Source organism: Streptomyces sp. NPDC005070 (assembly GCF_053600395.1).
The window spans coordinates 1-56,484 of sequence record NZ_JBSFZS010000042.1 but is presented as its reverse complement, the minus strand read 5'-3'; the positions used below and the strand labels follow the sequence as shown (position 1 = coordinate 56,484).

Sequence of the window (56,484 nt, the reverse complement as noted above, 5' to 3'; positions counted from 1 at the left end):
CGGTCCTGTGAAGAGGCCGGTGCGCAACTGGGCCGCCGGGGGGCCGGGGTTGTCCGTTTCCAGGGGCCACGCCCCCATCCTCCCGATCACCCGGCGGGAGTGTCCCCAAACACGGGAACGGGATGATCCGGCCGGGGCCCGCGTCTCAGGGGGCGTCGAGGCGCTCGATGAGGGTGAGCGCGTGCTCGTTGTACGCCGTCACGATCGCCCGCGCCCCGTCCGCGTCGCGGCGTGCCAGGGCGTCCACCAGCTCGGTGTGGCCGGACCACAGATGGCCCTTGAGATCGGAGATGTGGCGCAGGTGCTGGACCGTGCAGACCCAGGACTGGACCCGCATCCGGTGCAGGAAGTCGGCGAGATAGCTGTTGCCGAACAGGTTGCTGAGTTCGCGCCAGTAACGGAGGTCGTAGCCGATGAGGATGTTCAGGTCGCCGGCGGTCGCCGCGCGCTGGGCCTCCTCGCCGCGGCGCCGGACGGCCGCGAGGGCGGCGAGCGCGCGGGGGTCGTCGGCCTGCGGCATGCCGCTCGCCACGAGGCTCCGGAACATGCCCTCCGTGATCAGGCTGCGCGCCTCGATCATGCCGCGGTAGTCGGCGCCGGAGTACTCGTGGACCCGGAAGCCGCGGTGCTGGTCAGCGTCCAGAAGCCCCTGGGCCGACAGATCGACCAGGGCCTCGCGGACCGGGGTGGCGGACACGCCGTACTGCTCGGCGATCTCCTTCACCGTGAACTCCTGGCCGGGCCGCAGGCGCCCGCCGAGCACCTCGTCACGGAGCGCGTCCGCGATCTGCTGTCGCAGGGTGCTGCGTGTTACGGCGCCACTGCCGCCGGTGCCGGCCATGGTGGTGATCTCACTCCCCGTCGCGTGGGTCGGTGCGCGCGTCCACTCGCGTACCTCGTCGAGCAGGCCACCATACGCCGTGGGGGCCGGCCGTCCGACTCCCCGCCACCCCCTATAGGGACACGGAGAACCACCACGACCGACCCCCACCGGGAGCGGCGCCCTCCGAGCATCAGGAGGGGCGCCCCCCTGAGCGTCGGAAGGGGAACTCCTGGGCGCCAGGGGCGGGAACCGTCAGGACCTCAAGGGCCTCACACCGTGTGCTCGTCCGCCACCGACAGCGCCTCGTCCAGGGCCGCGAGGCCCTCCTTGGCCTCGGCCTCGGTGATGTTGCACGGCGGGACGACGTGGGTGCGGTTCATGTTGATGAAGGGCCACAGACCGCGGGCCTTGGCGGCGGCGCCGAACGCGGCCATCGGCGCGTTCGCCTCGCCCGACGCGTTGTACGGGACCAGCGGCTCCCGGGTCTCGCGGTCCTTCACCAGCTCCAGCGCCCAGAAGACGCCCGTGCCGCGCACCTCGCCGACACTCGGGTGCCGCTCGGCCAGCGCGCGCAGCCCCGGTCCGAGGACGGTCTCGCCGATCGAGGCCGCCTGGCCGACGATGCCCTCCTCCTCCATGACGTTGATCGTCGCGACCGCGGCGGCGCAGGCCAGCGGGTGCCCGGAGTAGGTGAGCCCGCCCGGGTAGGGCCGCCTGGCGAAGGTCTCGGCGATGGCGGAGGAGATCGCCACGCCGCCCAGCGGCACATAGCCGGAGTTCACGCCCTTGGCGAAGGTCATCAGGTCCGGCGTCACCTCGTAGTGGTCCGCCGCGAACCACTTGCCGGTGCGGCCGAACCCGGCCATGACCTCGTCCAGGACGAAGACGATCCCGTACCGGTCGCAGATCTCGCGCACTCCGGCGAGGTAGCCGGCCGGCGGCGCCATGATCCCCGCGGTGCCCGGGATCGTCTCCAGGATCACGGCGGCTATGGTCCCGGGCCCCTCGAAGGCGATCGTGTCCTCCAGGTGCTGGAGCGCGCGCTCGCACTCCTGGCGCTCACTGTCGGAGTGGAAGGGGCTGCGGTACAGGTACGGCGCCCAGAAGTGGACGACACCGGCCGCTCCGATGTCGTTCGGCCAGCGCCGCGGGTCACCGGTGAGGTTGATCGCCGTGGAGGTGGCGCCGTGGTACGAGCGGTAGGCGGAGAGCACCTTCGGGCGGCCGGTGTGCAGGCGGGCCATCCGCGTGGCGTTCTCGACGGCCTCCGCGCCGCCGTTGGTGAAGAAGATCTTGTCCAGGTCGCCGGGGGTCCGCTCGGCGATCAGCCGGGCCGCCTCCGAACGCGCCTCGACGGCGAAGGCGGGCGCGAACGTGGACAGGGTCGCGGCCTGTTCCTGGATCGCGGCGACGACCTTCGGGTGCTGGTAGCCGATGTTGGTGAAGACGAGCCCACTGGTGAAGTCCAGGTACCGCTTGCCTTCGTAGTCCCAGAAGTACGACCCCTCGGCGCCGGCGACGGCGAGCGGGTCGATGAGCTCCTGCGCGGACCAGGAGTGGAACACGTGCGCGCGGTCCGCGGCCTTCACGGCGGCGCCGGCCTGGGGGTTGGGCTGAGGGGTCATGCGGCGAAGCGTAAATGTCCACGGACCGGGCGCGGTATCGGCGTCCTGTCTGCGGTCGGGGGCTTTCCGCGACAGACTGTCGGGCTTGGCCGGGGGTGCGCGGAACCGTCACGGAGCCGGGCACGGGGGTCCGCCGGGCGCTCGGGGCGGTCCCGAGGCGGTCCCGGGGCGTGCTCGGGCGGTCCCGGGGGCGGCAAGGGCGGCGATGCAGCCCGTTACCAAAACGGCACCAGCCGTGACGGAACCGTGGACACGGGCCCGCCCGGCTTCCGTCACGGCGCACTATCCTCGGTCTGTTGCACACATATGGGGGAGGGTGGGCACTGCCATGGAGAAGCTGGGGGCGGGGGATCCGCAGCAGATCGGGGCGTACCGGCTGCTGGCGAGACTCGGCGCCGGAGGGATGGGCCACGTCTATCTCGCGCGGTCCGACCGGGGACGTACGGTCGCCGTCAAACTCGTCCGGCCCGAACTCGCCGAGCAGGAGGAGTTCCGGGCCCGCTTCCGCCAGGAGGTGCGGGCCGCCCGCCGGGTCGGCGGGCTCTGGACCGCGCCCGTCCTGGACGCGGACACCGATGCCCCGATTCCCTGGGTGGCCACCGGCTATGTCGCGGGGCCCTCGCTCCAGGCCGTCGTCGGACGCGATCACGGCGCACTGCCCGAGCGGTCCGTGCGCATCCTCGCCGCGGGTCTCGCGCACGCCCTCCAGGACATCCACGCCGCGGGTCTGATCCACCGTGACCTCAAGCCCTCGAACGTCCTCGTCACCATCGACGGCCCCCGCGTCATCGACTTCGGCATCGCACGTGCCCTGGAGACGGTGACGGACGGCGGCCTGACCCACACCGGGGCGCTCGTCGGCTCGCCGGGATTCATGGCTCCCGAGCAGGTGCGCGGCGACCGCGTCACGCCCGCGTGCGACATCTTCTGCCTCGGCTCGGTCTTGTCGTACGCGGCCACCGGCGCCCTTCCGTTCGGCGCGGCCAACAGCGGTGTGCACGCCATGATGTTCCGCATCGCGCAGGAGGAGGCCGACCTCACGGGGGTGCCCGAGGGGCTCGCCGACCTCGTACGGGACTGTCTGCGCAAGGATCCCGGCGCCCGGCCCGGTCTCGACGAGATCCTGGAGCGCACGGGCGCGGAGGACACCGTCTCGGAGGGCCGCACCCTCGACCCCTGGCTGCCCGGTTCGCTGGTGGCCCAGCTCGGGCGGCACGCCGTGCGGCTGCTGGACACGGAGAACCCGGACCAGGGACCGCCGCAGCTCCCGGCCGGTGCTCCGGCGCCCGGCGCCCTGCTCGCCCTGCCGCCGGCACCCGTCGCCACTCCCGATCTCTCCAAGCCGCCCGCCGTCTCGCCCGCCGCCTCGGCTTCCGCCGCCTCCTCGACGCCGTCGGCCTCCTCCTCGGCGCCCGCCGCGTCCTCCGAGGCCTCCCCGGAACACGCGCCCGCCGACGGGAGCGCCACCCCGCCGCCTCCGGGGCAGCCCGGCCCCGTGAACCATCTCCCGACCGTGATCGGCGGCTCGGGCGCGACGCCTCCCCCTGCGGCGCCGGCCGGCCCGCACCCCGCCTACGGCTATCCGCAGCAGCACCCGGGACCCGCCGGCCAGGGCCCGGCCCACCCCGCGTACGGCTATCCGCAGGCCGGGTGGGGTGCGGCCCAGCCGCCGTACGGTTCGACACCTCCCTACGGTCCGGGTGCGGCCGCCCAGCCGTACGGTCCCGGCGGCGCGACCCCGCCGTACGGCCCGACCCCTCCGTACGGTCACGGTGTCGCCCCGCTCGGACCGGAGCCCGCGCAGCGGACCGGCCGGTCCACGGCCCTCCTCGTGGTCGTGGCCCTGGTCGTCGCGCTCGGCGCGGGCGGCAGCGTGTTCGCGCTGCTGAACGGGCGAGGGGGCGGGGGCGGCCAGGACGACGCCAAGGCGTCCGGCTCCGCCTCCGGCGCGCCGACGACACCGGGGCAGAGCGCCTCGCAGGTTCCGGACGGCGCCACCACGGTGCCGCCCAGCACGCAGACGACGCAGGCGGGCACCGTCCCGGAGGCGTTCCTCGGCACCTGGGACGCGGTCATCGACAACAAAACCGGCCACCACACGCGCCGGATGACGATCCAGCAGGGCGGTGTCGGCACCACGGTGCTGACGATCGTCGCGGACGGCTCGGCCGGGTACCACTGCGTCTTCCAGGCCGCCCTCGCCGCCACCCCGGGGTCCGGCGGGCCGCTGGAGTTCGGCCCCTCCGAGGTCACCGTCGGCGGACCGCCGTCCTGCAACCCGGGTGACGCCTCCGAGGTCACCCTGCTGTCGGACGGCCGGCTGCGGCGGGCGAAGACCGGCTCGGCGGCCGAGGCCGAGCTGACCTACACCAGGAGCGGCTGAGTCCCGGGCCGTCCCGCGGGCAGCGGCCCGCGGGACGGCCCGGAACCGCCCGCGGAACGGCTGTGGGACGGGCCGGCCGGCCCGAGGGGCGCGCCAACCGCCGTGTCTGGCCAGGTTGTTGAAGTTCACTCCCCGTATGTGGGTTGTTTCCGGCCGGAGTCGTACGGTGACCGCACCGCAGGGCAGTGCTCGGGGGAGTGGCTCACGTGGAGTGGCTGAGCGCAGAGAACGTCGTGGCCGTCGGGACCGCCGTGATCGGTGTCGTCTCCTCCGCCGTGATGGTCTGGTACGAGCGGCGGGTGCCGCGCCGCAAGACCGTCGGCTACCGCGTCCAGATGGACAACCCCATCGGCGACGGCGTCCGCTCGGGGCGGGCGAACGTACGGCTCGGACTCTTCGACGAGACACCCGGCATGTCCGACGCCACCCTCGTACTGCTGCGGATCGAGAACGACGGCTCGCAGAGCATCGTCGGAGAGGACTACACGAGCCGCGAGCGGCACGGCCTGACCGCGGTGTTCACCGATCGCACGATCCGCGGGGTGTCCGTGACCCAGCCGCCCGGCACCGACCATCTGATGGACCACTTCACTCCGGCCGCCGGTCTCAGCTACGAGCGCGGCACGCTGCGCATCCCGCGGGTCCCGCTCAACCGGGGCGAGCACTTCAAACTGCTGGTCCTGCTGTCGGGCGGCGACGTGGGCTGTCCGGTACGGATCGTCGGGGGCATCCGGGACGGCGAGGTCCGGCCCAACCGCAGTACGACACCGGACGACAAGCCGCCGCTGTTCAGCCGGGCCGCGCGGCTGATCACCGTCCTGCTGACGGTGTGCGTCGTGACGCTCGCCGTGATCGTCGTCCTGCGCGACGACACCCCGCCCCCGATCGGCTGCGAGCGGGGCACGCTGGCCGTCACGGGCTCGACCGCCTTCGAGCCGGTGGCGCGCGAACTGGCCGAGAAGTACGAGCACGACTGCCGGGGCGCCACGATCACGGTGGACACCCACGGCAGCACGGCCGGTGTGCGCGAGCTCGACGCGGCGGGGCGGGCGTCGAAGAAGGGGTCCCCGGCTCTCGTCGCGCTCTCCGACGGCCCCAAGCCGGGCGACTTCCCGCACCTGCGGGAGAACCGGATCGCGGTGTCGGTGTTCACGCTCGTCGTCAACGACGCCGTCCCGGTCAGGAACCTGTCGCTGACCGACGTACGGCGGCTGTACCGCGGCGAGATCACGAACTGGAAGCAGCTCGGCGGACCCGACAGACCCGTCCTCCTGGTCAGCCGGGACGCCAACTCCGGCACCCGGCAGGTGTTCCAGCGCCGGGTGCTCGGGCGCGGCGAGATCGCCAACTCCTCGCTCGACTGTGTCCACAAGGACGACGCGACGGCACGGGTCGCGCGGTGCGAACTCGACTCCACCGAGCAGGTGCTCGACACGGTCGCCAAGCTGCCCGGCGCGATCGGCTACAGCGAACTCAACGACGCCACCGGCCGCAGGGGCCTGCACCGGATCAGCCTCGACGGTCACGTCGCCTCCGTCGAGGACCTGGAGCACGGCACCTCGGAGTACCCGTACCGCGAGATCGAGTACGCCTACACCTACGGACAGCCGCCCGCCGACTCGCTCGCCTCCAGCTTCCTCTCCTACATCGGCCGGGGCAGCGGCCAGGACGTCATCCGCACCCACGGCCATCTCCCCTGCGGGACGCCGGTCGGGCTGAGGATCTGCGGAGCCGGCTGACGGCGTGGCGCCCGGCCGCCGGGGCTCGGGCGGGCGCCGGCGCCCCGGCTACCTGGGCTCGGGCGGGCGCTGGCGGGGCATGTTCGGACGGGTTCCGGGCGGCAGCGGGGTGCGGCCGTTCAGCGGCGGCCCGTCGGGGCGGGGCGCGCCCGCCGCCGAGGACTGGATCCCCAGCGGCGCCGGTCCCGTGCGGAACTCCACCATCCAGTCCGCCGTCTCGGTGCGCACCAGCTCCGTGACGTCCTCCGAGAACCGGCGCAGCACGCCGATGCACCGGTCGGCGGCCTCGCTGGCCGTTCCGTCGGCGGGCCCGAGGACCTCCCGGACACTCTCGGACGCCCAGTCGAACTGCAGCGCCTGAAGCCGTCGCTGGACGGCCTGGGCGGTGGCCACGTCCCTTATCCATCCGGAGGTCACGCCGAAGAACCGGTCGACGCCGACGCAGGAGGCCGCGAGCAGCAGCGCCAGATAGCCCCACGGAGCCGCCCCCCGCACCGATCCGGTGAGGTCGAGCAGCGGCAGCGCGGCCCCGGAGACGGCCCCCAGCGTGACACCGGACCGCAGCACCCGTGCCGCCCACCGCTTCCACACGCGGTCGGAGAGGTACCAGGCGGCCGTGTCGAGCGCCCCCTGTTCCACCCAGCGGTAGAGCTCGTGGAGCCGCTCGGCGGGCTCTCCCCAGTCGCCGAGCGGAAACGGCCGACCGGTCAGGTCGCCCGGCCGCAGCCCCGCCGCGCCCTCGCCCCGCCCGTCCTGGAGCGGCCCCTCCGGCTGCATCTCCGGCTGACTCACCCGGCACTCCCTAGTTGACGACGGTGATGACGGACGACGGTGGCGTCGTGACGACGGTGACGGCACGGACAGCGCGTGCGGTGCGTGACGTCGTGTGACGCGTGGTGCAAATGCGCAGCCCCCTTCCTACCGCCCAATGGGTGGCGATGGACCGGGTTTACCGGCTTTTCCGCCCGGAAGAGGGCCTTGATCAGGTATAGGCGCCGCTGTGATATCACTCGAAAGAGTGCTTGGGCGACGGGCCCTTAGACCACGTAGGCTCGTGCTGGACAGGAAGAAGCGCTCGGACAGCCGTACTCGAAACCAGGAGCTGATCGTGATTCCCGGTGGTGGCCAGCCCAATATGCAGCAGTTGCTGCAGCAGGCCCAGAAGATGCAGCAGGACCTCGCGAACGCGCAGGAGGAGCTGGCGCGCACGGAGGTCGGGGGCCAGGCGGGCGGCGGCCTGGTCAAGGCGACCGTGACGGGCTCCGGAGAGCTCCGCGCCCTGGTGATCGACCCGAAGGCGGTCGACCCCGAGGACACCGAGACGCTCGCCGACCTGATCGTCGCGGCCGTCCACGCGGCGAACGAGAACGCGCAGGCGCTCCAGCAGCAGACGCTCGGCCCGCTCACCCAGGGGCTCGGCGGCGGCAGCGGTATCCCCGGTCTGCCTTTCTAAGACCGGCGGCATCCAACTACCGTACGGACCAGGAAGAAACAGTAGGACGGGACCAGGCGGTACCGAAGCACTCGGAAAGGCAGTCCGTTGTACGAAGGCGTTGTTCAGGACCTCATCGACGAACTGGGGCGGCTCCCCGGCGTCGGTCCCAAGAGCGCGCAGCGGATCGCCTTCCACATCCTGCAGGCGGAGCCCACGGACGTCCGCCGGCTCGCACAGGCCCTCATGGAGGTCAAGGCGAAGGTCCGCTTCTGCGCGACCTGCGGCAACGTCGCGCAGGAGGAGTTGTGCAACATCTGCCGCGACCCGCGCCGCGACCTCTCGATGATCTGTGTGGTGGAGGAGCCGAAGGACGTCGTCGCGGTCGAGCGCACACGTGAGTTCCGGGGGAAGTACCACGTGCTCGGCGGCGCGATCAGCCCGATCGAGGGCGTCGGCCCGGACGACCTGCGGATCAGGGAACTCCTGGCCCGCCTCGCCGACGGCACGGTCACCGAGCTCATCCTGGCCACGGACCCGAACCTGGAGGGCGAGGCCACGGCCACGTATCTCGCCCGCATGATCAAGCCCATGGGCCTCAAGGTCACCCGCCTGGCCAGCGGCCTCCCGGTGGGTGGCGACCTGGAATACGCGGACGAGGTCACACTCGGCCGCGCCTTCGAGGGGAGACGACTTCTAGATGTCTGACGCCACGCTGCACGAGACAAGTCCGGACCCCGACGACTTCGTGGTCCAGATCGCGGACCAGGTGGAGAGCTTCCTGGTCGCCGTCACCGAGGTGGCCAAGGGCGACGAGCCGGACTCGGCCGTGCCCTTCCTCCTGCTGGAGGTCTCCCAGCTCCTGCTGGCCGGCGGCCGTCTCGGGGCGCACGAGGACATCGTTCCCGACGAGCGCTACGAGCCCGATCTCGGCCCGGAGGCGGACGTGGACGAACTCCGCGAGCGTCTCGCCGTGATGCTGGAGCCGATCGACGTCTACTCCGAGGTCTTCGACCCGTACGAGCCCCGCAAGGCCCCGGTCCCGGCCCGTATCTCCGACGACCTCGCCGACGTCATCACCGACCTGCGCCACGGCATGGCCCACTACCGCGCGGGCCGCACCACGGAGGCGCTGTGGTGGTGGCAGTTCTCCTACTTCTCGAACTGGGGCTCCACGGCCTCCGCGACCCTGCGCGCCCTGCAGTCCGTGGTCGCCCACGTCCGGCTGAACCAGCCCCTGGAGGAGCTGAACGGCCTCGACACCGACCAGGGCCTCGGCGAGGAAGCGCTCGCGGAGGAGGCCGGCAAGGTGATGGTGGAGGAGATCGCCGGCCCGCTCGGTCTGCGCACGGTCAAGTAGCCCGCCGGCCCGCTCGGTCTGCGCACGGTCAACTGGCCCGCCGGGCGGCTCGGCCCGCGCACGGCCGAGCACCGGCGACACCCGTCCGGCCCTCCGCTTTCCGCCCCGTCCCCGGTGTGACCTGGGGCACGTTCGGAGTGGCGGGGCTCCGGTACGGGCAGGTGCCGTCTCGGAGCGGCCGGATCCCCTTGCCGACCTGACAGCCCGGAGTGATCACGTCGTGAGCGGGACATCTCACGATGCGACACCCCGGAAGGGAAATCCGGCCGCTCGTTAGACTGAGCCGACCGCAGTAGTGCGGTGCAGAGACGGACTGAGCGAGGAGCGCACGTGGGCCTTGTCGTGCAGAAGTACGGAGGTTCCTCCGTAGCCGATGCCGAGGGCATCAAGCGCGTCGCCAAGCGGATCGTGGAAGCGAAGAAGAACGGCCACCAGGTGGTCGTGGTCGTTTCCGCGATGGGCGACACGACGGACGAGCTGATCGATCTCGCCGAGCAGGTATCTCCGATGCCCAGCGGACGAGAGTTCGACATGCTGCTGACCGCCGGAGAGCGGATCTCCATGGCCCTGCTGGCCATGGCGATCAAGAACCTGGGCCACAGCGCCCAGAGCTTCACCGGCAGCCAGGCAGGCGTCATCACCGACTCGGTCCACAACAAAGCCCGGATCATCGACGTCACCCCGGGCCGTATCCGTACGGCGCTCGACGAGGGCAACATCGCCATCGTCGCCGGCTTCCAGGGCGTCTCGCAGGACAAGAAGGACATCACCACGCTGGGCCGCGGCGGGTCCGACACCACGGCCGTCGCGCTGGCCGCGGCGCTCGACGCCGAGGTGTGCGAGATCTACACCGACGTGGACGGCGTGTTCACCGCCGACCCGCGCGTGGTGAAGAAGGCGAAGAAGATCGACTGGATCGCCTTCGAGGACATGCTGGAGCTCGCCGCCTCCGGCTCGAAGGTGCTGCTCCACCGCTGTGTGGAATACGCCCGCCGTTACAACATCCCGATCCACGTGCGGTCGTCCTTCAGCGGACTTCAGGGCACCTGGGTCAGCAGCGCACCGCCCGTTCGAAAGACACAGCAGCAAGGGGACCAGAAGGTGGAGCAGGCCATCATTTCCGGTGTCGCTCACGACACCTCCGAGGCCAAGGTCACGGTCGTCGGTGTCCCGGACAAGCCGGGCGAGGCCGCCGCGATCTTCCGCGCCATCGCCAACGCCGAGATCAACATCGACATGATCGTGCAGAACGTGTCGGCGGCGACCACGGGCCTGACGGACATCTCCTTCACCCTCCCGAAGACCGAGGGCCGCAAGGCCATCGACGCCCTGGAGAAGGCGAAGGGCGTCATCGGCTTCGAGTCGCTGCGCTACGACGACCAGATCGGCAAGATCTCGCTGGTCGGCGCGGGCATGAAGACCAACCCCGGTGTCACGGCCGGCTTCTTCGAGGCGCTCACCGACGCCGGGGTCAACATCGAGCTGATCTCGACCTCGGAGATCCGTATCTCCGTCGTCACCCGCGCCGACGACGTCAACGACGCCGTCCGTGCCGTGCACACCGCCTTCGGGCTCGACTCCGACAGCGACGAGGCCGTCGTCTACGGAGGCACCGGGCGATGACCCGACGACCGACGCTCGCGGTCGTGGGAGCGACCGGAGCCGTCGGCACGGTCATGCTCCAGATCCTGTCCCAGCACGCGGACATCTGGGGCGAGATCCGACTGATCGCCTCGCCGCGCTCGGCCGGCCGCAAGCTGGCCGTGCGCGGCGAGGAGGTCGAGGTGACGGCCCTGTCGGAGGAGGCCTTCGACGGGGTCGACGTCGCCATGTTCGACGTACCGGACGAGGTGGCCGCCCAGTGGGCGCCGATCGCCGCCGCCAAGGGCGCGGTCGTCGTCGACAACTCCGGCGCCTTCCGCATGGACCCGGAAGTGCCCCTCGTCGTTCCCGAGGTGAATCCGCACGCCGCGCGTGTGCGCCCGCGCGGGATCGTCTCCAACCCGAACTGCACGACCCTGTCCATGATCGTGGCGCTGGGTGCCCTGCATGCCGAGTTCGGGCTGCGGGAGCTCGTCGTCTCCTCGTACCAGGCGGTCAGCGGTGCGGGCCGGGCGGGTATCGACACCCTGCGCCGCCAGATGTCCCTGGTCGCGGGCACCGAACTGGGAACGAACCCCGGTGACGTACGCCGGGCCGTGGGCGACGACACAGGGCCGTTCCCGGAGCCGGTCGCCCTGAACGTGGTGCCGTGGGCCGGGTCGCTCGCCGAGGATGGCTGGTCCTCGGAGGAGATGAAGGTGCGCGACGAGACCCGCAAGATCCTCGGTCTGCCCCGGCTGAAGGTCGCCGTGACCTGCGTCCGGGTTCCCGTCGTCACCACGCACTCCCTGACCGTGCACGCCCGTTTCCAGGACGAGGTGACCGTCGGCAAGGCCCGGGAGATCCTGGACACCGCGCCCGGCGTCGTGCTCTTCGACAATCCGGCCGCCGGTGAGTTCCCCACTCCCGCGGACGTGGTGGGCACCGACCCGACCTGGGTGGGCCGGGTCCGCCGGGCACTGGACGACCCGACGGCCCTCGAACTGTTCGTGTGCGGGGACAACCTGCGCAAGGGCGCGGCCCTGAACACCGCTCAGATCGCCGAGCTGGTGGCGGCTGAGATCAGCAGGACTCCGTAGATCGTCAGGGCTTCGCGGCCCGTCGGGACCCTGTGGATCCGGTGCTCCGCCGGGCGGCCGTTCCGCAGGTTCTCCGCTGCCGGCGGCCTCCGGCCGAAATCCCGGTGCCCCCCGGCGCGTAGATTTGTAGGATCTCTGTCGGTTCAGTGATCAACTTAATGGTCCTGACCACTTGTACGGACTCGTGTCGGCGTTCGAAGATTTACTGCCGTCCCACGCAACCGCGCGCGGGGCCGTGAGCGTCTTCGCCGTCGCCATTCAGGGGCGTCCGGGGGGCGGCGGAGCATTGGGCACAGGGGAAGAGCTGTTACGCATGAGGGCATCTGGTGCACTGTCGCGCGCGCGGGACGGCGTAACGGCGGGGAGTCCGGGGGGCGTTCCTGGGGAGAGGTTTCCGGCCGGAGCGGCACCCGCCGCGATTGTGACGCCTGTCTCGTACAACCCTCCCGGGGGGACGTGTGTCCAACTGGCGTGGCAGAGGTACTCGAATTCACCGCGGTCCAGACAAGGGGCATGGCCCTGCGTCCACCCCGCCGACCCCGCAGCCCCGGCGCGCCCGGCGGCATGCCGGTGATCGCCCCCATGCCCTCAGCGCGGCCCGCCCGCATCCCGAGTCAGCGTGACGGCGCCCAGGACAGCCTGGCGGCGGGCACGACCGTCGACCATCTGACCGAGACCTACCGGGCGCACTACCGCTCGCTCCTCGGTCTCGCGGCGCTTCTGCTCGACGACACGGCCTCCTGCGAGGACGTCGTCCAGGAGGCGTTCATCCGGGTGCACTCGGCGCGCAAACGCGTCCGGGACCCGGAGAAGACGCTCGCCTACCTGCGTCAGACCGTCGTCAACCTGTCGCGTTCGGCCCTGCGCCGGCGCATCCTCGGCCTCAAGCTCCTCTCGAAGCCGATGCCCGACATGGCGAGCGCCGAGGAAGGCGCGTACGACCAGTTGGAGCGCGACGCCCTGATCAAGGCGATGAAGGGGCTCCAGCGGCGCCAGCGCGAGGTCCTGGTCCTGCGCTACTTCGCGGACATGACCGAGGCTCAGGTCGCCGAGACGCTCGGTGTCTCCCTGGGTTCGGTGAAGGCGTACGGCTCGCGTGGCATCGCCGCGCTCCGTGTCGCCATGGGGGCTTCGGCATGAACGAGCACGACGGCCGGCGGCGCCCCGAGGACGAGGGACGCCCGGAACACGAGCACACGCAATCGCACGCTGGGAACGGAAATGTGAACAACGGCCCCGACGAACAGCCCGGCACACCGGACACGGACGGACCGGGACCCGAAGGGTTCGGCGGCGACGAGCTGGCACTGCGCCGGCTGCTGCACCAGGCCGTTCAGGAGATCGAACCCACCGACGGCACCCTGGAGCATCTGCGCCGGGCGGTTCCGGCGCGGCGGGCGCGCAAGCGCCAGGCCGTGGTCGGCATGGCGGCGGCGGCTCTCTTCATGGGCACGGCGATCCCGGCGTTCGTCCACGTCTCCAACTCCTCGGGGTCGAACCCCGACCCGTCCATCGCGGCCAACAGCTCACAGGCCCAGGGCGGCGCGAGCGAGGGCAAGGGATCGGACGGCGGCTCCGGCAAGGCGGCGGGCTCGACGGGCACGTCCAAGAGCGACGACGCCAGGACGGAGACACCGGGCGGCACGGACAAGGGCGCGGGAGGGGCCGCCACGGGCGGCACCGATCCCTCTGCCTCCGCCTCGGCCGCTCTCACATGCACGGCGGACCAGCTCGGCGGGGCCTCCGGTACGGCGGGCGCACCGGACGCCGCCGGCGCGGTCTACGGCTCCTTCACCGTCTCGAACATCTCCACCACCGCCTGCACGGTCACCGGCGCCGGCACGGTCAACGCGCTCGCCCAGGGCGCGGCGGACCCCGCCAGGATCGGTGTGGCGACGCATGTGGGGGGCGACGCGGCCACCGCGCTGCCCGACCCGTCCACGGAGGTCACGTCCCTGGTGCTCCAGCCGGGCGCCTCGTACGTGGTGAAGTTCGCCTGGGTGCCCTCGTCGACCTGCCCGACCGTGGAGCCCTCACCGGACCCCACCCCGACGCAGGGAGCCACCGACACCGGCGGTACGACCGCCGGCTCCGGCGCGGAGGGCACCTCGCCCCAGCTCCTCGTCGAGGACGGCACGCTGGACGGCAGTGTCGTCGTCTCCGGTACGGCGGCGACCGGCGGCGCGAGCGCGTCGGTCACCGTGGGCAATGCCTGCGCGGGCACGGTGTATCGCACCGGGATCCTGGCCTCGTCCTGACGGACGGGTGATCCGTTCGGTACCGGGCGGCGGCGGTGGTTCGTCGCCGCCCTGTCGGTCCGCTCAGGCCGTCCCGGACGGCTCGACCGCGGTGGCGGCGGCGTCCTCGGACTCCTTCTCCGGCGTGGCCGTGGCGGCCATGGCTTCGGGGGCGGCCGGGGTTTCGGGGCCGCCCGAGGGCTCCCGGGTCTCCGGCAGCAGCCCCAGTTCGGCGTCGCGGGCGAACTCCGTCTCGCGGCGCAGCAGGCGGAACCACATGAAGACGACGAAGCCCGCGAAGACGAACCACTCGCCGGTGTAACCGAGGTTCTGGAACGCCTTGAGGTCGAGTCCGGTGTTCGCCGGCGCGCTCGGAGGCACCGCCTTCATCCCGGCGTCGGCCTTGTCGAGCGTGATCCACGCGTCGTACAGGGTGTACGGCACGAGGTTCACCAGTGACGCGGAGCTGATCGCGGCCGTCTGCCCGGCGGGAAGCCCGCCGACCGCGCTGACGCCGTTCGAACCGGGACTCTCGGACGCCTGGAGCGAGCCCGTGACCGTGACCTCGCCGGTGGGCGGGGCCGGGGCCTTCGCCGCGTCCGCCGTGCCGGGCAGCCAGCCCCGGACGACGGGCAGCGTCTTGCCGCCGTCGACCCGCAGCATCGCGAGCGCGTAGTACCCGCTCCTGCCGTCCAGTTCCCGGCCCGGGACCAGCAACTGCTTGCCGTACCGGCCCGTCGCGGTGGTCCGCCTGCCGGACGTCTCGGTGGTGACGGGCAGCATCGAGGCCAGGGGCCGGGCGGCTTCCGTCCTGGCCGACGAGGCCGCCGCGTCCGCCGTCCGGTGATCCTGAACGCGGTCCTCGAACCGCCCCAACTGCCATGACCCCATGAAGACGCAGAAGGGGATGGCCAACAGCACGAAGACGTTGATCCCCCACCAGCGGGGCGTCAGCAGGAACCGGTACACGCCGTCCACGGTACGGTGCGGCCGGGCCGGACTCGCCCGTGGGGCCTGCTCAGTACCGCTCGGCCAGATGGTCCCGGGCCGCCGGAGGCTCGTAGGGCTCGGGCCAGAAGTCGGTCACCGTGGCGATACGGCCCCGGGCGTCCGCCGTGAAGAACGTGATCGCGTGCATCTCCTCCAGGCCCACTGTGACGTGGGTCCAGGTGACGGCCTGACCGGGCTCGGCTATGACGCGCTCGATCCGGACGTGCCAGTCGCCCGGGTACTCCCGGTTGAACTCGACGTACCGCTCCCGGCCGCTGATGCGCTCGCGCGTCTGCGGCAGGGTGTAGACGACGTCCTCGGCGAGCAGCTCCGCGAACGCTGCCCAGTCCCGGGCGTCCGCAGTAGCCCAGTAACTCTCGACGGCCTTGCGTAGATCGGTCATGCGAAAAAGTCTGCACCTCGCCACTGACAACGGCCCTGACCTGCGAACACGCCGCTTCCGCGGGACTGGCCCGGACCGTGTTCCGGGAACGCGGGGCCCGCTTCGCGTGCCGGCCGGCGGTCGGCCGAGCGTGCCGGCGCCGAGAGGTTGTCCACAGGCTGGGGACCTCCCCGGCGCGAGACGGGCCGGGCCAGGCACTATGGGGCCATGACTGAGAGCACCAGGTCCACCGAGCCGCAGCAGGCAGACATGCCCGACTGGGAGAAGCGCTTCCGGGCACCGCGGGTGTCGCTGCCGGACTGGGCGGAGGACGCACCGCACCGCTCCCTGTTCGTCTCGAACGCGACGGGGACGTACGAGCTGTACGCGTGGGACCGAGCGACGGGGGAGCAGCGCCAGGTCACCCACCGGGCGAACGGCACGACGGACGGGGTGCTCTCGCCCGACGGCGAGTGGATCTGGTGGTTCGACGACAAGGACGGCGACGAGTTCGGCGTCTGGCGGCGCCGTCCGTTCGACGCCGCCCTGGTCGTGGGCGATGTGGACGACCCCGCGGTTCCCGGCCTCGACCCCTCCTACCCCGCGGGCCTGGCCATCGGCCGCGACGGGCGCACGGCCGTCGTGGGCCGCTCGACGGACGAGGACGGATCGACGATCCACGTCGCCCGCGCCGGCGACGCCACGGTGGAGATCTACCGGCACCGCGAGTCGGCCGGGGTCGGCGACCTCTCGCACGACGGCTCGCTGATCGCCGTCGAGCACACCGAGCACGGCGACGCGATGCACTCGGCGCTCAAGGTGCTGCGCCCGGACGGTTCGGCGGTCGCCGAGCTGGACGACACCGAGGGCGGCACGGTCGAGCTGGGCCTCGAAGTGCTGGGCTTCGCCCCCGTCGACGGGGACAGCCGACTGCTCATCGGGCACCAGAGGCGCGGCCGCTGGGAGCCCCTCGTGTGGGACGTGGCGACGGGCGAGCAGACCGACCTGGGTCTCGACCTGCCCGGTGACGTGGCCGCCGAGTGGTATCCGGACGGCTCGGCCCTCCTCATCGCGCACAGCTTCGAGGCGCGCAGCGACCTGTGGCGCTACGACCTGGCCTCCGGCGAGCTGGCCAAGGTAGCGACCCCGCCCGGCACGGTCTCCGGGGCGACGGCCCGTCCGGACGGGACGGTGGAGTACCTGTGGTCGTCGGCGGCCGAGCCGTCCGTCGTCCGCTCGACGACCGGCGAGATCGTCCTGGACCCGCCGGGCCAGAAGTCCCCGGGATCCGTCCCCGTGGAGGACGTCTGGGTCGAAGGCCCCGGCGGCCGCGTCCACGCCCTGATCCAGAAGCCGGCAGGCGCCACAGGACCACTGCCCACCGTCTTCGAGATCCACGGCGGCCCGACCTGGCACGACAGCGACTCGTTCGCGGCGGGCCCGGCGGCCTGGGTCGACCACGGCTACGCGGTGGTCCGGGTCAACTACCGCGGCTCCACGGGTTACGGCCGCGCGTGGACCGACGCGCTCAAGCACCGCGTCGGCCTCATCGAGCTGGAGGACATCGCGGCGGTCCGCGAATGGGCGGTGAAGTCCGGCCTGGCCGACCCCGACCGGTTGATCCTCACCGGCGGCTCCTGGGGCGGCTACCTGACCCTCCTCGGCGTCGGCACCCAGCCCGACGCCTGGGCCCTCGGCATCGCCGCCGTCCCGGTCGCCGACTACGTCACGGCGTACCACGACGAGATGGAGGCGCTGAAGGCCATGGACCGCACGCTCCTCGGCGGCACCCCGGAAGAGGTCCCGGAGCGCTTCGAGGCGTCCTCCCCGCTGACGTACGTCGACGCGGTGAAGGTCCCCGTGTACATCTCGGCCGGGGTCAACGACCCCCGCTGCCCCATCCGCCAGATCGACAACTACGTGACCCGCCTCGGCGCGCGCGAAGCCGTCCACGAGGTCTACCGCTACGACGCGGGCCACGGCTCCCTGGTCGTCGACGAACGCATCAAGCAGGTCCGCCTGGAACTCGACTTCGCGGAACGCCACTTGGGCAAGTGACGCGGTGGCCCGGGCTCTGCCGAGCCCCGGGCCACGCGCCCGCCCGCTGCCGCGGCTGTCGGCCGAGTCCTGGGCTACGCCCCCGCCCGCTGCCGGGGCCGACGGCCGAGCAGTTCCGCCAGTCCTCGTCGCGTCGCGGCGAGGACCACGCGGTCCTCGGGCCGCAGGACATAGGTGGAGGGCAGGTCCCACACCAGCCGGGGACCGCGCGCGCCGGGCGCCGGGTCGGCCCGGCGCTCCTCGGGGGTCGCCGTGTCCAGCGCGAGCACGCGCCAGGACCCGGCCCGGAACGCGTCTCCCACCGTGCGCCCTTCGAGCTGCGGATGTCCGCCCACGTCCACCGCGGCGAACAGCAGTACCCGCCGCTCGACGGGAATCGCCCCGAGGATCTGTCTCCCCAGCATCGCTCCGGCGAACGCGGGCGCGGCGAGATGGGACACGCTGCGGCTCCGGGTGAGCGCGCCGGGATGCGCGGCCCGGAGGGTGCGGTAGACGGCGGTCGCGAAGTCGTCGTCGTACAGCCGCAGTACGACCCGCAGATCGGGCTTCAGGGTGCGGGCGGAGAGTACGGCCTCCAGGTTCATGGTGTCCGCGCTGGTCAGTGCCAGCAGCGCGTGCGCCCGATGGATCTTGGCGGCCTCCAGCACCCCTTCCTGTGTGACGTCCCCCAGCACCACGGGCACTCGCAGACTCCGTGCCAGCGCGAGCCCCCGGGCCTCGGGATCCGCCTCCACGCACACCACGGGGATACGCAGTTCACGCAGCCGCGCCAGCACCCGCGTACCGATCTTGCCGACCCCGAGCAGCACCACGTGTCCGGACAGCCCCCGGGGCGGTTTCCGCAGAGCGCTCCCGCTGCGGAACGTGCCGAGCGCCTCGAGCACGGCGGCGAGCAGCACCGGCAGCAGCAGCAACCCGACCAGCCCCGAACAGAGTTGGAGGATCTGCCGCCCGAGTGGCTGCCCGATGGCCGGGTCGTTGATGGCGAAGAGATCGAGCAGGGTCAGATACGTGGCCTGGAGCGGTTGCTCCCCGGTGACCAGCATCGACGCCACGGCGAGCCCGACCACGCACGCGACGAGCCCCACGAACGACCAGCGCAGCCGCCGGGACAGCAGCGAGCCGAACCACGGCACGACCCCGCGGCCGGAGCTCAGTTCGGGCCCTGAGTACGACACGTTCTCCAGGACGACGGTGCCGCGCCCGGTGGCGGCGGCCACCGCCCTTTCGTCGGGGAGGAGTTGAGGCCCCTGCGCACCGCTGCTCTCGGAACCGTCGGCGCCGGCCGGGTCGTTGGTCGTGGCGGACAGCAACGCCAGCGTGCACAACCCCGGATCGGCGACCGCGCCCGGACCGGGCGGCGGCCGCTCCACCGCGCGCAGCATCAGCCCGTCGGTCTGGACGACCTTGCTGGTACCGGCCACGGCGGTGGCGGCGAGCGCGGGTGCGGCGGTGTCGGCGTCGGACAGCACGGTGGTGGAGGCGTCGTAGGCCTCGGTGTTCCGGCCCGCACGGGAGGCGTCCGAACCCGGGCCGCCCCCGGTGGAGTTCGCGCCGCCCGCGTCCGGTGCGCCGTCGGGTCCGGCAGCGGTGGCGGCAGCGACGGCCAGGGCTGAGGCCTGGTCGAGGAGAGCCTCGATGTGCTGGCCGAGACGCCGGTTGTAGAGCCGCAGGACCAGCCGGATCCGCGGGTTGAGCCGCCGGGCGGTGAGTGCGGCACGGATGTTGGTCTCGTCGTCGTCGTACACGAGGGCGAGCGCGGTGGCCCGCTCGACGCCCGCGTAGGAGAGCGCGTTCTCGGTGAGTTCGGCGGCCTCGACGACCCGCTCGGAACCGGACGTCTCGTCGCTCCCGCCGGTCCCTCCGCCTCCCCCTCCACCGTTCCCGTTCCCGGAGGCCCGGTTCACGGCCGCGGACACCCGGTCGAACAGGGCGGTGGCGCGCGCCCGCCCGACGACCGGCGGCCGCACACCATGCTGCGCGGGCGGCACCACGAGGGTCACGCGCTCGCCGTACACCCCACGCAACTCGGCGGCCAGCCGCTGGGCCAGGGCGTCGTCCCCGGCCACCACCATGTGCTCGGCGGCGTCACTCGACGCACTCTGAGACGGAAGATTCCCCACGGAGGAGAAGACTGCCGCACGGACGCGGGTGGTTCCAGTGAGGAGACCGGGCCGCCCCGGTCCCTCCCTCTGTTCCGCCACCGAAATTCAGCGGGTTCAGTACCGCCGCCCTACGGACGGGGCACGACCCTCGGCACCAACGGAGCTGCCGGTTACCACAGTTCGTCCGGAACCAGCCGACGCGACAGATCAACCCTCACAGTGCAGCATCATGCCGCTGTGCCGAGGCTCCGTAGTTGTCACCGACGACACCGAATAGCCTGCGAAGGAACCACGTCGAAGCAGTCGGGCTGTCACCAGAGAGGCGCTGTAGTTGTCGCACACGGTCGATGGTCGGCCTTCCTGTCACCGGGGCGTCGTGTGACTCGCGACGACCTCATCGCCATGCTCCGCGAACAGACCCCGGCATGCGGGCCCGCACGTGACGCCTTGATCGCCGGTGCTGACTTCGTCATCTGGGACAGCTTGGTCCCGGCCAACCGGCACGCGGGCGTCTTCCGGGGGCGAATGCACCACTCCTTGAAGCGCGGCCACACGATCGATGGCCTGGCCGACAGCGTTGACATCCTTCGGCGAGCCGGGGAAGAGCCGCTTCGTACCGGATCCATCGACGCGGTGGACAGGTCATCCTGGTTCACCATCTTCCTGAACTCCACGGTGACAGCAGTGGTGGCCTGCTGCGGGGGACGCCGGCCCGCCGGCTCGGAATCGGCCGACACCCCCGAGTCCGGCGCCCCACCTCACAGGTGACAACAAGCCTGCCCATGCGACAGCTGTCGCGCGTCGGCTCAGCCGCACCACCGAAGCGCCACGTGGAACATCCTCCAAAACTCGTCCCGCTTGGTCGCCGTGGACCCTGCGGTCTTCTTCTGGCGGCTCACGCCCGCACGGACCCTCTCGTTGACGAGCGTGGCCCGGCGTGAGAACGCGTCGCGTAGCTCGTCCGAAGAACGCGACGGATGCTGCCAGGCATCGGCGCGCTCGTTTCTATTTCCCTGGTGGCTGGGTGACGACGATTCGCCAGATCACCGAATCGTCCGCTGAGAACTTCCACGCCAGTTCGTGCATTTGGGCGTGCGGTATCTCGGCGGTGAATACGCCGGTCCCGTCACCGCACTGAGACCCGGCGAGAGGCTTTCCGGTGGCGATGATGTCGAATTTGGAGGGACCGGCGCATGTCCACATCACCGTGATGGATGAGGCCTTCCCCGCTGACGCGGGAAGCGTGACACCGCCCTTACCGTGCCCCGTTTTTGTGTACAGCGTCTTCGATCCGACAGGGAGCGACGACTGGACCGGATTGGGAAGGCGGTCCGGGCTCGTTGGGGTCTGTATCGCAGAGGGGGGCGTGCCGGCCCCCGTCTCCGCCCCGTGGGTGGCGGCCGCCCGGGGGTGAGCCTCGCCGGAACAGGCCGACACGAGCACCAGGGCCGACAGACCGACGACCAGCAGGGAAGGCTTCATCAGATCGTCCTCAGCTCACGAGTGGGCGATGTAGGGCGAGAGCGCAGGGAGTTTGGCGGTCCCGTGGTTCGTGACCCTCCACGCGCAGCCACCGTTGTAGGAACCCTGTTCCCAGTTGAAGGAGTATCCCTTCGAGCCGAGGGCGAGCCATCCGTCCCGCTGGTTCGCCGGAACCTTCCATGAGCCGCCAAGGGTGACGGTGGTGGTCTTCGCGTAGGAAACCGAGCCGCCGAAGGTCTCCTCGGCGGAAGCGACGATGATCGACTCGCTGATTTTTGCCGCATAGGTGAAGGTGCCGGTCCAGGTGTGGCCCTTGGCCACCGAGACCGAGAGCGTGACGCCGGACTGTCCGTAGACGGTCTTGGACTTGTCACCGACGAACACGCTCTTGGCCTTGGTGATGGAGATGGTCGGGTCGGGCGGGCAGCCGTCCGGGTGCACCGGACCATTGGTGACGGCGTCGGCGTCGTCCGGTGCCTGAGGGATCGGGCTCCCGTCCTGGTCGGCATTGACCGGCGTCGGGGCGTCTTCCGCGAATGCAGTGCCCACGCCCCCGGATCCCATAGCGAGAAAAGCGGTCAGCGTAGCGGCTGTGCATGCGCGAGTTATGGCGTTCATCGTTCCCTCCGTTGCCGCTCCCCCCGGAGCGGCATGAACAGAACAATCGTGGACTGCCTGGGTGATCGTCAAGGAAACTCGACTGATCTGAGCGGGACTTGAGCATGACGATTGAAAGGGGGTCATTGGCTATACCTTGGCCTCGTGGGCAAGCAAGCGGAATCTCACGCTCCATCGATGCGAATCGACCACGCGAGCGCGAAAATGTTGCCCTTTCAGCAACCTCTTTACCCAATCAAGGAATCCGAAGGATTGATCCTTGAATTTATCTTCGATCTTCATGGCAGTTCGCCGGACAGGTCGGTGGACCACTTTGGTCGGTCGGGCGACGGACTCGGGGCAACTGATCGGGACTGTGTGGGACGTGCTGCCGGCGCCGCTCGGAACTCCCGCGAGCATGATGCGGCTGGGTCAGTCACTATGACCGGCAGCGGCCGGTGGGGAGGCATCTGCGGGTGCCGGTGGACGCGAGGTTGATGGAGCGGTGGCCGGGAGGGTTGGTGCGAAGAGTCTGAGACCGAGATCAACGAGGCCGCAGGAGCAGCCGCGGGGTGCCTCTTCGCTGCTGTCCGGCCGTGACGACGAATCCGTAGCTGTGGCGCTGAAGGGCTACACCGGCATGCGATGGGGCGAAATCGTCGGACTGGAGCGCAAGTTCGTCCGCCCTGCCTCGGCTCGGGTGGAGTGGCAGCTTTACGAACTCGACTCGGGGGAGTTCGAGCGCTGCCCGCCCAAGGACGACTCCCGCCGGACCATAGACACACCCAAGTGGCTATCCGGCTTGGTCGCAAGCCATATCGCCCGGACTTGGGTCAGCACCCTGCTCGTGCCACGAACACGCCTACGTGTTCCGTGGCCACGCTCCCGCCAACGGCACCGCCCGGCACGTCGGCGCAAAGCTGGTCGACGTCGCCCGCCGCGCCGATGTCTCCCCGGCAACGGTGTCGAACATGCTGAACCGGCCGGACACGGTCGCGGAGCGGACACGAACCAGGGTGGAGACAGCCATCGCGGAACTCGGCTACGTCCGTGCGGGGCACTCAGCGGCGACGGCGGCGGACTGGCGACGGACCGGATGTGCGACCTGGTTGTTCCAGCCGGCCACGACAGGCTGGTACCCGAAGAAGCCCCCAGGAGGCGCGCCCTGTGCGGGTGATGGCGGACCCCTGGCCGGGAGTGCCGGCGCGGGGCCGGAACGCCTCTGGCAGGGCAGGGCGGACGCGTGCTGGCTTCCGATCGCGCGAGGCCTCACTCCGCATGGACTCAGGCACTCTCACAAGACGGTCATGGAGGAACTCGGAATCCCGCCCAAGCTCATGAATGAGCGCCTTGGGCACCAGGACGGTTCGGTACAGGCGCGCTACTCGCACATCACCGCGCGGATGAGGAACCGGCTCATGGATGAACTGACCGAGCAGTGGGAGGAGCCGTTGGCGGCCCGGTCCGCCATGCATCCGCGGTCACCGTTGCGCGCACTCGATGTCCTGCTGAGAGCGCGCCGGGGATGAAGCCTGGGGAGTGGAATTCCTTGATCCACTCCCTGTTCATTCCCCAGAGGCCCCGAGAAACGAGTCAGGGCCGGTTTCCCGTGAAGGGAAATCGGCCCTGACCTGGTGTTTTAGCTGTCGGGGTGGCGGGATTTGAACCCACGACCTCTTCGTCCCGAATTAGGCCCTGGAAGATTGTCTACCTGTGCTCCAGGTCAAGCACGCTGGTCAGAGTGTTGGGGAGCGTCGGTCTCTGTCGGCACCTCAGGGGTCCCTACGCAAGATCGTCTCCAGGATTTCTCCAAGCCGGCAACCTGGATCACAGCGCGCCCACTTCTGGAATCCACTTCCTGTCAGGGAGTGGGGTGCGCGGCGAGCCAGTCCTGGAGTTCCCGGTGGCGGAGCTGGTAGGCCACGCCGGAGATCCGCAGGAGTCCTGCCTCGTAGGACCAGTTCAGGAAGGCGCCGAGATGCCAGGGCAATCGGCCCCGGACGCAGAGCAGGAAAACCAGGTAGCGGCGACCAGCCCCGGTGAACCCGTTGTACAGCCCGGCCAGAAGCCCGAACGTGAGCGCGAGCGTGAGCCCGATGGCGAGCCCGACGGCGAGCCCGACGGCGAGCCCGGCCGTGAGCCCGAACGCGAGCCCGAACGCGAGCCCGAGCGCAAGATCGTCCCTCACGGGATGACGCGGGTCTGTCGGCGGACCATCTTCCAGGCGTTCCGAGAGCCCGAGCGCGATCCCGACCGTGAGCCCGATCGTGAGCCCGACCATGAGCCCGATCGCGAGCCCGACCGCGAGCCCGGGCGCGAGCCCGATCGCGAGCCCGATCGCGAGCCCGAGCACGAGCGCGAGCACGAGCGCGAGCGCGAGCCCGCCCGCGAGCCCTTTCGCGATAGTCCGGGCGAGCTGGTGGCGGTGGGTTCGGCTGCGCAGCCGCTGGAGCTGAAACGTTCGAGGCTCTTGGAGGCGAGAATCACTGGCCTGCGGGATAGTTCCCAGGGCAAACAACACGAACCCGGAGGCGATATACAGATGGGCGACGACTGGGAAGCCGATGGGGAGCTGCAACAGGAGCAGTGGGCCGGAGACGAGAGGGAGGAGGACGGCGAGCAGCGCGTCGGCGGTGCGGACTCGGCGGGGACCGGCCATGGGCCACAGCTGGTGGAGGACGATGTCGGTGCTGTTTGCGGTGGATGCCGGTGTGGTGGTGGCGAGGTGGGCGGCGAGCGCGGCGAGCCAGTGGTGGGTCTGGTCGGGGTGGTAGCGGTTGGGGCGGGTGGGGTGCTGGTGGGCGGCTGCGGGCAGGTAGCGGGCGAGGAGGTGGTCGCGGGCCGCACTGGGGGAGGCCAGGGTGAGCAGGTGGTCCGGTTCGCGGAGGTAGGCCAGGGTGGCGGGGTGGCGTTCTTCGTAGGCGGTGGCGGCCAGGTTGAGGCGCCAGGGGGTGGCAAGGGAGCGGGCCAGGGTGCCGCCGGGCGCGGTCGTGAACGTGTCGATGACCGGCCGCCAGCGGTCGGGGCTGGTGCTGCGGGCGGTGAGATAGGCGGCGGCTTGGCCGGGGCTGACGTCGTCGAGTTGGATGCGGGCGGCCTCACGCATCCGCAGGTCCAGGTCGGCTAGGTCCTCGTACTGGGTGGTGCGGCAGGTGAGGATGACTGGGGCGCTGCCGGTGGGGTCCTGGTAGGCGTTGAGTTGCTCCAGGGCGCGCGCGGCACGGCGGCGGCTGGCTGGAGTGGTGTCGGTGTCCATCTCGTCCAGGCCGTCCAGGACCGGCAGGACGTGGTACCCGTCCATCAGCGTGGTTGCGTCGGCGAGGGTGATGCCCTGGGCCCGGAACTGCTGGTGGACCTGGTGGGCGAGCCATTCCTGAAGGGGGTGGTCGGTGTTCCAGTCGGCCAGGGAGAAGCGGACCGGGACGGGGTCGGTGTCGGTGCGGCCGGGGTGGGTCAGCAGTCCGAGGATGAGGTCCAGGGCGAGCAGGGTCTTGCCGGCGCCCGGTTCGCCGGTGATGGCCAGGCGGGCGGGGCGCAGGTTCTGGTAGTAGGACACGATGTCGGTGAGGCGGCCGTGGGCTGCGGCGCCGGTCGCATTGTTGGCGGGTTCGGTGCGCTGGTGGAAGGTCACGTCGATGCGATGGGCGCCGGGCCCGATCATCTGGGCGCGCTGCCGGGCCTCGGCCGCGGCCACGACGGCGGCCAGCGTTTTCACCTTTGCGTCGGTGTCCGCTGCGGCCTCGCGGCGGTCGTCACGGTAGGCGGCCCAGGTCAGGTAGGCGCCCGGTATGGTTGGGGCCAGGGCGACGAGCGTGGCGCCCAGCCGTGCCACCTGGAAGTGCTTGGACAGCCACAGCGCCAACATCACGGTCACGGCCTGCAGGACTGCATAGATGGCGGCTGGCCGGCGGGTCCGTGATCGTCTCATGTGACGTATGGTCGCCAGTCCGCTGAGTAGCGGGTGGACGATCGCCACTCTCGGTTCCGGACTGTGACACGGCAAGACATACCGGCGGCGTACCGAGCAAGGGCCGGTTTCCCGTGAAGGAAAACCGGCCCTGACCTGGTGTTTTAGCTGTCGAGGTGGCGGGATTTGAACCCACGACCTCTTCGTCCCGAACGCGATCAGGCGCCTTCGTGACCCTTGCCTAAAGGGCACCGGCCTGATCGTTCGTCCCTGGTGCAGTCCGTTCCTGTCCGAGTCCGTCCACGAGGGGCCGCACCGTTGGCCCCCTGTTTGGCCCCCTTCAGGGCGATCGCCCGGGCTGCAAGGTCTACGAGACGTCAAGCGTGAACGGCTGAGTATCTTGCCGTCGCGGAGCTCTCTGCTTCCGGCTCTCGTTCTGCTTGAGCAGATCGTAGGGAGGACTGGCGTGGCGCTCGGAACCCTGATCGATTGCCCGCAGTGCACGGACGTCAGCTCGCAAGAACGCATCTGCGCCGTCGCGTCCCACGAGTACGACGACCTCGCGGGCATCACAAAGCTGGTTTTCGCAGTACAGCTCTAGACGACCCTTGTCGTCAGAGACGTCTCCGAACGAGACAACGGCTGTCTGCCCGCCGCAGAAGTAGCACGGCACTGTCTCGCTAGCTTCCAAGGAGCGTCGAGCCCATGGGGCCGTGCCAGCGTCCCATCGCGGATGACGATCAACCATAAGTACCCCCCTAACGAGCGAAGTTGGTGGGTCACAGTGTGACGCAAGGAAGAGCACTTGTAGGTCGTTACTGGGACAGAAGGCGCACAGATGGCTTGCGTAGCCCCCATCACGTCCGGACTTCTGCGAGCCCGTGGGCCCTTCGCGTCAACTACTCCAAGCGACACCGTTCAAGGTTATTGCAAGTGTGTGATCTGCGGTTATAAAATAACCGCCATGCTCACACCTGAGGACGCATCATTCATCACGGCAGCTACTGAGGGGCTTTCGGCCCCCCTCTACGGCGCCCTTGATGCCGGCTACACCGCCTCGCACGGCCACTTCGACGAGCACGGCATGGTGGGTGATGGCTACTCAAAGGGGCGCACGGACCTCGCTCGCGATCACGCGCGCCGGTATGTAGAGCGGCTTCACGAGGACCGGAAGGATCTCGGCGGATGGGAGCCCATCAACGGCTCCAGCGGGCGCCTCCATCTGCGTAACGGAATGCTCACGCTTCGCATCCTGCATGCGACGCCCTATGACCTCATTCCGGCCCCGGGGCGCAACAAGGCCCGCATCAGCTACTACTACAATCGAACTGTTGACATGTTCGGTGTTGAAGCGAGCAACCTGCTGGCTGTCTGGCTGTCGCCCCGTGAAGACGGCGGGGAGATCTCCGTGCGGATCGTGCGTCCGATCGGGGAGTGGAAGCCGGGTCGACCGCCGAAGTTCGACCTGGACTTCGAGCTGCCGCGTGAGACTGAAGCGTTCACGGACTGGGAGTTCGTGCCGGACGACAAGGGCATCGTGCTGCCCTTCGAGTTCGACGAAGATGCGCGCGAAGAGGGTGAAGGAAGTGGTGCATGATCCTGCGGAGCGGATCCGGACGCTCCGGCTCCTCATGGGTTTGACTCAGGGGGAGTTGGCTCAAGCCGCAGGCGTGTCTCAGCCGATGATCTCGCAAATCCAAAAGGGTACCAAGGGCGTCACAGACGACCTCTTGAGGCGGATCGCTGAGGCAACGGGAACACCACGCTCATTCTTCGATGTTGATCCGACCGACCTGCCGACAGACACCCTTCTTTTCCGTAAGAAGGCGAGTACGTCAGTCCGTGAGGTTGGTCGGGTCGAAGCGACTGTGAGAGAGGCGTATCGGGTTTCAGCACGTCTTCTCACCGAGACGCGAGTTCGCCGGACAACTTTGCCTAGGGCCGAGGGGGAAATCTCTCCTGGTGCTATTGAGGATCTGGCCTCTGCAACACGAGATGCGTTGGGTATCGCCCGCGACGGGGTTCTTGGGCACGTGATCCGATCATGCGAGCGGGCGGGAATCCCAGTCGTTCCCCTTGTGCTTGTCGATGCTCAGGGGCACGGGGAAGACATTGTCGTTGGGCATTCTGGAGTCTCCTGTTGGCGGGGCCAGGCAGAGCCGTCACTAATTAGCTACTTCTCAGCCGGCAGTGGCGATCGGCAGAGGTTTACGGTGGCTCATGAACTCGGTCACTTGGTGTTGCATCCGGCAAGAAGGTCGGGACTTTCACCGAAGGAGGCAGAGACGGAAGCTCACCGGTTTGCCGGAGCCTTTTTGCTTCCCCGAGGGAGGGCTGACGAGGCGTTTGCTGGTCCTCTAATGCTGCGGGACTTTGCTGCACTTAAAAAGCGTTGGGGTGTATCCATCCAGGCTCTAATCCAGCGAGCACATGATCTCGGATACGTAGATAACGATCGCAGAGAAAGTCTGTACAAACAGATTGGTGCGCGGGGTTGGCGAACCAATGAGCCTGTGGTCGTACATCCTGAGCAACCATCTTTGATGCGGGCGATGCTAGCTCGCCGCTACGGCGAGCCGCCCGCTGTAATTCAAGCATCAGAGGATTTGGGTATTCACCCAGTTCTAATGAGGTCGCTCGCTCCCGAAAATGCCGCTAACTCGGCTCCGAAGAAAGAAGCCAACGTTATTAGCCTAGGAGAGCGACGTCAGCGTGTCGCACGCCTTAGAGCCTTGTAGCTTAAGGGGTTCGCTCATGGAGCGGGCCCCTTTTGGGCTTAGGGGGCCGACACGTAGTCGACGCGCGAAAGGAAATCGTTAGAGGCGTAGGCGTGATGCACTAGCAATCAAAACCTTCTGGGCCAGAAATTTGACAAGTTCGATGTCGGGCCCAAGCGCTTCAGCTTCTTTTGAGAATGGCAACAACAGATCCACGGACGTTCTACCACCGTCCTCCTTAGCGTGAACGATCCGACATCTGATGTCATAAACCCTATCTGCTACAGATTTCAGAAAGTCGTTCTGCAAGTTATTTATGTCCAAGATGGTGACATCTTTGATCTTCTGCTTTCCAGAGAAATGCTCAGAAAGCGTCTCGCTGTCTGTGATGAATTCCCTTATGTGTGATTCCGTTACGCATCCGCCGATTGTGGAACGAAGCTGGTCCCTCTCGCTGCCAAATCCCTTTCCTGTCCCCGAAGCCAGGCTGATGATTCGTACTAGATTTCTGTCGTCGTCAGGTCTGAATCGAGGATCTAGCAGCTCGTTGCGCAGCCTGGTCAGAGTGTCTCGATGGCTGAAGCTGGGAAAGAAGTATTCCAGTACTTGATAGTATGCCAAATATTCAAGCAGCGGGATTCCCCCGGATCTGCGGCCGTACCAGTACAGGCTTAGTGGCTTTTCTGGGTATTGATTTTGGGGGTTACGGGGCGGCTCTTGGGCTCTCTCTCGCGCGACGCGATTTCTAGACCTTCCTCGGGCCGATTCTTCGGAGGGGGCGATGGTGAGGACTGCTCCATATCGGAGGTCCAACTCGAAACATGCGGCGCCTGCCACCCGGTTGAGAATATCCAACGCCTCATCATGGCGCGTGGGATTAACCCCAGAGATGCGGAGTGATGTGAACCTTCCCAACCCAAAAGGAAGTGGCTCCCGATCTCGATTCCTGATGGATCCTTGGAAGCGGCTTCGCTCGGAAAAGATGGAAAATTCTTTCGATGCGGACCCAACTTCTACCTTCAGGTCGGGTCGATCCGCCGTAGGTGAGAACTCAAGAACCCAAGCGTCGTTGATGCCGATCCGCTCTCCTTGCGGATTCTGTTCATTTTCGGATTCTTCGTCCAGATCGGGGAATTCTAGTTGGGGATGCCCGATTCTGCGAACTCCAGGGATGTTTTGGATTCGACGCGCCGGGAAATTTGTCAGGATATAGGCTTCGATCGTTCCGCTGTTTTTGAAGTAAACGGCGTCGAATTCGCCGAGATATGTCATGGCCGGAAAATCGATGGACAGATACTCTGCTGCCGCTCCCTCGCTCACGATCTGCCAGCGCTTTTTTCTTCCATTCGGGAATGCGACTTTGAATCTGATATCTGGTTCCCACCAGACCCATTCAGTTTCGATTCCGTTTTCTGTGCATAGCCTCTCCAGTTGGAGGCGTGCATCGCGCTCATCCAGATCTGCCTTCTTTTGCTGGATGAGATCTGAAGTGTCATCTGGCACGGCCGACTCCCCTGTTGCTCGCGAAGTAGGGATAGATTAGCGCAAAGGGCGCATCATGTCTGAAGCTTGAGTAACGAGCGCGAGATGACGACGGACCCTTATCAGGGCAGGAAACCCGGCTTCTCGTTCCCAAGTGAGTGCAGGCGGGCGAGGTAGTCTTGTGCCGCGGGCTCTGAAGCGTATCGGCGTTTCATTTCAGCAGCGAGTTCCCGGCTGGTCATGATGAGCGACGGAACCGATTGGCGGTCGCCTTCGAGAGCGCGGGCCCCCATGATGAGTGCCTCTTCCAAGTCGCCCTGACGTGCTGCCGTAACTCCCAGCGTGACGCGGGCTTCCGCGTTGCGCATCGGCGAGCGTTCACGTCCGTCGAAGTCTGTTCCAGCCCTCAGTACTTCATCGGCGAGCGTGCGCGCCAGCTTGTCCTCGCCGACCAAGCGGTAGCAGTCCATCGAGTAGAAGTCGAACTTGGCGGGGTCCACCACGAAGTGGTTGTCCAGGTTCTCGGGATGCGGCATCCCTTCGAGGAGGCGCCGGCCCTTGTCGAGGGCCACCTCGACCTGTCGGCGGTCTCCAAGTCGCGCCCATGCCTTGGCTTCCTGGCCCGCGAGTTGCACGGCCACGCTGTGGTTCGGTGCCGCCTCGCCCCCGGCCTGCGCTGCCGAGATCACGCCGCGGTAATCGCCCGTCGTGAGTGCGAACCATGCCCGCATCTCGTGCGCCCACCCGGCAATCTCTGGATGGTCGGCTTCCGTCGCGAGCGAGAGGGCCGCCCGTCGCGTCGATTCGGCAGCATGACGGTCTCCCATGTCGTATTCGACGCAGCCGACCAGGAGGGCGAGCCAGCCGGACAGCGCGAGTACCTCGCGGTGCTGGGCCAGCGTGAGGCTCTTTGCGTGGAGTTCGACGACACGGCGCAGCCACTGGCGCCCCTCGATGATGAGCTGCCCGCTCGGCATGTATGGGTATTCCGAGCACAGTCGGTCGGTTGTGATCCGCAGGGCATCGAGCGTGGCGCCGTCGACATCCGACCGATTGAGACGGCTCACGATCTCCAATGTCTCCATACCGCTCGCTGCCAAGATCTCTCGGTCTCCGTCTCGCCGTGGCGGCGCGGGGAAGAGTGCGTGTGTCACGGTGCCGAAGGTGGCCGCGATGATCGGTTGGTAGAAGTCGTTCGGCGCCTGGCCGGACTCCCAACGCTTCCACTGGCGAATCATGCTCTCTTCCGCGGGCAGCTCCGTGGGAGCGTGTGCTCGGAGGGCCCTGACTGCGTCACGTTGCGACCAGTCGCGCGCCATCCGCTCAGCCGCGATACGCCGCGCCCATGCGGGCCTGTCGTCGGTCATGCGCCCTCCTCCGAGTGCTTGCTCTGAGTCTCGCGCGTGCGCCGGGGGGACAGGGAAGGTGACAGGCGGGTGTCACCGGGCATGTCCCCTCCCCTTCTCTGCCGTCCCCAGGCTGTCACTTACCTCTCAACTCCCGTTCCCCGCATGCTGGTTGCAGATCAGACACCACCCGGCGCGGAGCGGCTTTCGAGCGCTTCGAGCCTGCCGCGAAGTTCCGAGACTTGGGAGGTGAGATGTTCGAGCTGGCGCAGAACTTCGGGGAGGGCGATCGTGTTGGCTTCGCCGGCTTCGGTGGTTTGCTGCGGATCGCGGGCGTAGCTGCCGCGGGACGTGGTCAGGATGAGCCCATCCTCGCGGAGGATCGCAAGGGCTCGCTGCACCGTCATTCCCGAGATTTTGAAACGCGTGGCCAGGTCTCGTACAGAGCCCACATGGGCTCCCGGTTTGATGTCGCCGCGCAGGATCTCTTGCCGCAGGATGTCGGCCGCCTGCTCGGACTCCGGTCTGGGGTCGTCTTTCGAGATTTCAGCGCTCATCACGGCATCGAGCGTACCCACCCCTAGCACGACCTAGCACGAATCTGCGCAGCCCTCTTGCGCAGTGGTACGTGCTAGTACATGCTATTACGTATCGGCACGGTGAATCCGTAATGGGTTCGGCGGCTGTTTTTAAGTGCCTGACCTGCAAGAAAAGGCCCCTCTTGGGGCCATGAGCCTCCGCCAAGCGGGGGCGAGGGACCCGGGGCCCTTGGCATCCCGGAGGGCTTAGACCGAAAGGTCACGTCTCCATACGCCTGCAACGGGAGCCCGTGTTCCCAAAGGAGACAGAGCACCACTTCACCTCACGTCGTCACCGCGTTCCGATGCGGTGACCCATCCGCGACACGTCAGGAGTCCCGCATGTCCGGCGAGAAGTCGCAGGAGTCGTCCGACCTGACCACCCAGGAGAACGTTCAGAAGGGTCAGCAGGTCTACGCCCGCATGGTGTCCGGCGAGTGCAAGGACGTCACGGCGGAGCTGAAGGCCACCTACGGCCACGACGGCGACCGCAACAGCAACTGACACACCCATCCCATGAAACGGCGCGCGGCTCCGGTGCTGGAACACCGGAGCCGCTTTCGGGCCGTACCACCTGCAAGGGAGACCACGACCCAATGAACGAGATTACTGTTCAGGACGCCATCACGGCATTCGCCGACTGGATGGAGCCGACGGACGCGGAGCTGTCCGCGATCGAAGCCGAGATGCCGCTGATCCTGGCGGACGTCGACCTGATCGACGCACAGATCACGGCTATGGACCACGCCCCGAACGACGTCGACGCCGGCCGTATCCGCCGGGCGCTGGCCCGGGTGCTCGCCGAACGGGCCAAGCTGACCAACCGCACCGCTATGGTCCCGGCGGGGGGTGCGGCGTGAACGCGCCCCGGAAGCCCTTGACCAGGGTTCAGGTCGGGGTCCTGGCTGCCGCGTTCGTGCCGATGCTCGCCACGGGCGTGGTGGGCGGGATCGGTACGTACAGCAACATCGGGCACGCCTACGGCACCGGGACCGCGCTCGGTGCGCTCGGTGCCGGCGAGGGTGCCACGGCCGTGCTCGCCCTGGTCCTGCTGGGACTGACCATGCTGGGCCAGTCCTCGCCGCGCGTCGTACGGATCGGGTTGTGGGCATTGCCGGCCGCCGCCGCCGTCATGGGCGCCATGGCCGCGCCGGACCCGGGCCGCACTGTCGTCTACGCCCTGACCCCGATGGGCATGTCCGTCTCCGCTGAGGGCATGGCGTTCCTCGCTCGCCGGATCGTCGTACACACCGACGGCCGTGACGCTGAGAACGAGCGACGCACGGCGGACATCGTGCAGGCTCTCGCCTACCACCGAGCCCGCGCCGCCCATCACCCGGTCGACCGGGTCCGGAAGCGGTCCGATCGGGCGTCGTGGCGTCTGGCCCGCAAGGTCGGGGTCGGGGACGCTGCGCTCGGATCGAGGCTGCTGGACGTTCAACGCGACCGGATCACGGACGGCGCGGACGCGGCGCTCGCCTCGATGTTCGGCACCACCACCCCAGCTCTTCCCGAAGTCACAAATGCGGAGGAATCGTCAGAAGGTGGTCGAGAACGGTCTACCTCTGACCTGCCCGGATCGAGCACGCCCACGATCGTGCTGACGCGGCTCACGGTGCCCGACCCTGCACCCGTCGACCTCGGCAAGTCGGGCGGCGGTATGAAGTCGATGCCCGCCGTCGTCCCGGTGGTGAAGCCGGTCCCGATCGCTGCGGCACCTGTCCGCTCGGTCCCGGCCGTGTCGCCTACACGACGTCGGGCGACGGGCCGTGTTCCGGTCGCCGCCAAGTCGCCTCGCACCCGCCGCACTCCCGATCAGCTCATGACGGAAGCGCGGAAGGCGACGGCCGAATGGGCGGACGCTGAGGTAACAGGGGAGGGCATCCGCCGGGCCCTGCGCACCTCGCCGACGAACGCCCGCATGCTGCGTGACGCCCTGCTCGCCGAACGCGCCATCAAGGCGGTGGCGCCGTGAAGACCCTTGCTGCCCTCTTACAGGCCGTGCCCGTCCTCGGGTGGGCGGTCCATGTCCGGTGGTTGCACGGACGCTTGACGGCTGCTCGCCGTGACCCGCTCACCGGGTTGTGGACGCGGGACGCGTTCACCCGCCGGGCCCGTCGCCTGCTGCGCGACCCGCGTGCCGTGGTCGTGCTGGCGGACGTCGACCACTTCAAGCGGATCAACGACACCCACGGCCATGCCGCCGGAGACGCGCTGCTGTCCACGATCGCGGCCCGGCTCGCCCATGCAGTCGCCCCCGGCGGTGTCGTGGGGCGGCTGGGCGGGGACGAATTCGCGGCCGTCGTCATCGACCGAGACGGCACGGCCGCCGATCGGCTGGACACCCTCGCCCGTGTCCTCGCCCGGCCGGCCGACACCGCGCCGAGTGTTCAGACCACGGTGTCTTTGGGGTGGGCGCGGGCCGTCGACCACCCTGGCGAGGACCTGTCCACGCTGATGCGTCGCGCCGATGAGGCGATGTACGCGGCCAAGCGATCCGGCCGGTCCGGTCCTCGCCGGGCCCGGCTCGGGAGGCTGCTCGGGTCGGTGGCTGGTCGACGGTTCGGACGGCGAGGCGCGGCGTGAGCACGCTGCCCGTCTTCCGGTGGCACCTCGCCCCGGACGGCTACGCCACCTGCCGCCAACTCCGGGCCCGGAACCTGCGGCCCGGCGGTCAGGATGTCGCCGCCACCCTCGAACGTCCCCGGCGGCGGGGCCGTCCGCCGCTGGTCGCCCACCTGTACCGGGTCGACCTCGCCAAGCCGGTCCGCCCGATGACGGCCGCCCGGTGGCGGGCCCACGCCGCGATGATGCGCGCCCGCCGCACCTGCCCCGAGTGCCACCGGGACGCCGGATACGTCATCCCGCCCTCGCTCGGATTGTGCGTGACCTGCGCCTACCCCGAAGAACAGCGCGCCGCCTGAACCGCCCTGAATCCCGGGTCCGGCCGCCCGACCTTCCACAGCAAGCCGGCCGGACCCGTCGACTCCCGAAGGAGTACGTACATCGTGACCGAGACCACCACCTTCACGCCCGCCGGGGACCCGGAGGGCATCGAGCGGCCGGCGGCCGACGTGCTGCCGTTCCCGCTGAAGAAGAAGACCGACCCCGACCCGACCGGCCCGAGCGAGGGTGTGGTGAAGCCGGGGGAGTGGGAGGCCGAACTCCCCGACACCGACGACCCGGAGGCCGACGGCCTCACCGACGGCGCCCCGGTGGACCCGCCGCGCGAGGTCTACCCGCCCTCGGCCGCGGAATGGATGCAGGAGCGGGACAAGACCCGCCTTCCCGTCCTCCCGGACTGGGTCAAACTCCCTGACCAGCGCACGGCCGTCCGCAAGTGGGCGGTGCGCCACTACTCGGCCGTGGCCGGGTATCACGCGCTCCGTCTGCCGCTGGTCTACACGCCGAAGATCTGCCTGTACGCGCCGCGCGGTGCGTGGCGCTGGTCGACTGCGACCGGCCGGTGGGTGTTCGACGCGGAGGGCAAGACGCTGCGGCTCGCGGCCGTGGCCGCTGAGGACGCGGCGGAGTACCTGAAGCTGTCGCGGCAGCGCAACGACCGCGTGAGGCTGCGCGGGATCGTCGCGGCCATCGCGTCCATGGTCGGTCTCGCCGCCGCGCTGACCCTGTACGTCATGGCGCCGTCGTGGCTGCTTCTGCTGGCCATGGCCGCGCTGACCACGACCCTCGGTGTCGCTGGGGCGCCGGCGGACCGGCCGCTGATCGACATGGCCAAGGTGACGTTCCGCAAGCGGCGGCTGTCCTCGGACATCGTGATCCGCGCGCACGAGGTGGCCGGGCTGACCAGCAAGGATCAGACGGTTGCCTTCCCGCGGCCGATCGGCCGGGACGGCGACGGGTGGCGGGTCGTGGTGGACCTGCCGTACGGCAAGACGTTCGAGGACGCGATGAAGGCACACGGCCGCCTCGCGTCCGGCATGGACATCGCCCCCACTCAGCTCTTCCTGGACAAGGACGAGACGAGCGGCCGGCGGGTGTCGTACTGGATCGCCGACCGTGACCCGCTCGCCGTCCCGTCCGGCAAGTCCCCGCTGCTGGGGGCAACACGGGTCGACTTCTGGAAGCCGTTCCCCTGGGGCGTGGACGAGCGCGGCAACCCGGTCATGGCGACCATGCTGTGGCTGTCGCTGCTGGTCGGCGCCGTCCCCCGGCAGGGCAAGACGTTCTCCGCTCGCACGATCGCGCTTGCCGCAGCGCTGGACCCGTACGTCAGGCTGTACGTGTTCGACGGGAAGGCGTCGCCGGACTGGCGCAAGTTCGCGCTGGTCGCGCACCGGATCGGGTTCGGGATCGTGCCGAAGAACGGCATCGACCCGGTGGTGCATCTGCTGACCTCGCTGCGGGAGTTGAAGGCGGATGTCGAGGACCGGTACCACCGGCTCTCGGAACTGCCGCTGCACATCTGCCCGGAGGGCAAGTTGACCCCGGAGATCAGCCGGGACATGAAGCTGAACATGCCGCTCACCCTGTTCGTGGTGGACGAGGTGCAGGAGTACTTGACCCACCCCGAGCACGGCAAGGAGATCCTGTCCCTGATGGTCTACCTCGCCCGGGTCGCCCCGGCGGTCGGTGTCTCGGTGATGACGGCGACGCAGAAGCCGGACGACAAGGCGTGCCCGTCCGAGCTGCGTGACCAGCACCAGGCTCGGTTCGCCCTGCGGGTCGGCGCCTACCAGGTCTCCGACACCATCCTCGGCGCCGGCTCCTACTCCGAGGGCCTGGACGCGTCCAAGCTCCTGAAGTCCCACAAGGGTGTCGGGCTGCTCAAGGGCATGTCGGACGAGTCGGGGATCGTGCGGACCTACCTCGCCGACGGCCGCGACGCGGAGCGCATCCTCACCCGCGCCGCCGCCCTGCGCGAGGCCGAGGGCACGCTGTCCGGCGACGCGGTCGGCGAGGCCCCGGCCCCGGAGACGTCCGCGACGATCCTGGACGACGTCGCCGCGGTCCTCGGCAAGGGTGAGGCCAAGGTGTGGTCCGAGACCATCGTGGACCGCCTCGCCGACCTGCGCCCCGAGACTTACGGGCCGTGGGCGGAGCTGGAGCCCAAGCCGAAGGCGGAAGCGCTCACAGCCGCGCTCAAGCCGTTCGGTGTCGGCACCGGGCAGATCAGCCGGCGCATCGACGGCGAACAGGTCAACAAGCGCGGCATCAAGCGCGACGACATCGCCGCCGCGATTACACAGCGCAACCAAAACAGGGACGCCGGATAGGTCTCCGAGGGTGCTACCGGTAGCGGCAGGCGTCGCTACCGGTAGCAACCCTGCTAGCAACCCAAACCGCCCCTGATCAGGCTGCTAGCAGATAGCGGCCCACCTGCGGAAACCCTCGAAAACCCCTCTGAGAGGCCCCCGATGAGCCTTCCCCTCCTTGCTGTCGCATGCCTACTCGTCGTCACGCTTGGTTACGGCGGTAAGTGCTGGCTGAGCCCGTTCGGCGACTGCCGCAAGTGCCACGGCATGGGCCACGCCTTCAAGACCGACCGCAAGGGCCGGACGCGACGCGGCAAGGACTGCCGCCGCTGCCACGCCACCGGCAAGCGCATACGCGTCGGCCGCTGGATCTACAACCGCGCCGCGCGCACCTACCGCGCCGGCACCCGCTGACCCCACAGGGAGACACCCGTGGTCCTCACCATCCCGCTCGTCTTACTGCTCGCCGCCGTGCTCGCCCTGCTGCTGCGCTTCCGCGCGCTCGGTGCCGGCGCGGCCGTCGCCGCCGCGCTCTTCGGCTTCTACCTCGCCGACACCGGCGCGGCCGACACCGTCAACCAACTCGTCGCCGCCGTGACCGGCGCCCTCGCCGACACCGGGCGCTAGAGAAGGAGACCGCCGTGAACGGACCCGTCCCCGCCCTGTGGACCGACCCGACGGCCGCACCGGTATACGACCCCGCATCACCGACCCTGTACGCGCCCACCCCGGCCGCCGTCGAACTGGCCGCCGAACGCGGCCCGGTGGTGTGGGTGCCCGACGCCTACGGGCGCATGGTCCCCATGCCCAAGCACCTCGCCCCCGCCCCGATCCTCCCGCCCGAGCCGCGCGACCTGACCCCGCTCCCGCTCCTGGACCCGATCGCCCAACGCTTCCTGGGCGCCGGGCTCGGCGGTGGTGCACTCGCGGCCGGCATCGGCTACGGCGTGGGCGAGATCGTCTCAGCCGCCGCCGGAATCAGCGGCGGAGCACTCGTGTGGGTCGCCGTTATTGTCCTCGCCCTGCGCGCCCCGGCCCGCGCGATCAGCGGTGGCAAGGGCAGCACGGTCAACATCCGCAAAGCCGTCATCAAGCGCAGCCAGTTCCACGGCTAGCCACGCCGAATGAACCCTTCCGGCTCCATGCCCGATTGGGTGCTGCGGCTAGAGGGTGGCCGCAGGTCGTCCCGCATGAGCCGCTGTAGAGCCTCCATCTGCTGGAAGAACGGCTGCACAGCTTGCTTGTACTCGGGAGTCTCGAAGGTCACCCCGTCCGAAGCGAGCAGGTCGCGAACCTTCCGTAACTGCTCGTAGAGCGGCAGTGCCACCCGATAGACGTGATCGGGAGCCGCCAGTCCCAACTCTCTGAGTACGGACTTCGCATCGGAATGCTGCGGGTCCAGATGAAACGCGTCATGAACCGCGTGCTGCCGCTCAGGACCGACCTCTCCCCGGGCCGCCGCAATGGCCATGCGGCTGTGGGCTTGGGCGAGCGCTGTCAGAAAACGCACGTAAACGAGCCGCTTGGTATCGGTCCATTGCTGATCCTTCTCGCGCCGCGAGCGCAGGACGTCAGTGATGACCGTCGCCCCGATTCCAAAGAGCGCACCCACTGCCGCAACGCCGAGAGTCCCCCACTCCATGTGCGCACAGTACGAGGTCCGCCGCCCCGACTCCAGACGGCCTCCGGACGGCGACCTTTCGCATCGCGATCACACCAGAGACCTGAAGCAATCCTCAACCAGCTTGAAAAGCAAGGTCGTTCACGACCAAGGGCGGCCCCCGTCTCGCCAAAGCCTGGGGCCGCCCTTGCTCACCAGCACCTCACCAAGGAACTGGAGACATCCAGCATGACCGAACACACCGACATCCGGCGAGTGCGCGGCCGACGGCCCCGCTTACTGGATCTGTTCTGCTGCCAGGGCGGCGCGGGCAAGGGCTACGACGGCGCCGGGTTCGAAGTGACCGGCGTCGACATCGCCCCGCAGCCCCGTTACCCGTACGCGTTCGTCCAGGTCGACGCCATCGCGTTCGTCCTTGCCCACGGCGCGGAGTTCGACTTCATCCACGCATCCCCGCCGTGCCAGTTCCACAGTGACTGCCAGCGGATCCAGGGCAACGCCCACCCCGACCTGATCGCCCCGACCCGCGCCGCCCTCGAAACCACGGGCCGCCCGTGGGTGATCGAGAACGTGGGCGGGGCGATGCCCAAGCTCCGTGACCCGGTGATGCTGTGCGGGCCGATGTTCCACCTGGCCACCTACCGGCACCGGTTCTTCGAGACCGGCGGCGGCTTCACCCTCCCGCAGCCCCGCCACCCCGAGCACGCCGTGCCGCAGGCGAAGATGGGCCGCCCCGTCCCGCCAGGACACTACGGGCAGTTCGTCGGCAACTTCTCCGGCGTCGACCACGCCCGCCACGTCATGGGCGTCCCCTGGATGAACCGCGACGGCATCCGCGAATGCATCCCGCCCGCCTACGCCCGATGGATCGGCACCCACGCCCGCTACAGCCTGCGCGCCACGGCAGTGGCCGCATGAGCGCCCGCGTCCTGCCGCTGCGCCGCCGGAACGGCCTTCGGGTGCTGGACCTGTGCTCGGGCGCGGGAGGCCTGTCGATGGGCTACTACCTCGCCGGGTTCGACGTCGTCGGCGTGGACATCGCACCCATGCCGAACTACCCCTTCCCGTTCATCCAGGCCGACGGCCTGGACTACTGCACCGCCCACGGCCACGAATACGACCTGGTCCACGGCTCCTGGCCCTGCGAGCGCTACGCCACCGTCACCAAATGGCGCGGCAACCCCGACAACCACCCCGACCTGATCGGCCCCGGACGCCAGATCATGCAGGCAACGGGGCGTCCCTGGGTCATCGAGAACGTCCCCGAGACCGCGACCGCGGGCCTGCTCCGCCCCGACTACCTGCTGTGCGGAACCCAGTTCGGCCTCAACGTCCGCCGACACCGCGTCTTCGAGACCTCGTGGAACGGCGGCGGCGACTTGGTCCCGCCGTGCTGGCACCGCAAAAACCTGCTGGCGTTCGAGCACAAGGGCGAACGCGCCTACGCCGACGCCATGGGCTGCACATGGATGACCAGCCTCGAAGCCCGCAAAGCCGTGCCACCCGCCTACACCCAGTGGATCGCCGAACAGTTCCTCACCCTCGAAGGGAGGACCGCCGCATGAACGGGCACCTGCTCACCGCCGCTCTGACGGCCGCAGAACGCGGCTGGCATGTCTTCCCCTTGCGCCCCGGCACCAAGCGGCCCGCACTGCACGGCGAGTGGGCATGCCCCGGCACCGGACCGTGCGAGAGCGGGCACCGGAAGTGGGAGCAGCGCGCCACGACCGACCCCGACCGCATCCGGGCCGCTTGGTCCCGGGCACCGTTCAACGTCGGTATCGCCACCGGCCCTTCCGGGCTGCTGGTCATCGACCTGGATGTGCCGAAGGACAACAGCAGTACGGACGCGCCTGACGGCGCGGCGACCTTCGGGGCGCTCTGCGAGCGCACCGGACACGCCGTCCCCGACACCTACGAGACCCGGACCGCGAGCGGCGGGGCGCATCTGTACTTCACTGTGCCAACCGGGGTGTGGATGGCCAACACGGCAGGCACCATCGCCCCGTTGGTCGACACCCGGGCATGGGGCGGATACGTCGTCGCCGCCGGCAGCACCACCCCCGCCGGGACGTACGAAGCGTTGCGCGGGCCCGCGGCGGCCCCTCTGCCTCCGTGGCTGCACGGCATCCTGCAACCCGCCCCCAAGCCCTCTCAGGCCCCCTCGGTGGCCATAGCGGGGCAATCTAACCGATACGCGGATGTAGCGCTCGCCGACGAGACGCGGAAAGTGGCTTCGGCCCAAGTCGGCGAGCGGGAGGCGAAGTTGTTCCGGGCCGCACGCGCTCTGGGGCGGTTCGTCGCGTGGGGCGACCTCCCCCGGCACGTGGTCGAGGAGGCTCTTCAGGAGGGGGGCGAGGCGGCCGGCCTGTCCGCGTCCGAGTGCCGCTCCACCCTGCGCAGCGCCCTGGACTGGTCCATCGCCCACAACCAGAACCGCCGGGCGACGGCATGAACACCCGCCGGCACACCTTCCTGAAGAGCATCACCACCACCCCGGACGGGCCGCGCGCCGCTGCACAGCCTGTGGACGATCCGTCCATGGGCGAGCCGACGGGCGTCGCCGAAGGCGTCCCCATTGCTGTTCGCCCTGACCCGCACCCGGGCGACGGGCGCCACGCCGTGGCCGGGCTCCACATCGTCGCACCGCCCTCGTGGAGCGTCACCCCCTCTGCCCGTTCCTGGTGCACCTGCGGCTACGAGCGGCACGCCATCGGCCGTGCCGCCGTGCTGCAACTGGTCGCCGCACACGGCGAACACCGCACCGTATGCCCGCTGCTGAACCCCACCTCGGAAGGCAGGACCGCCGCATGACGACCAACGACGTACGCGCGGATCTGTGGGAAGGGTTCGAGGACATCGAACCCGAGCAGATCACCGGCCCCGCCTGGGACGAACCCGTACCCCTGCGGGCACGCCCGCCGCTCCCCGACTTCCCCGTCCACGCCTTCCCGGCTTGGCTGGGCAGAATGGTGCACGGTGTCGCCGAGGAGACCCAGACCCCGGCAGACCTCGGCGGATGCCTGGCCCTGGCGGTTCTCGCCACCGCCGCCGGCGGACGCGTCAAGGTCTGCGTACGCGGGCACTGGCGTGAGCCCGTGAACATCTACACCGCCATTGCCCTGCCTCCCGGCAACCGGAAGTCGGCCGTGTTCGACCTGATGGTGAAGCCGTTGCTTGATGCAGAGAAGGCCCTGATCGAACTCTCCGGGCCCGTCAGGGCGGAGGCGGAGACCCTGGCCAAGCTGGCCAAAGTCGCCGCCGAGAAAGCCGCTGCCAAGGCAGCGAACGCTGAGCCCGAACACCGTGCCAATCAGACGACCGAAGCCGTCCAACTCGCGCAGGACGCTGACAAGATGCGGATTCCTGCGGAACCGCAGCTCGTTGCGGACGACGTGACCCCGGAGAACGTCGGAACGCTCCTGGACGAGCAGGGCGGGCGCATCTCCTGCCTCAGCGCCGAGGGAGAGCTGTTCGACATCATCGCTGGCCGCTACACGGGCAAGCCCAACATGGGCATGTTCCTCAAGGGCCACGCCGGGGACATGCTCCGGGTCAACCGGCAGGGCCGCAGTGCGCAGCACGTCGACTCCCCGGCCGTCACCATTGGCCTGGCCGTTCAGCCGGAAGTCCTGGACGCGCTCAGTCGCATCGACGGGGCCGACGGGCGTGGGCTGCTCGCCCGCTTCCTGTACTCCAAGCCCCTGTCCCTGGTCGGCTTCCGCAGCCTGACTCCCGCCCTGTTGGACGAGCAGGTGGCCGCCACCTACGCCAAGCATCTGGTGGGCCTGACGCTCGCCCTGGCGGACTGGACCGACCCCGCACTCATTCAGCTCACACCGGAAGCCGACGCGGTCCTGCTGGCCTTCCAGAAGGTCACCGAGTCGCGTCTCGGTCCGGACGGGAGTTTCGCGCCGATCGTGAAATGGGCCTCCAAGCGCGACGGCGCGGTCGCCCGCATCGCCGGACTCCTGCACCTCGCCGCCCACCCCGAGGACGGATGGCACAAGCCCATCGAGGCGTCGACCATGGCTGCCGCCACCGAACTGGGGGACTACTTCACCGCGCACGCCCTGGACGTATTCACCGTCATGAGCGCCGGGCCCGCCCACGAATCTGCGGTGACCGTCCTCGCCCAGCTCGTCTCCAGCAACCCTGCGCAGTTCACCAAGCGGGAGCTGTATCGGTCGCTGCGCCGGGCCGACTTCCCCGAGATCGGCGACCTTGACCCCGCGCTCGCCCTGCTCGAAGAACACGGCTGGATCCGCCAGCTCCCGTCCCCGCCCCGTTCCAGCAAGGGCGGCCGGCCGCCCTCGCCCCGCTACGAGACCCACCCGCGCATCGCGCGCGGAGCCTGACAGAACCCCCAGACCGCCGACAGAACTGACACAACTCCCTGCGCAAACCGCTGACCTGCACAAACGTCCATGATCGCGGTTCTGACAGAACTGAGTTAAAACCTGACAGAACTCCCGGTGGGCCGCCCGGAGTTCTGTGACAGAACCTCCCCCGACGAGGTTCTGTCAGGTTTTAACTCAGTTCTGTCAGAGATCCAAAACCCGACAAAACTGCAGGTCAACGGTTTGCCGGGGAGGTTCTGTCAGTTCTGTCAGCGGATCCCGCTTCTTCGTGAGGAGTCACCGCCACATGAGCACCGCACCGCGACCGGAACCCCCGCCCCTTCCCCCTGTCTACCTCCCGAGCGACATCGCCAAGGCCCTCCACTGCTCGGAGTGGTGGGTTAAGGAGCAGGCTCGCCGGGGACGCATCCCCTTCACCAAGCCCGCAGGGAGCTACCGGTTCACGGCCGAGCACTTCGCCGAGATCATGCACATCTTCGAGAGCCGCCCCGCCCAAAGCCATGACGCTCCTGCGTCAGCACAGCAACCACCACGGCGTAGGACGACCGCAACGGCGGCGTCCGTCACCTCTCTGAAGGCAAGGACGCCGCGCAGGGCGCAAGGCGGCCAACCGCATTCCAGCGCAGCCTGATTCGTGTGCCGCCCGGGTCTTAGCCGGGCGGCACACCCGTTCATAGGAGAACAAGGTGGGTTATGCCGAGAGTCTCGGCAGCTACTGGCGCGGCCGGTACAAGCTCGCGCCGGGCAAGTACGCCACTGTTCGCGATGCCGATGGCGATGCCATCCGCTTCCGGACCAAGGCTGCGGCAAAGAAGGCGGCTGATGCCGAAGAAGCGAAGCTGTTGGCCGGAACGAAGAAGGCGCCTCGTGAGCGGATCACCTTCGGTAGCTACGTCAACCGCTGGTATGCAGGACAGGACTTGGCGGCATCCACCATGCAGAACTACCGGCGGCACATCGAAGAGCATCTACTCCCCGCATTCGAGGACTCTGCCATTGCCGACATCCTGAGCACCGACATTGCCGCTTGGGAGAAGCACGAACGCGCCGTGCCCTATGCGGCATCCAGCGTCAAGACATGGCGGGCGACACTGCACCTGATCCTTGCCGACGCTGTTGACGAGGGGCTGCGCGACTCCAACCCGGCAACCAAGCGCCGCGGACGAGGGAAGCGCGCCGGCCGCTCACGCAACCGTGGCCCGGAGAAGGCGGTCACGACCGCACTCGGCATCCTGCTGCTCGCCGAGAGAATGGCTCTGCTGTCCGGCCGCGACGACGAGTTCGTTGCCGGCGTCATCAAGGGCTACACCGGCATGCGCTGGGGCGAGATCGTTGGCCTTGAGCCCGAGTTCGTCCGGCCGAAGAGCATCCGCGTGGAGTGGCAGCTCTACGAACTGGACACCGGCGAACTGCACCGCTGCCCGCCCAAGGACGACTCCTACCGCGACATCAACACTCCGGATTTCCTCGCCTCCCTGCTTGCCCGCCACGTTGCCCGGACGAGACCGACGCCTTGCGAGTGTCACGGACTGGCCTACGTCTTCCGCGGCCATGGAACCGCCAACGGGGCCGCAAGCCGCCCCGGGGCGAAACTGGTCGATGTGGCGCGCCGCTCCGGCGTATCGACCGGCACCGTCTCCAACGTCCTCAACCGCCCGGATGCGGTGGCGGAGCCGACTCGTCTGAAGGTGCTGGAAGCGGTCAGCGATCTCGGATACATCCGCAACGCTGCATCGGGGGAGTTGGCTGCTCACTGGCGGCGCTCCGGTTTCGCCACATGGCTCTTCCGGCCAGCCGCGACAGGGCGGTACCCGGGACGGGGCAGACAGGAAGAGCGGCCCGTGCCCGTCGTTGCCGAGCCATGGCCTGGCATCCCGGCACGCGGGCGAGGAGCCTCCAAGCGGGCTGAAGCGTGCTGGGTGCCGATCGCTCCGGGGCTCACCCCGCACGGGCTGCGTCACACGCACAAGACCCTGATGAGGGAAGTGGGGACCCCGCCAAAGCTCATGGACGAACGCATGGGCCATGAGGACGGCTCCGTCCAGTCGCGCTACGACCACATCACTCCCGGGATGCGGCAGGCGCTGATGACTGCGCTCACCGGGATGTGGGAGGAAGCGTTGGACGCGCGCCGGACGATGAGTCTCGGCTCGCCCGTGGCTGCTCTGGACGCGTTGCTGAAGGCTTGCTAGTGCTGTGCCAGGAAAACGTTCACCGGGTTGGTGGGTAGTCAGGCTGCTTGAGTGAGGGGGCGTCCGCCGTAGTAGACGCCCTTCTCGCTGCGGACGCTGGCGCGTTCCCAGCACTGGGCGGCCAGGATGTCGGGGTGGCGGGCGTTGGTGTTGCGTCAGGGCAGGTAGGCGTGCAGCTCGCGGGTCTGGACCGTGTGGTTCGGATGGAACCTATGCGGTCACAGCACTAAGTTCTCGGAACGTCATCGAGTGCTGTGCCCTTCTTCCGGTACTCCTCGGGCAGCCTCAGCACCGTCAGCCCCATCTGCTGCGCGCGCAGCCGCATGCCGAAGTCGTCCGTGAGGACTCGGGCTCCCTGCGCGGGGTGTTCTTCTGGCGGGTGCCAGATTAGCCGGATCTGGGGAGCATGGAGGTTGTCGAGGTCGGCGGCGCAGCGGAGGATCGCCAGGTCTGCATCGCCGCCACGCTCGTCGGTGTCGACCCAGATCTCCAGCGTCATGTCCTCGCGGAGCCGCACCGGGTCCCCTGGGCCGTTGTCCTTCAGTGCCCGCTCGAGGTAGCGGATCGCGGTGGCGGCCCTCTTCGCGAGCTGGCCTTGTCCGTACTTCTGGCGGTCTAGTTCGTCGATGACGGCCAGCGGAACGATAAGGCGGCACAGCTTCGCGCTCTCGCCTTGGTCCTTGAGGATCCTGCGCCAGGGGATGTCGCCGGGCTGGCTCCAGTGGTTGAACATGTTGGTGTCGTAGACCACCGGCAGCCCGATCCGGTCGGCCAAATGCTTCAGGACCCGCAGCTCCTGCCAGGCACGGTCCGCAGCTTCGGCCTGCGCCCGGATCTCCGTACTGGCCGCCTCGGATTCGGCTGTGCGCTCACGCCTAGAGGCCGCGCCATCAGCAGGCGGGCTGGCCACTCTCGACCTACAGAAACCGCGAAGGTTCCAGCGCCAGGGGGCTACACCATCGGCATCCTTCGGGCTGGCTATTCTCGCCCTACTGAGACTGAGAAGGTTCCAATACGTCGCGTTCTGGAGTCCGGCGCCAAGGTCCGGACTGGCAAACATGCGCGTGTAGTCGTAGGACAGCTTCGTCACCGCGTCGAAGTACGCGGTGACAGCATCGGTGGCCTTGCTGGCTTGGTTCCAGATCGTCATGGCTCTCGTCAGGACCATCTCAGCCAGCTCAAGGGAAGCCCCGGGATGCAGCCGCATGTCCATCATCATGCACCGCGGCAGCGGTCACCGTCGGCCGATCGGCTGGCTCACCACCAATTCGGAGAACGTTGTCGGCCAGAGCACTAGCGGGCGCCGATCTGGAGACAGATGCCAAGATCTTCTCCAGGATTTCTCCAGAGAGTCCCTGGAGAACGAGGCAGGCCCGGTGCTGATAACTCAGCACCGGGCCTGACCTGCGTTTTAGCTGTCGGGGTGGCGGGATTTGAACCCACGACCTCTTCGTCCCGAACGAAGCGCGCTGCCAAGCTGCGCTACACCCCGATTGTCGCTGCTCTCGCGGCGACGTCGTTTACTTTAGCCCACCGGTGGCCTGAGACGAAATCCGGTTTTCTGGGCGTCGGACGCGGCGTCGGACCGGGTCGGGGCGCACGTGATCGAGGACGACGATCAAGAGGGCCAGGGCGTAGAAGGTGGCGCCCAGGATGGCGGTGTTGCCGAGGACGCCTCCGTAGCCGTGCCGGTCCACGTCGACGAAAGGGTAGAGGTAGCGCGCCGGTGTCCCGGGCGTCAGCATCGCGCCGCGGGCCAGGCTGAAGGCCAGGTAGGCGAGGGGGTAGATCAGCCAGGTCGCGGCGTTGCGCAGTGCCAGCGGGGTCGGGCGGGTCAGCAGCAGCCAGTCGAGGGCCACGGCGATCGGCGTGACCGTGTGGAGGAGCTGATTGGCGACCGCGTGCCACCCGGAGAGCGTGTCGTTGCCTCCGGTCATGGAGAACGGCGTCGACTCGTTCGCCAGGATCAGGTGATAGACCAGGCCCGTGATCGAGGCGTAGATCAATGTGCCGCCTGTCAGCACCCCGGGCAACGGTCGGCGCGCCGACCAGGCCCGGCGCGCCGACGCCGCGAAGACCACGGCCACGAGCAGATTGGTCTGGATCGTGAAGTAGCTCAGCAGGCGGGCCGTGGTTCCCAGCTTCATCTCGATGGCCACGCCCGTCGCCGCCGCGAGGGCCACCAGGGCGCGGTAGACCGCGGTGGCCGGGCGGTGGGAGGGGGCCACCACCGCCGTCGCGGGGACGAAGGGGTGGGTCGACGGGATGATGCCCGGTATCGCGGGGAGATCGGGTATGTCCCTGGGCATAGGGGTGATCATGCCCTCACGCTAAGCGGATCGGGGCATTTGGGCGATATGTGTCGACCGGGTGGGTTACATGGTTGCGGGGGCGTGCTTCCGTCCAGCGCTGCTCGCCACATCGTCACCGGCCGAGTTGATGTGACTCCGTACCGTCCTGCTCTGCGGCAGTCGAGTCCACCGTGCCACGGGCCCGGCACGGACCGACCCGGGCCCGATTGGACCAGGACAGGCCCGGTCCGGTCTGGTGGCGCTTACCCCGACTGTCTCCGGCCCCCGGGTCATCGCCTTCGCGTGTCGACCGGGCCTCGGCTCAGCGCCCCGCCCCCGGAAACCCCAGACTCGCTACACCCGCTCCACCAGCGTCAGCAGTGACGCCTCCGGCGGGCAGGCGAAGCGGACCGGGGTGTAGCGGCTCGCGCCGCAGCCCGCTGAGACGTGCATGTACGACGTCCGGCCCTCCGCCGTATGCCGGGAGAGGCCCTTGACGCGGTCCGTGTCCAGGTCGCAGTTGGTGACGAAGGCGCCGTAGAAGGGGAGGCAGATCTGGCCGCCGTGGGTGTGGCCCGCCAGGATCAGGGGGTAGCCGTCGGCGGTGAAGGCGTCCAGGCTGCGCAGGTACGGGGCGTGCACGACGCCCATCGAGAAGTCGGCGGACTCGGACGGGCCGCCGGCCACGCGCGCGTAGCGGTCGCGCTTGATGTGCGGGTCGTCGAGGCCTGTCAGCTCGATCTCCGAGCCCTCGATCTTCAGCGTCCCCCGGGTGTTCGTCAGGTTCAGCCAGCCCGCGGTGTCGAAACCGTCGCGCAGGTCCTCCCACGGGTTGTGGACGGCGCCCACGACCGGCTTGTTGCCGTTCAGCCCGTGACGGCCCGCCGTCTTCTCGAACAAGTAGCGGGCGGGGTTGCGGAGTGTGGGGCCGTAGTAGTCGTTCGAGCCGAAGACATAGGCGCCCGGGAACTCCATCAGGGGGCCGAGCGCGTCCAGCACCTCAGGCACACCCTCCGGGTCCGAGAGGTTGTCCCCGGTGTTGATCACGAAGTCGGGGCGCAGGCCGGCCAGGGAGCGCAGCCAGCGCTGCTTCTTGCGCTGTCCGCTCACCATGTGGATGTCGGAGACCTGAAGAATGCGCACCGGTCGCATCCCCGGAGGCAGTACCGGGACAGTCACCCGCCGCAGGCGGAAGGAACGGGCCTCGAATCCCGCCGAGTACAGCAGTCCGGCGGCGCCCACCGCCGTGATTCCCAGGGGTACTCCGTATCGCGCGCGCATACGCCCATCGTGTCAGACTCCGCCGAGCGCCCTTCACCGCCTGTGGACAGTCCGAAAGTCCCCGTCCGGGGTCTGCGGAGAAGGCATCCCCGCACGACCCTTCGGACCTCGGCCGGGCGCGCTGGAAATCAACAGGCGTCCGCATCACCGCACCTGCGACACTTGACGGCATGACCACGCTCAAGTCGAAGTTGCAGGCAGACCTCAACGCCGCGATCAAGGGGCGCGACGAGCTCCGCTCCTCGACGATCCGGCTGACCCTCTCCGCGATCACCAATGAGGAGGTCGCGGGCAAGACCAAGCGCGAACTCTCCGACGAGGAAGTGCAGAAGGTGATCGCCCGCGAGGCGAAGAAGCGTCGTGAGGCGGCCGAGGCCTTCGCGCAGGGCGGGCGCTCCGAGTCGGCCGAGCGTGAGCGGGCCGAGGGCGAGGTGCTCGCCGTGTATCTGCCCAAGCAGCTTTCCGACGACGAGCTTCGGCAGATCGTCGCCCAGGCCGTCGAGGAGGCCAAGGCGGCCGGCGCCGAGGGGCCGCGCGCGATGGGCGCGGTCATGAAGATCGTGAACCCGAAGGTGGCCGGGCAGGCCGAGGGCGGCCGTGTCGCCGCCGCCGTGAAGCAGTTGCTCACGGGCTGACCCCCTCCCCGGTTCCGGTTCCAGATCGGTCCCGGGTGCAGGTCCGGTTCCAGGTCCGGTCCCGGTGCAGGTCCTGTTCCGGTCGATGCATCGGTGCCCTCGCCGGTTCGGCGGCGGCCGGTGGCCATCCCGAGGATGCCCTGGCTCGGCCTGCTCGCCGAGGCACTGCCCAGTCGTCCCGAGGCGGACGCCGTGCGCACGCCCCGCGGACGTCGTACGTCCCCGGCGGGTGCGGGCCATTGCGCCCGGCCCGCCGATGTCGTACGCCCCGGCGGGTGGACGACGACGCGATTGCGCCGGCCAGCCACCTCGTGCGTCACGTCACGGCGTCACGGCGTCACGGCGGCCCGCCTGCCACACAACACCCCTTACGCCGAACGCCCCGTGGCCCAGGATCGACTCCTGGCCCACGGGGCGTTCCCGCGTACACGCGAAGGCGTAGGACTACGGGTTACGGGCCACGCCTCAGCGTTGGCCGCCGTTTGCGTTGCCGCTGTTCGTGTTGCCCTGGATCCATCCGTCGGGAAGGGAGATGGAAGGCGTCGGGAAAGTCACTCCGCCGTCGCTCTGGCCGCTGATGGTGTTGCCGTTGACGGTGCCGGTGGTGTTGTCGTTGCCCCGGCCACCGTGGCGGCCGCGGCCCTTGTTGTTGTCGTCGTCCTGGCCCTTGCCCTTGTTCTTGTCGGGGTCGGGAATGTTGACCAGGTTGAAGGACGGGGCGTCCTTGCCCGAGAGCGCGCCCGTCATCAGGTCCCGCCAGATCGGACCGGGGACCTGGCCGCCGTACACCTTGTCGTGCCAGACGCCGCCGATCTGGATGCCCCTCATCTGGACCCGCTGGGAGGCGCTGCCGACCCAGACGGCGCCGGACAGGTTCGGCGTGTAGCCGACGAACCAGGCGTTCTTGCGCTCGTCCGTCGTACCCGTCTTACCGGCGTTGGCGCGGTCGGTGAGACCGGCCTGCTGGCCCGTACCGGAGTCGATCACACCGCTCAGCAGGCTGTTGACGGTGTCCGCGGTCGTCTCGGACATGGCCCGCGAGCAGGTCGACTTGGGCACGTCCAGAGACTTCTCGCGGCCGCCGATCTGCTGGCTGATCGACTCGATGGCGACCGGCGTGCAGTACATGCCCCGGGAGGCGAAGGCGGCGTAGGCCGTGGCCATCGTGAGCGGCGAGATGCCCTTGGCGCCCAGGGCGATGGCGGGCACCTCGGGGAGCTTGTCGCCGTTGCCCTGGACCACGCCGAGCTTGTCGATCTGGTTCATCACCGGGCACAGGCCGATGTCGGAGATCATCTGCACGAAGTAGGTGTTGACCGACTTGGCCATCGCCTCCTTCAGCTGATACGGGCCCTGCTCGGACGCGCTCTCGTTCGGGACCTGCTCGTTCGCCTGGTTCGTCCACGGCTTGCTGCCGCAGGTCTGCACCGGGCTGGGGTACGGCATCTTGTTCGGCGAGGAGTACTCCTGCGTCGCCGGCCGGCCCTGCTCCAGCGCTGCCGCGGCCACGAACGGCTTGAACGTCGAACCGGTCGGGAAGCCGTAGTTCGAGCCGCCCATGTCGTAGTTGACCGAGTAGTTGTACTCGGTCTCGTTCTTCCCGTAGCCGTACGGCTTCGACTGGCCCATCCCGAGGATCTTCCCGGTGCCGGGCTCGACGAGAGTGGCCGCCGCGGCGACCTTGTCGGACTTGTAGACGTGATCCTTCAGCGACGCCTGGATCGACGCCTGGGACTGCGGGTCGAGCGTCGTACGGATCGTCAGGCCACCCTGGTTCCAGACCTTCGCCCGCTCCTCCTTGGTCTTGCCGAAGACCGGGTCGCTCAGGAAGACCTTCTCCACGTACTTGCAGAAGAAGGAGCCGCCCTTGACGGCCGTGATGCAGCCGTTCTTCGGCTGGCTGACGTGCAGCCCGAGCTTCGTGGCCTTGGCGGCGTCGGCCTGCTCCTGGGAGATGTCGTGCACCTCGGCCATGCGCTGCAGCACGGTGTTGCGGCGCTTGAGGGCCTCCTCCTCGTCGTTGACCGGGTCGTACCGGCTCGGCGACTGGACGATGCCCGCGAGCAGCGCGGACTCCTGGAGGTCCAGGTCCTTGGCGGGCTTGGAGAAGTAACGCTGGGAGGCGGCCTCGATGCCGTACGCCTGCTCCCCGAAGAACGTGATGTTCAGGTAGTTCTCGAGGATCTTCTTCTTGCCCAGCTTCTCTTCGAGCTGGATCGCGTACTTGAGCTCGCGGATCTTGCGGCCGATGGTCTGCTGGGTGGCCTGGGCGACCTTGGTCGGGTCGTCGCCGGCCTCTTCCACGAAGTAGTTCTTCACGAGCTGCTGGGTCAGGGTGGAGGCGCCCTGGGCCACCCCGCCGTTCTGCGCGTTCTGGTTGACCGCGCGCAGAATGCCCTTCAGGTCGATCGCGCCGTGCTGGTAGAAGCGCGAGTCCTCGATCGCGACGATCGCCTTCTGCATGGACGGCGCGATGTCCTTGAGGTCGACCACCGTGCGGTCGCGCGAGTAGACGGTCGCGATCTGACCGCCCTTGCTGTCCAGGATCGTGGTCCGCTGACTCAGCGCCGGACTCTTCAGATTGTCCGGAATGTCATCGAATCCCTGGACCGACCCCTTGGCCGCCAGACCTAGCGCGCCCGCGGCGGGCAGCGCGATTCCGGCCATGACGGCGCCCGCAAGCACGCTGACACCGAGGAACTTGGCGGCCTGCTGCGTAGGGGACAGACCACCGCCCGAGCGCTTCTTTGGCATGAGGGCAGCCTACGTTCTCATTCGCCGGACACGCGTATATGCCTTGGCCTAAGCTGCTCACAACTGTCACAGCAGTGCGGCCACGTATCAATACGCCGGCGACCCCGAATCGTTCCGGAGGTTCCGCACTCGTGTGGAGTGCGTGTCCGAATCGGCCTTGTGTGTCACAGGGCGTCCGTTGTGACTCGACCCAACTGTCCCGGTTTGCCGGGATGGTCGCGCATGTCTTCGGCTCACTCCCCCGGGTGATCTGCCGCTTACGCATAGTCCGTTCGGGCCATTCAAGATTGGGCCCGAAGGGGGTGTTGCGCTGTGCCCACCTTCCGTAACGTCCTCAACTGGCGGCGGTGAATATGCCGCTGCCGCCGTGGGGGAGCCTCGATTCGGGAGAGGACGGCGCCGGTATGGGCTGGGTAACCGACTGGAGTGCGCAGGCGGCCTGCCGCACTACCGATCCAGATGAACTGTTCGTTCAAGGAGCAGCGCAGAACAGGGCCAAGGCAGTGTGCACCGGATGTCCGGTTCGCACGGAGTGCCTCGCCGACGCGCTCGACAACCGCGTCGAATTCGGCGTGTGGGGTGGCATGACCGAGCGTGAGCGCCGCGCATTGCTGCGCCGGCGGCCGACCGTCACCTCGTGGCGGCGCCTGCTCGAGACCGCGCGTATGGAGTACGAGCGCGGGGCGGGCCTGCTGCCCCTCGACGAGGAAGAGGTGTACGAGCGCTACGCGGCGGTGGGCTGAGGGGAGTTCGCCCGTCGCGGCCAGGACGTCAGGACGCCGCTCTCGGGCCTCTCAGGCCCACGCGGGCCCTCCCGGCCCGCTCGGTGGCCGCGGGGGCAGGCAAGGGCCTGAACGGGCCCCTCAGGGGCCTCCGTACGTGGCCAAGGCCCCTCGGCCTCCGCACTCAGCTTTCGGGCAGCTCCGGCCGGTGGGCCGCGAGCCGGTTCCCGATGTCCCGCAGCCCCACGAGATCGTGGACGTCGCCGGGCAGCGCGGCCACTTCGGCCACCGGCACCTCGGGGTGCCGCGCGGCGAAGCGGTCACGCGTGCGCTGCTCGCGGGAGAGCAACTGCATGCGCTCGGCGTGGAGCCTCAGCAGGCCTGCGGTGAGCTGGTCGATGGATCGCTCGGGGTCCGTGGCGGCGGTCCTGTCCGTAGCGGTGGTGCAGTCCGTGCCGGCCGTCCTGTCCGTGGTGGCGGGGGAGCCTTCGTCAGGAGCTGATGTACCGGAAGCCAGTGATTCTGAACTGCCGTACGTGCCAGGAGAGTTACGAAGTCCAGCCTTCCCGTCCGCCTGATCCACAATGCGGGCCTCGGCAAGATTTTCTACGGCGGCGGCTTCGGGATCCTCCGCACCGGCGGCTTCCGGATTCTCCGCGGCGTCGGCCTCGGGGTTCTCCGCGGATTCCGGGTTCTCCCCGTCGGCGGAGTCCAGATCCTCCGCGGCGGCGAGCGCCCGCTCGGCGGAGAGCTGGGTGGCCCCGCTGCCGTGCACCCGGTTGAGCACCAGCCCGGCGAACGGCATCTCCTCCGCGGCCAGCCGCTGCACGAAGTACGCGGCCTCGCGCAGCGCGTCCCGCTCGGGCGCCGCCACCACCAGGAACGCGGTGCCGGGCGCCTGGAGCAGCTTGTACGTGGCGTCGGCCCGCGTACGGAAACCGCCGAACGTGGTGTCCATGGCCGAGACGAACGTCTGCACGTCCTTCAGGAGCTGCCCCCCGAGCAGCTTGCCCAGGGTGCCCGTCATCATCGACATCCCGACGTTCAGGAACTTCATGCCCGCCCGGCCGCCCAGCTTCGCCGGCGCCGTGAGCAGCCGGATCAGCCGCCCGTCGAGGAAGGAACCGAGCCGCTTCGGGGCGTCCAGGAAGTCCAGCGCCGAGCGGGACGGCGGCGTGTCGACCACGATCAGGTCCCACTCGTCGCGCGCCCGCAACTGGCCCAGCTTCTCCATCGCCATGTACTCCTGCGTGCCCGCGAAGCCCGCCGAGAGCGATTGGTAGAAGGGGTTGTTGAGGATGGCCGCCGCCCGGTCGCCGTCCGCGTGCGCCTCGACGATCTCGTCGAACGTGCGCTTCATGTCGAGCATCATGGCGTGCAGCTCGCCGCTGCCCTCGACGCCCTTCACCCGGCGCGGAGTGTTGTCCAGGGAGTCGATGCCCATCGACTGCGCCAGCCTGCGCGCGGGGTCGATGGTGAGCACGACCACCTTGCGGCCGCGCTCCGCGGCACGCAGCCCCAGAGCCGCCGCCGTGGTCGTCTTGCCGACGCCGCCCGAACCGCAGCACACCACGATGCGGGTTTCCGGGTCGTCGAGCAGCGGGTCGAGATCGAGGACGCGGGCGGGGTCCAGACTCATGACATCCCTTGCTTACGGAGCTGTGCGGCCAGTTCGTAGAGGCCCGCCAGGTCCAGGCCCTCGGCGAGCAGCGGGAGTTCGTGCAACGGCAGGTCCTGCTCGGCCAGCACGCCGCGCTGCTCGGTCTCCAGCGTGTACCGCTCGGCGTACTCCTCGGCCTGCTGGAGAAGCGGGTCCACCAGCCGTTCGGCGAGGCCGCCGCGCCGCGCCCCGCCGAGACCGGCCGAGGAGAGCGACTTGGCGATCGCCGAACGCGGAGTGGTCTTCGCCAGTTCCAGGTCGACGCCGTCGAGGAGTGCCGGGCGCACCATGTTCACGATGATCCGGCCCACGGGAAGCTTCGCCGCGCGCAGCTCCGCGATCCCGTCCGCGGTCTCCTGTACGGGCATCTCCTCCAGCAGCGTCACCAAGTGGACCGCCGTCTCCGGGGACTTGAGGACGCGCATGACGGCCTGGGCCTGATTGTGTATCGGGCCGATCTTCGCGAGGCCGGCGACCTCGTCGTTCACGTTCAGGAAGCGAGTGATGCGGCCGGTGGGGGGCGCGTCCATCACCACGTAGTCGTACGTGAAGCGGCCGCTCTTCTCCTTGCGCCGCACCGCCTCGCACGCCTTGCCGGTCAGCAGGACGTCCCGCAGTCCGGGCGCGATGGTGGTCGCGAAGTCGATCGCGCCGAGCTTCTTGAGGGCGCGGCCGGCACCGCCCAGTTTGTAGAACATCTGGAGGTAGTCCAGCAGCGCGAGTTCGGGGTCGATGGCGAGGGCGAACACCTCCCCGCCACCTGGAGCGACGGCGATCTTCCGCTCCTCGTAGGGCAGCGCTTCTGTCTCGAAGAGCTGCGCGATGCCCTGTCTGCCCTCGACCTCGACGAGGAGGGCACGCTTGCCCTCGGTCGCGAGGGCGAGCGCGAGGGCGGCGGCCACCGTGGTCTTGCCGGTACCGCCCTTGCCGCTGACGACCTGGAGCCTGCTCACGTATTCGAGCCTAACCAGTCCGCCGCCGGAGTAAGCAGGAGGCTGTGGACAACCGGCGCTGTCGGAGGCGGGGCGGCGGGTGGCTCGGGCGGGAGGCGGTGGTCGCCAGCGGCTACAGTCGGCCACATGACCAAATGGGAATACGCCACTGTGCCGCTGCTCGTCCACGCCACGAAGCAGATTCTGGACACCTGGGGCGAAGACGGCTGGGAGCTGGTCCAGGTCGTGCCCGGCCCCAACCCCGAGCAGCTCGTGGCCTACCTGAAGCGCGAGAGGTCGGCGTGAGCGGGGCTGTCGAGGCGAAGCTCGCCGAACTCGGACTGAGCCTTCCGGGCGTCGTTCCGCCGCTGGCCGCGTACCAGCCCGCTGTGCAGTCGGGCGTGTACGTGTACACGGCCGGGCAGCTTCCGATGGTGGACGGGAAGCTTCCGGTCACCGGGAAGGTGGGCGCCGAGGTCACGGCCGAGGAGGCCAAGGAGCTCGCCCGTACGTGCGCGCTGAACGCGCTGGCCGCGGTGAAGTCGGTCGTGGGCGACCTCGATCGCATCGCGCGTGTCGTCAAGGTCGTGGGGTTCGTGGCGTCGGCGTCGGACTTCACCGGGCAGCCGGGTGTGCTGAACGGGGCGAGTGAGCTCCTGGGTGCCGTGCTGGGCGACAAGGGTGTGCACGCCCGGAGCGCGGTCGGTGTGGCTGTTCTGCCGCTGGACGCGCCGGTCGAGGTCGAGATCCAGGTGGAGCTCACGCACGCGTAGCCCTCCGGGGTGTCACCTGGGCGCGGTTCCGGGCCGGTGGGTGGGTCGGGGCCGTGCCGGTGCATCAGCCCGTCGCCGTTGGACGGAGAGGTGAGCGTCGGTGGCGACGGGCATCGATGTAC

General features: G+C 69.0%; 50 protein-coding genes, 1 tRNA gene and 2 pseudogenes. 32 read left to right on the top strand and 21 right to left on the bottom strand.

What is annotated here, in order from left to right; genetic code table 11:
* Positions 1-145: 145 nt before the first annotated feature.
* Together ACWEBX_RS16760 and ACWEBX_RS16755 are read right to left on the bottom strand one after the other, a co-directional pair.
* Complete coding sequence (locus ACWEBX_RS16760) at positions 146-841, bottom strand: GntR family transcriptional regulator (protein ID WP_451885584.1); 696 nt, start codon at positions 839-841, stop codon at positions 146-148.
* A 251-nt stretch (positions 842-1,092) separates the two neighbouring features.
* Entirely contained in the window at positions 1,093-2,448 is a 1,356-nt protein-coding gene (locus tag ACWEBX_RS16755; protein ID WP_451885583.1) for an aminotransferase class III-fold pyridoxal phosphate-dependent enzyme, read from the bottom strand.
* A 328-nt stretch (positions 2,449-2,776) separates the two neighbouring features.
* Here ACWEBX_RS16755 and ACWEBX_RS16750 point away from each other — a divergent pair, with 328 nt between their 5' ends.
* Both ACWEBX_RS16750 and ACWEBX_RS16745 read left to right on the top strand, forming a co-directional pair.
* On the top strand, positions 2,777-4,831 hold the full coding sequence (locus tag ACWEBX_RS16750; RefSeq protein ID WP_451885582.1) for a serine/threonine-protein kinase: 2,055 nt from the start codon (positions 2,777-2,779) through the stop codon (positions 4,829-4,831).
* 206 nt (positions 4,832-5,037) lie between these two features.
* Positions 5,038-6,570 (top strand): substrate-binding domain-containing protein, encoded by a 1,533-nt coding sequence (locus tag ACWEBX_RS16745; RefSeq protein ID WP_451885581.1) that lies wholly within the window; start codon positions 5,038-5,040, stop codon positions 6,568-6,570.
* Positions 6,571-6,618: 48 nt separating this feature from the next.
* Here ACWEBX_RS16745 and ACWEBX_RS16740 read toward each other — a convergent pair whose 3' ends face one another.
* On the bottom strand, positions 6,619-7,362 hold the full coding sequence (locus ACWEBX_RS16740; RefSeq protein ID WP_451885580.1) for an SLATT domain-containing protein: 744 nt from the start codon (positions 7,360-7,362) through the stop codon (positions 6,619-6,621).
* Positions 7,363-7,678: 316 nt separating this feature from the next.
* Between ACWEBX_RS16740 and ACWEBX_RS16735 the strand changes: the two genes are divergently transcribed.
* From ACWEBX_RS16735 to ACWEBX_RS16705, 7 genes are all read left to right on the top strand, one after another.
* The gene (locus tag ACWEBX_RS16735) at positions 7,679-8,023 is read left to right on the top strand and encodes a YbaB/EbfC family nucleoid-associated protein (RefSeq protein ID WP_361685577.1); all 345 of its coding nucleotides are present in this window, start codon (positions 7,679-7,681) and stop codon (positions 8,021-8,023) included.
* Between the two features lie 87 nt (positions 8,024-8,110).
* Positions 8,111-8,710 (top strand): recombination mediator RecR, encoded by a 600-nt coding sequence (gene recR / locus ACWEBX_RS16730; protein WP_451885579.1) that lies wholly within the window; start codon positions 8,111-8,113, stop codon positions 8,708-8,710.
* Complete coding sequence (locus ACWEBX_RS16725; RefSeq protein ID WP_451885578.1) at positions 8,703-9,362, top strand: DUF5063 domain-containing protein; 660 nt, start codon at positions 8,703-8,705, stop codon at positions 9,360-9,362. Before recR ends, ACWEBX_RS16725 begins: the two co-directional genes overlap by 8 nt.
* Positions 9,363-9,692: 330 nt before the next feature.
* Positions 9,693-10,985 carry an aspartate kinase gene (locus tag ACWEBX_RS16720; protein ID WP_451885577.1) on the top strand — a complete coding sequence of 431 codons (1,293 nt, stop codon included), beginning with the start codon at positions 9,693-9,695 and terminating at the stop codon, positions 10,983-10,985.
* Positions 10,982-12,043, top strand: a complete 1,062-nt coding sequence (locus tag ACWEBX_RS16715; protein WP_451885576.1) for an aspartate-semialdehyde dehydrogenase — start codon at positions 10,982-10,984, stop codon at positions 12,041-12,043. The genes ACWEBX_RS16720 and ACWEBX_RS16715 overlap by 4 nt, the downstream gene beginning before the upstream one ends.
* A gap of 513 nt (positions 12,044-12,556) precedes the next feature.
* Positions 12,557-13,183, top strand: a complete 627-nt coding sequence (locus ACWEBX_RS16710; protein WP_361685434.1) for a SigE family RNA polymerase sigma factor — start codon at positions 12,557-12,559, stop codon at positions 13,181-13,183.
* Positions 13,180-14,301: a hypothetical protein gene (locus ACWEBX_RS16705; RefSeq protein WP_451885575.1), complete on the top strand. Its 1,122-nt coding sequence runs from the start codon at positions 13,180-13,182 to the stop codon at positions 14,299-14,301. Before ACWEBX_RS16710 ends, ACWEBX_RS16705 begins: the two co-directional genes overlap by 4 nt.
* Before the next feature lie 63 nt (positions 14,302-14,364).
* Here the strand turns inward: ACWEBX_RS16705 and ACWEBX_RS16700 are convergent, their stop codons facing one another.
* Both ACWEBX_RS16700 and ACWEBX_RS16695 read right to left on the bottom strand, forming a co-directional pair.
* Entirely contained in the window at positions 14,365-15,249 is an 885-nt protein-coding gene (locus ACWEBX_RS16700; protein WP_451885574.1) for an SURF1 family protein, read from the bottom strand.
* Between the two features lie 49 nt (positions 15,250-15,298).
* Positions 15,299-15,673, bottom strand: coding sequence for a nuclear transport factor 2 family protein (locus ACWEBX_RS16695; protein ID WP_451885573.1), 375 nt, complete (start codon positions 15,671-15,673; stop codon positions 15,299-15,301).
* Between the two features lie 207 nt (positions 15,674-15,880).
* On the opposite strand from ACWEBX_RS16695, the gene ACWEBX_RS16690 reads away from it, so the two are divergent.
* Positions 15,881-17,710, top strand: a complete 1,830-nt coding sequence (locus tag ACWEBX_RS16690; protein ID WP_451885572.1) for a prolyl oligopeptidase family serine peptidase — start codon at positions 15,881-15,883, stop codon at positions 17,708-17,710.
* A gap of 74 nt (positions 17,711-17,784) precedes the next feature.
* On the opposite strand, the gene ACWEBX_RS16685 is transcribed toward ACWEBX_RS16690, so the two are convergent.
* From ACWEBX_RS16685 to ACWEBX_RS16675, 3 genes are all read right to left on the bottom strand, one after another.
* Positions 17,785-19,785, bottom strand: a complete 2,001-nt coding sequence (locus ACWEBX_RS16685; protein WP_451885589.1) for an NAD-binding protein — start codon at positions 19,783-19,785, stop codon at positions 17,785-17,787.
* Positions 19,786-20,820: 1,035 nt separating this feature from the next.
* On the bottom strand, positions 20,821-21,297 hold the full coding sequence (locus ACWEBX_RS16680) for a hypothetical protein (RefSeq protein WP_451885571.1): 477 nt from the start codon (positions 21,295-21,297) through the stop codon (positions 20,821-20,823).
* Between the two features lie 15 nt (positions 21,298-21,312).
* The gene (locus ACWEBX_RS16675) at positions 21,313-21,846 is read right to left on the bottom strand and encodes a hypothetical protein (protein ID WP_451885570.1); all 534 of its coding nucleotides are present in this window, start codon (positions 21,844-21,846) and stop codon (positions 21,313-21,315) included.
* Between the two features lie 625 nt (positions 21,847-22,471).
* Between ACWEBX_RS16675 and ACWEBX_RS16670 the strand changes: the two are divergent.
* Positions 22,472-23,423, top strand: a pseudogene (locus ACWEBX_RS16670) (LacI family DNA-binding transcriptional regulator); the annotation flags it as partial.
* 332 nt (positions 23,424-23,755) lie between these two features.
* Here ACWEBX_RS16670 and ACWEBX_RS16665 read toward each other — a convergent pair.
* Entirely contained in the window at positions 23,756-25,822 is a 2,067-nt protein-coding gene (locus tag ACWEBX_RS16665; protein ID WP_451885569.1) for an NACHT domain-containing protein, read from the bottom strand.
* A 943-nt stretch (positions 25,823-26,765) separates the two neighbouring features.
* Here ACWEBX_RS16665 and ACWEBX_RS16660 point away from each other — a divergent pair.
* Positions 26,766-27,398 carry a hypothetical protein gene (locus ACWEBX_RS16660; protein WP_451885568.1) on the top strand — a complete coding sequence of 211 codons (633 nt, stop codon included), beginning with the start codon at positions 26,766-26,768 and terminating at the stop codon, positions 27,396-27,398.
* Positions 27,364-28,539 (top strand): helix-turn-helix domain-containing protein, encoded by a 1,176-nt coding sequence (locus tag ACWEBX_RS16655; RefSeq protein ID WP_451885567.1) that lies wholly within the window; start codon positions 27,364-27,366, stop codon positions 28,537-28,539. Before ACWEBX_RS16660 ends, ACWEBX_RS16655 begins: the two co-directional genes overlap by 35 nt.
* Before the next feature lie 78 nt (positions 28,540-28,617).
* Here the strand turns inward: ACWEBX_RS16655 and ACWEBX_RS16650 are convergent, their stop codons facing one another.
* The 3 genes from ACWEBX_RS16650 to ACWEBX_RS16640 form a co-directional block, all read right to left on the bottom strand.
* Positions 28,618-30,021: a hypothetical protein gene (locus ACWEBX_RS16650; RefSeq protein WP_451885566.1), complete on the bottom strand. Its 1,404-nt coding sequence runs from the start codon at positions 30,019-30,021 to the stop codon at positions 28,618-28,620.
* Positions 30,022-30,122: 101 nt separating this feature from the next.
* Positions 30,123-31,367, bottom strand: coding sequence for an XRE family transcriptional regulator (locus tag ACWEBX_RS16645; protein ID WP_451885565.1), 1,245 nt, complete (start codon positions 31,365-31,367; stop codon positions 30,123-30,125).
* 158 nt (positions 31,368-31,525) lie between these two features.
* Entirely contained in the window at positions 31,526-31,903 is a 378-nt protein-coding gene (locus ACWEBX_RS16640; protein ID WP_451885564.1) for a GntR family transcriptional regulator, read from the bottom strand.
* Positions 31,904-32,266: 363 nt separating this feature from the next.
* Between ACWEBX_RS16640 and ACWEBX_RS16635 the strand changes: the two genes are divergently transcribed.
* The 9 genes from ACWEBX_RS16635 to ACWEBX_RS16595 all read left to right on the top strand — a co-directional run bounded on the left by ACWEBX_RS16635 (position 32,267) and on the right by ACWEBX_RS16595 (position 38,255).
* The gene (locus ACWEBX_RS16635) at positions 32,267-32,428 is read left to right on the top strand and encodes a hypothetical protein (protein ID WP_451885563.1); all 162 of its coding nucleotides are present in this window, start codon (positions 32,267-32,269) and stop codon (positions 32,426-32,428) included.
* Between the two features lie 92 nt (positions 32,429-32,520).
* Positions 32,521-32,784 (top strand): DUF6284 family protein, encoded by a 264-nt coding sequence (locus tag ACWEBX_RS16630; RefSeq protein WP_451885562.1) that lies wholly within the window; start codon positions 32,521-32,523, stop codon positions 32,782-32,784.
* Entirely contained in the window at positions 32,781-33,899 is a 1,119-nt protein-coding gene (locus tag ACWEBX_RS16625; protein ID WP_451885561.1) for a conjugal transfer protein, read from the top strand. Before ACWEBX_RS16630 ends, ACWEBX_RS16625 begins: the two co-directional genes overlap by 4 nt.
* A complete protein-coding gene (locus ACWEBX_RS16620; protein WP_451885560.1) occupies positions 33,896-34,510 on the top strand; it encodes a GGDEF domain-containing protein in 615 nt (204 codons plus the stop codon). The genes ACWEBX_RS16625 and ACWEBX_RS16620 overlap by 4 nt, the downstream gene beginning before the upstream one ends.
* Positions 34,507-34,848, top strand: coding sequence for an RRQRL motif-containing zinc-binding protein (locus ACWEBX_RS16615; protein ID WP_451885559.1), 342 nt, complete (start codon positions 34,507-34,509; stop codon positions 34,846-34,848). The genes ACWEBX_RS16620 and ACWEBX_RS16615 overlap by 4 nt, the downstream gene beginning before the upstream one ends.
* A gap of 84 nt (positions 34,849-34,932) precedes the next feature.
* The gene (locus ACWEBX_RS16610; protein WP_451885558.1) at positions 34,933-37,161 is read left to right on the top strand and encodes a cell division protein FtsK; all 2,229 of its coding nucleotides are present in this window, start codon (positions 34,933-34,935) and stop codon (positions 37,159-37,161) included.
* Between the two features lie 141 nt (positions 37,162-37,302).
* Positions 37,303-37,554: a hypothetical protein gene (locus ACWEBX_RS16605; RefSeq protein ID WP_451885557.1), complete on the top strand. Its 252-nt coding sequence runs from the start codon at positions 37,303-37,305 to the stop codon at positions 37,552-37,554.
* Between the two features lie 18 nt (positions 37,555-37,572).
* Positions 37,573-37,767, top strand: a complete 195-nt coding sequence (locus ACWEBX_RS16600) for a hypothetical protein (protein WP_451885556.1) — start codon at positions 37,573-37,575, stop codon at positions 37,765-37,767.
* Between the two features lie 14 nt (positions 37,768-37,781).
* Positions 37,782-38,255 carry a hypothetical protein gene (locus tag ACWEBX_RS16595; protein ID WP_451885555.1) on the top strand — a complete coding sequence of 158 codons (474 nt, stop codon included), beginning with the start codon at positions 37,782-37,784 and terminating at the stop codon, positions 38,253-38,255.
* On the opposite strand, the gene ACWEBX_RS16590 is transcribed toward ACWEBX_RS16595, so the two are convergent.
* Positions 38,252-38,782, bottom strand: coding sequence for a hypothetical protein (locus ACWEBX_RS16590; protein WP_451885554.1), 531 nt, complete (start codon positions 38,780-38,782; stop codon positions 38,252-38,254). The genes ACWEBX_RS16595 and ACWEBX_RS16590 overlap by 4 nt on opposite strands.
* Before the next feature lie 207 nt (positions 38,783-38,989).
* Here ACWEBX_RS16590 and ACWEBX_RS16585 point away from each other — a divergent pair, with 207 nt between their 5' ends.
* The 6 genes from ACWEBX_RS16585 to ACWEBX_RS16560 all read left to right on the top strand — a co-directional run bounded on the left by ACWEBX_RS16585 (position 38,990) and on the right by ACWEBX_RS16560 (position 45,314).
* Positions 38,990-39,679, top strand: a complete 690-nt coding sequence (locus tag ACWEBX_RS16585) for an SAM-dependent methyltransferase (RefSeq protein ID WP_451885553.1) — start codon at positions 38,990-38,992, stop codon at positions 39,677-39,679.
* Positions 39,676-40,326, top strand: a complete 651-nt coding sequence (locus ACWEBX_RS16580; RefSeq protein WP_451885552.1) for a DNA cytosine methyltransferase — start codon at positions 39,676-39,678, stop codon at positions 40,324-40,326. The genes ACWEBX_RS16585 and ACWEBX_RS16580 overlap by 4 nt, the downstream gene beginning before the upstream one ends.
* A complete protein-coding gene (locus tag ACWEBX_RS16575; RefSeq protein ID WP_451885551.1) occupies positions 40,323-41,216 on the top strand; it encodes a bifunctional DNA primase/polymerase in 894 nt (297 codons plus the stop codon). The genes ACWEBX_RS16580 and ACWEBX_RS16575 overlap by 4 nt, the downstream gene beginning before the upstream one ends.
* Positions 41,213-41,575, top strand: coding sequence for a hypothetical protein (locus ACWEBX_RS16570; protein WP_451885550.1), 363 nt, complete (start codon positions 41,213-41,215; stop codon positions 41,573-41,575). Before ACWEBX_RS16575 ends, ACWEBX_RS16570 begins: the two co-directional genes overlap by 4 nt.
* Positions 41,572-43,119 (top strand): YfjI family protein, encoded by a 1,548-nt coding sequence (locus ACWEBX_RS16565; RefSeq protein ID WP_451885549.1) that lies wholly within the window; start codon positions 41,572-41,574, stop codon positions 43,117-43,119. Before ACWEBX_RS16570 ends, ACWEBX_RS16565 begins: the two co-directional genes overlap by 4 nt.
* Before the next feature lie 689 nt (positions 43,120-43,808).
* Positions 43,809-45,314 carry a tyrosine-type recombinase/integrase gene (locus ACWEBX_RS16560; protein WP_451885548.1) on the top strand — a complete coding sequence of 502 codons (1,506 nt, stop codon included), beginning with the start codon at positions 43,809-43,811 and terminating at the stop codon, positions 45,312-45,314.
* Positions 45,315-45,352: 38 nt separating this feature from the next.
* On the opposite strand, the pseudogene ACWEBX_RS16555 reads toward ACWEBX_RS16560, so the two are convergent.
* From ACWEBX_RS16555 to ACWEBX_RS16535, 5 genes and pseudogenes are all read right to left on the bottom strand, one after another.
* Positions 45,353-45,520: pseudogene (locus tag ACWEBX_RS16555) on the bottom strand (IS630 family transposase); the annotation flags it as partial.
* Between the two features lie 20 nt (positions 45,521-45,540).
* Entirely contained in the window at positions 45,541-46,521 is a 981-nt protein-coding gene (locus tag ACWEBX_RS16550) for a PIN domain-containing protein (RefSeq protein WP_451885547.1), read from the bottom strand.
* Between the two features lie 211 nt (positions 46,522-46,732).
* Positions 46,733-46,806 (bottom strand) — tRNA-Pro (locus ACWEBX_RS16545).
* A 28-nt stretch (positions 46,807-46,834) separates the two neighbouring features.
* On the bottom strand, positions 46,835-47,623 hold the full coding sequence (locus tag ACWEBX_RS16540; protein WP_451885546.1) for a Pr6Pr family membrane protein: 789 nt from the start codon (positions 47,621-47,623) through the stop codon (positions 46,835-46,837).
* Positions 47,624-47,959: 336 nt separating this feature from the next.
* Entirely contained in the window at positions 47,960-48,886 is a 927-nt protein-coding gene (locus ACWEBX_RS16535; RefSeq protein WP_451885545.1) for a metallophosphoesterase, read from the bottom strand.
* A gap of 170 nt (positions 48,887-49,056) precedes the next feature.
* On the opposite strand from ACWEBX_RS16535, the gene ACWEBX_RS16530 reads away from it, so the two are divergent.
* Positions 49,057-49,521, top strand: coding sequence for a GatB/YqeY domain-containing protein (locus ACWEBX_RS16530; protein WP_451885544.1), 465 nt, complete (start codon positions 49,057-49,059; stop codon positions 49,519-49,521).
* Positions 49,522-49,986: 465 nt separating this feature from the next.
* Here ACWEBX_RS16530 and ACWEBX_RS16525 read toward each other — a convergent pair whose 3' ends face one another.
* Positions 49,987-52,275, bottom strand: a complete 2,289-nt coding sequence (locus ACWEBX_RS16525) for a transglycosylase domain-containing protein (RefSeq protein ID WP_451885543.1) — start codon at positions 52,273-52,275, stop codon at positions 49,987-49,989.
* 404 nt (positions 52,276-52,679) lie between these two features.
* Here ACWEBX_RS16525 and ACWEBX_RS16520 point away from each other — a divergent pair, with 404 nt between their 5' ends.
* On the top strand, positions 52,680-53,018 hold the full coding sequence (locus tag ACWEBX_RS16520) for a WhiB family transcriptional regulator (protein WP_403454756.1): 339 nt from the start codon (positions 52,680-52,682) through the stop codon (positions 53,016-53,018).
* 163 nt (positions 53,019-53,181) lie between these two features.
* On the opposite strand, the gene ACWEBX_RS16515 is transcribed toward ACWEBX_RS16520, so the two are convergent.
* On the bottom strand, positions 53,182-54,636 hold the full coding sequence (locus ACWEBX_RS16515) for an ArsA family ATPase (RefSeq protein ID WP_451885542.1): 1,455 nt from the start codon (positions 54,634-54,636) through the stop codon (positions 53,182-53,184).
* A complete protein-coding gene (locus ACWEBX_RS16510; RefSeq protein ID WP_451885541.1) occupies positions 54,633-55,610 on the bottom strand; it encodes an ArsA family ATPase in 978 nt (325 codons plus the stop codon). The genes ACWEBX_RS16515 and ACWEBX_RS16510 overlap by 4 nt, the downstream gene beginning before the upstream one ends.
* 126 nt (positions 55,611-55,736) lie before the next feature.
* Between ACWEBX_RS16510 and ACWEBX_RS16505 the strand changes: the two genes are divergently transcribed.
* Both ACWEBX_RS16505 and ACWEBX_RS16500 read left to right on the top strand, forming a co-directional pair.
* Positions 55,737-55,895: a hypothetical protein gene (locus tag ACWEBX_RS16505; RefSeq protein WP_355759385.1), complete on the top strand. Its 159-nt coding sequence runs from the start codon at positions 55,737-55,739 to the stop codon at positions 55,893-55,895.
* Positions 55,892-56,362 (top strand): RidA family protein, encoded by a 471-nt coding sequence (locus ACWEBX_RS16500; protein WP_326786491.1) that lies wholly within the window; start codon positions 55,892-55,894, stop codon positions 56,360-56,362. Before ACWEBX_RS16505 ends, ACWEBX_RS16500 begins: the two co-directional genes overlap by 4 nt.
* Positions 56,363-56,484: the final 122 nt, after the last annotated feature.

Excerpts from the sequence above, each read along its gene's own strand:
- ACWEBX_RS16530 (WP_451885544.1), top strand. The coding sequence starts at position 49,057 with ATGACCACGCTCAAGTCGAAGTTGCAGGCAGACCTCAACGCCGCGATC.
- ACWEBX_RS16645 (WP_451885565.1), bottom strand. The coding sequence starts at position 31,367 with ATGACCGACGACAGGCCCGCATGGGCGCGGCGTATCGCGGCTGAGCGG.
- ACWEBX_RS16705 (WP_451885575.1), top strand. The coding sequence starts at position 13,180 with ATGAACGAGCACGACGGCCGGCGGCGCCCCGAGGACGAGGGACGCCCG.
- ACWEBX_RS16575 (WP_451885551.1), top strand. The coding sequence starts at position 40,323 with ATGAACGGGCACCTGCTCACCGCCGCTCTGACGGCCGCAGAACGCGGC.
- ACWEBX_RS16505 (WP_355759385.1), top strand. The coding sequence starts at position 55,737 with ATGACCAAATGGGAATACGCCACTGTGCCGCTGCTCGTCCACGCCACG.
- ACWEBX_RS16535 (WP_451885545.1), bottom strand. The coding sequence starts at position 48,886 with ATGCGCGCGCGATACGGAGTACCCCTGGGAATCACGGCGGTGGGCGCC.
- ACWEBX_RS16540 (WP_451885546.1), bottom strand. The coding sequence starts at position 47,623 with ATGCCCAGGGACATACCCGATCTCCCCGCGATACCGGGCATCATCCCG.
- ACWEBX_RS16635 (WP_451885563.1), top strand. The coding sequence starts at position 32,267 with ATGTCCGGCGAGAAGTCGCAGGAGTCGTCCGACCTGACCACCCAGGAG.
- ACWEBX_RS16605 (WP_451885557.1), top strand. The coding sequence starts at position 37,303 with ATGAGCCTTCCCCTCCTTGCTGTCGCATGCCTACTCGTCGTCACGCTT.
- ACWEBX_RS16750 (WP_451885582.1), top strand. The coding sequence starts at position 2,777 with ATGGAGAAGCTGGGGGCGGGGGATCCGCAGCAGATCGGGGCGTACCGG.
- ACWEBX_RS16660 (WP_451885568.1), top strand. The coding sequence starts at position 26,766 with ATGCTCACACCTGAGGACGCATCATTCATCACGGCAGCTACTGAGGGG.
- ACWEBX_RS16680 (WP_451885571.1), bottom strand. The coding sequence starts at position 21,297 with ATGAAGCCTTCCCTGCTGGTCGTCGGTCTGTCGGCCCTGGTGCTCGTG.
- ACWEBX_RS16685 (WP_451885589.1), bottom strand. The coding sequence starts at position 19,785 with ATGGTGGTGGCCGGGGACGACGCCCTGGCCCAGCGGCTGGCCGCCGAG.
- ACWEBX_RS16570 (WP_451885550.1), top strand. The coding sequence starts at position 41,213 with ATGAACACCCGCCGGCACACCTTCCTGAAGAGCATCACCACCACCCCG.
- ACWEBX_RS16655 (WP_451885567.1), top strand. The coding sequence starts at position 27,364 with ATGCGCGCGAAGAGGGTGAAGGAAGTGGTGCATGATCCTGCGGAGCGG.
- ACWEBX_RS16665 (WP_451885569.1), bottom strand. The coding sequence starts at position 25,822 with ATGAGACGATCACGGACCCGCCGGCCAGCCGCCATCTATGCAGTCCTG.
- ACWEBX_RS16695 (WP_451885573.1), bottom strand. The coding sequence starts at position 15,673 with ATGACCGATCTACGCAAGGCCGTCGAGAGTTACTGGGCTACTGCGGAC.
- ACWEBX_RS16710 (WP_361685434.1), top strand. The coding sequence starts at position 12,557 with ATGGCCCTGCGTCCACCCCGCCGACCCCGCAGCCCCGGCGCGCCCGGC.
- ACWEBX_RS16640 (WP_451885564.1), bottom strand. The coding sequence starts at position 31,903 with ATGAGCGCTGAAATCTCGAAAGACGACCCCAGACCGGAGTCCGAGCAG.
- ACWEBX_RS16715 (WP_451885576.1), top strand. The coding sequence starts at position 10,982 with ATGACCCGACGACCGACGCTCGCGGTCGTGGGAGCGACCGGAGCCGTC.
- ACWEBX_RS16580 (WP_451885552.1), top strand. The coding sequence starts at position 39,676 with ATGAGCGCCCGCGTCCTGCCGCTGCGCCGCCGGAACGGCCTTCGGGTG.
- ACWEBX_RS16585 (WP_451885553.1), top strand. The coding sequence starts at position 38,990 with ATGACCGAACACACCGACATCCGGCGAGTGCGCGGCCGACGGCCCCGC.
- ACWEBX_RS16520 (WP_403454756.1), top strand. The coding sequence starts at position 52,680 with ATGGGCTGGGTAACCGACTGGAGTGCGCAGGCGGCCTGCCGCACTACC.
- ACWEBX_RS16550 (WP_451885547.1), bottom strand. The coding sequence starts at position 46,521 with ATGCGGCTGCATCCCGGGGCTTCCCTTGAGCTGGCTGAGATGGTCCTG.
- ACWEBX_RS16590 (WP_451885554.1), bottom strand. The coding sequence starts at position 38,782 with ATGGAGTGGGGGACTCTCGGCGTTGCGGCAGTGGGTGCGCTCTTTGGA.
- ACWEBX_RS16525 (WP_451885543.1), bottom strand. The coding sequence starts at position 52,275 with ATGCCAAAGAAGCGCTCGGGCGGTGGTCTGTCCCCTACGCAGCAGGCC.
- ACWEBX_RS16690 (WP_451885572.1), top strand. The coding sequence starts at position 15,881 with ATGACTGAGAGCACCAGGTCCACCGAGCCGCAGCAGGCAGACATGCCC.
- ACWEBX_RS16760 (WP_451885584.1), bottom strand. The coding sequence starts at position 841 with ATGGCCGGCACCGGCGGCAGTGGCGCCGTAACACGCAGCACCCTGCGA.
- ACWEBX_RS16630 (WP_451885562.1), top strand. The coding sequence starts at position 32,521 with ATGAACGAGATTACTGTTCAGGACGCCATCACGGCATTCGCCGACTGG.
- ACWEBX_RS16725 (WP_451885578.1), top strand. The coding sequence starts at position 8,703 with ATGTCTGACGCCACGCTGCACGAGACAAGTCCGGACCCCGACGACTTC.
- ACWEBX_RS16755 (WP_451885583.1), bottom strand. The coding sequence starts at position 2,448 with ATGACCCCTCAGCCCAACCCCCAGGCCGGCGCCGCCGTGAAGGCCGCG.
- ACWEBX_RS16515 (WP_451885542.1), bottom strand. The coding sequence starts at position 54,636 with ATGAGTCTGGACCCCGCCCGCGTCCTCGATCTCGACCCGCTGCTCGAC.
- ACWEBX_RS16565 (WP_451885549.1), top strand. The coding sequence starts at position 41,572 with ATGACGACCAACGACGTACGCGCGGATCTGTGGGAAGGGTTCGAGGAC.